We start from the raw sequence: 52,629 nt of genomic DNA, 5'->3' as shown, positions 1-52,629 counted from the left end.
CTAACTTCTTGGCGCGCCCGCCCGTCATTCCCTCTGATTTTCTCCACCTCGTCTGCGTCAACTCAGCCTCTCGACCTCGCCGCCGCCCCGTCTGGCGTCCCGTTGTGCGCCTCAGCGCCGCCGGTGAAGGGGCTTTTACGGTTACTCCCCCAAACCCGCAAGCGGTTTTTTCAGAAAAACCGCATTCTCTCGGAAACTTTCCGGAAAGCCGCGCGTTTACAGGCACTTGGCGGCACAATTTTTCACCTGTCAGGCCCCCTTTCCGCGACACCCCGGCCCGGCCGAACCGGCAAAACCCCCGAAATCCGCCGAATAACCCGACTCGCAGACCCCAGTTTACCCCGAAATTACCCGAAATTCCGCCTGGCCCGTCACCCCGGGACGGGTTTCGAAGGTCGCGCCCTGCGACTCGTCAGCCCCCTGAAGGCCCACGGCGGCACTGGTGACGTACAGGGTCTGCAAATCCGCCCCGCCGAACGCCGGACAGGTGGCCTGGCTGCCCGGCACGGCAATCGACCGGTCAAACCGTCCGTCGGGATGATAGCGCGCCACCCGGCCCGCCCCCCATTGCGCGTTCCAGAGCCCGCCCTCGCTGTCGACAACCGATCCGTCGGGATTGAGCCCCTCGTCACCAAGATCGGCAAAGACCTCCGGCGTGCCCTCGGGCCAGCCCTCGGCGTCCAGCGCCTGCACCATGATGCGGTGGGTCCGGGTATCGCTGTAATAGGCGCTCCGGCCATCCGGCGCGAAACAGATCGAATTCGACACGGTGATCTCGGGGTAGAGCACCTCGAGCGCGCCCCGATAGTAGCGATAGATCGCCCCGGCACCCGGCTCGGCGTCGATCCCCATGGTGCCGATCCAGAAACCGCCGGCGGGATCGGCGCGGCCGTCGTTCGAGCGGGTGAAGGCATTGTCGGCCTCGAGCGGCACCATCACCTCGTGATCGCCACTGGCGATGTCGAACTGCAGCAGAGCGCTTTGCGAGGCGATCATCAGGGTGTCGCGGTCGATCCAGCCGGCGGCCGAGACATATTCGTCGAACTCCCAGGCCAGCGGCGTGTCGCCATCGCGGCTCAGCAGTGACTTGCCGAGGATGTCGAACCAGAAGAGCTGGTTGCGCTCCGGGTGCCAGAGCGGCCCCTCGCCCAGCTGGCAGCGGCGGGTGTCATGGATGGTGATGGTCATTGCGGGCTCCCTCCCGTGAGACTGGTCGACCGGGGCAGCGCCCGGCCCAAGAAAAAGGGGCGCCCGTCGAGCGCCCCAAGGATATCATGTCGCGGCCACGGCTTCCTGGCGCTGGCGGCCAAGCCCCTCGACCGTCACCTCCATGACGTCACCGGGCTTGAGGAAGCGCTGCGGGTTCATCCCCATGCCGACGCCGGCCGGGGTGCCGGTGGCGATGATGTCGCCGGGCTGCAGCTTCATGAACTGGCTCATGTAGGAGACGATCTCGCGCACCGAGAAGATCATGTCGGAGGTGTTCGACGATTGCACTGTCTCGCCGTTGAGCATCAGGCTGACATCCAGCGCCTGCGGGTCCGGCACCTCGTCGGCGGTCACCAGCCAGGGGCCGATCGGGGCAAAGCTCGGCGCCGACTTGCCCTTGATCCACTGGCCCAGCCGCTCGATCTGATAGGCGCGTTCCGAAACGTCGTTGACGGTGCAGTAGCCCGCCACGCAGTCCAGCGCCTCGTCCTCGCCGACGTAATGCGCCGCGCGGCCGATCACGACACCCAGTTCGACCTCCCAGTCGGTCTTTTCAGAGCCGCGCGGGATGATCACCGGATCGAAAGGCCCGGAAAGCGCCGAGGTCGCCTTGGAAAACAGCACCGGTTCGCTCGGCGCATCGAGGCCGGATTCCTTGGCGTGCAGCGCATAGTTCAGGCCGACGCAAAAGAAGTTCGGCACCGTCGACAGGCAGGCGCCGATCCGGCCGGGTTCCTCGACCAGCGGCAGCGTGGCCGGGTCGATGTCGCGCAGATCGGTCAGGCCGGCCAGCGCGGCGCCAGAGAGGTCCGGCAGATGGGCGCTCAGGTCGCGGACCTTGCCGTCGGCGTCGAGCATCCCGGTCTTTTCCGCGCCCTCGGCGCCGTATCGCAAGAGTTTCATCTCACATCATCCTTGTTGTCGGTCTTTGAAAGTGGCACGCCCGGTCATTCCGGGCGCCTTTGCCCGGCGGCCGAAGCCACCGCGGTCGATTGAAAGAAGTCGCGCACGTTGACCCGCAGCTGCGCCAGATGCGCGGCGAGGTGCGCCTCGGCGGTCGCCGCATCGCGGGCGCCGAGGGCTTCGGCGATGGCGGCATGCTGCACAAGGATGCCACTCTTCGCCTTGGGGTTCAGGGTCGAGAGATAGCGCGCCCGCCAGAGCCGCGCGAGATAGGCGCCATGGGTCTCGGCCAGCATGGCGTTATGGGCGGCGGCGGCGATCGTTTTGTGAAACCCCATGTCATGTTCGAACCGCGCCACCGGGTCGAGCCCGCCGTACTGCGCCGCCACCTCGCGCTCGATCTCGCGGATGGCGGCGATCTCGGCGTCGCTGGCCCGCTCGCAGGCCAGCCGCACCGAGAGCAGCTCGAGCGCGGTCAGCACGTCGATGGCATCGGTCACGTCCTCGAGCGTCGGCTGCGCCACCACCGGGCTGCGCGACGGCCGCAGCGCCACCAGCCCCTCCTTGGCCAGGATGCGGATCGCCTCGCGCATCGGCGTGCGGCTCACGCCCATGTCCTGGGCGCTGTCACGTTCCTTGATCGCCGCCCCCGGCGCCAGCACCCCCAGAAGGATGTCGCGCCGCAACCGGTCCGCGATCTGTTCCGCCCGGCTTTCCGCCGCCATCATCCGTCTCCCGGGCCGCGCGCCGGATCGGGCATCCCTCCCCATCCTGTCACGATCCTGATCTTCTTCTGTTCAAAAATACCCTCGGGGGAGTCGCCCCACCGGGGCGGCGGGGGCAGAGCCCCCAAACCTTCAGCCACGCCCGATATAGGGCATGGCGCTGGCCATCACCGTCATGAACTGCACATTGGCCTCCAGCGGCAATGTCGCCATGTGCAGCACCGAAGACGCCACATGCGCCACGTCCATCACCGGCTCCACCGCAATCTCGCCATCGGCCTGGGGCACGCCGCGGGTCATCTTCTCGGCCATCTCGGTCAGCGCGTTGCCGATGTCGATCTGGCCGCAGGCGATGTCGAAGGCCCGCCCGTCAAGCGAGATCGACCGGGTCAGCCCGGTGATCGCGTGCTTCGAGGCGGTATAGGGCGCCGAGCCCCTGCGCGGCACCTGCGCCGAGACCGAACCATTGTTGATAATCCGACCGCCCTGCGGATCCTGCGCCCGCATCCGGGCAAAGGCGGCCCGGGCGCAGAGGAAGCTGCCGGTGAGGTTGACGTCGATGCAGCGCCGCCAGTCGGCGACCGAGACCTCGTCGATCACCGCGCCGGGCACCGAAACGCCGGCATTGTTGAACAGCACGTCGATCCGGCCCCAGGCCTCCAGCGCCGCATCAAAGGCTGCATCCACCGAGGCCGCGTCGGTCACGTCGCAGGGCATCGGCAGCAGCCCGTCATAGCGCGCCGCCAGCGCCTCCAGCGGCTCGGGCCGGCGGCCCAGCACCGCCACCTGCCAGCCGGCCTCGGCAAAGGTTTCGGCGCAGGCGCGGCCGATGCCGCCACCGCCGCCGGTGATGATGATCGATGGCATGACGCCCTCCGGTCAGTGGTTGTCGCGTGGCATGTCGTGGCGGATCTTCTGGTAGGCCGTCGCCAGTTCGAGACAGCCGCCCTGCGCCAGTTGTCCCACGTGCTGGCGGTAGATCTCCTGCCAGGGCGTCTGGCTGCGGATCTCCGGCGCCTGCCAAGCCTCGCGCCGCGCCTGCCACTCGGCGTCGTCCACCAGCGCATCCATCCGCGAGGCACTGAGGTCGAGCCGCACCCGGTCGCCGGTCTCGAGCAGCGCCAGACCGCCGCCGACCACCGACTCGGGCGAGGCATTGAGGATCGAGGGGCTTTCCGAGGTGCCGGACTGCCGGCCATCGCCCACCGTCGGCAGGTGATTTACTCCCTGCCGGATCAGCGCATCCGGCGGCTGCATGTTCACCACCTCGGCCGAGCCGGGATAGCCGACGCAGCCGACATTGCGAATGAACAGGATCGTGCGCTCGTCGATCTCGAGCGAGGCGTCGTTGATCCGGTCGTGGTAATCCTCGGGCCCTTCAAAGACGACGGCGCGCGCCTCGAAGACCCCCTCCTGCCCCGGCTCCGACAGGAACCGCTGGCGGAACTCCTCAGAGATCACGCTGGTCTTCATCAGCGCCGAGTCGAACAGGTTGCCCGAGAGCACCTTGAACCCGGCGTTCTGGCGCAGCGGGTCGTCATAGGGCCGGATCACCGCGGTATCGACACTCTCGACGCCCGCCAGATTGGCGCCCACGGTGTTGCCGGTGGCGGTCATCGCGCCCTCGTGCAGCCGCCCGGCCTTCATCAGCTCGCCCATCACCGCCGGCACCCCGCCGGCGCGGAAGAAGCTCTCGCCCAGGTATTCGCCCGCCGGCTGCATGTTGAGCAGCAGCGGCACGTCGAAGCCGACGCTCTCCCAGTCGGTCACATCGAGATCGACCCCGGCATGGCGCGCGATGGCCTGCAGGTGCGGCGGCGCATTGGTGCTGCCGCCGATCGCGCCATTGACGATGATCGCGTTCTCGAAGGCCTCCCGGGTCAGGATGTCCGAGGGTTTCAGGTCGTCGATCGTCATCTGCACGATCCGCTTGCCGGTCTCATAGGCCATCGCCATGCGCTCGCGGAACGGCGCTGGGATGGCGGAGCTGCCGGTCAGGGTCATGCCCAGGGCCTCGGCCATGGCGTTCATCGTGCTGGCGGTGCCCATGGTGTTGCAATGGCCCAGCGACGGCGCCGAAGAGCAGACCCGGCTCATGAATTCCTCGTAATCGATCTTGCCCTCGGCCAGCAGACGCCGGCTCTCCCAGACAATGGTGCCCGATCCGGCGCGCTTGCCTTTCCACCAGCCATCCAGCATCGGACCGCCATTGAGCGCGATCGCCGGCAGGTCGACCGTCGCCGCCCCCATCAGCATCGCCGGGGTGGTCTTGTCGCAGCCGGTGGTCAGCACCACGCCGTCGATCGGATAGCCGTGCAGCACCTCGACCAGCCCCAGATACGACAGGTTGCGGTCGAGCGCGGCGGTGGGCCGCTTGCCGGTCTCCTGGATCGGATGCACCGGGAATTCCATCGGGATGCCGCCGGCGGCGCGGATGCCGGCCTTGATCCGGTCCATCAGGAAGACGTGGATCTTGTTGCAGGGCGCCAGATCGCTGCCGGTCTGGGCGATGCCGATCACCGGCTTGCCGCCCTGAAGCTCCTCGCGGGTGTATTCCTGGTTCTGGTAGCGCTCGATATAAAGCGCGGTCATCCCCGGGTTGTCGGGATTGTCGAACCATTGCTGCGACCTGAATCGCGTCTTGCCACTGCTGTCACTCATCACCTGTCTCCCGCCTCTGTCCCGTCTCAGGTTCGCCACGGCCACGGCGCTGGCGGGTCACATCCCCGCCGCGCCGTCCGTGCCATGGCCTGTCTGCGCGAAATGGTATACCAAATCAGCCGAGACACAAGCCGACTCGCGGCGGCGGCATCCCCCGCCGGGACACAGGAGACTGCCTATGGCACATGAGGCCGCAATCCAGGCGCTGCGCGCGCTGCTTGGCGACAGGCTCGCCACTGCCCAAAGCCACCGCGACCTGCACGCCCGCAACGAGACCTGGTTCGCCCAGGCCCTGCCGGATGCGGTGGCCTACCCCGAGACCACCGAAGAGGTCTCGCGCATCCTGGCGATCTGCCATGAGGCGCGCTGCCCGGTGACGCCCTTTGCCGCAGGTTCGTCGCTCGAAGGTCAGCACCTTGCGATCCACGGCGGGATCAGTCTCGACATGACCCGGATGACCCGGGTGCTTGCGGTGAACGCTGAGGATCTCAACTGCACCGTGCAGCCCGGCCTGACCCGCGAGGCGCTCAACACCGAACTGCGCGCCACGGGGCTGTTCTTTCCGATCGATCCCGGCGCCAATGCCTCGATCGGCGGCATGGCGGCGACGCGCGCCAGCGGCACCATGGCGGTGCGCTACGGCACCATGCGCGACGTTGTGCTGGCGCTCGAGGCGGTGATGGCCGACGGCACGGTGATCCGCACCGGCAGTCAGGCGCGCAAATCCTCCACCGGGTATGACCTGACGCATCTTCTGCTGGGCTCGGAGGGCACGCTGGGGGTGATTACCGAGGTCACCTTGAAGCTCTTTGGCCAGCCCGAGGCGATCAGCGCCGCCACCTGCCGGTTCGAGAGCGTCGAGGATGCGGTCAACTGCGTGATCCTGACCATCCAGTCCGGCCTGCCGATGGCGCGGATCGAGCTGGTCGACGAAATGATGGTGCGCGGCTTCAACCTCTCGAGCGATGCCGGCCTGCCGGAAAAGCCGCATCTGTTCCTCGAGTTCCACGGCACCGCCGCCGGCGTCGCCGACCAGTCGCGGGCCTTTGCCGAGATCGCCGAGGATTTCGGCGCCACCGGTCTGGCGCTGGCCGAGAGGCCCGAGGATCGCAGCAAGCTCTGGGCGCTGCGCCACGGCGCGCATTACGCCACCGGCGCGCTGGCGCCCGGCAAGCGCACCATGTCCACCGATGTCTGCGTGCCGATCTCGAAACTGGCCGAGGCGGTGACCGCGGCGCAGGCGCGCTCGCGCGCCCTTGGCCTGACCTGCAGCATCGTCGGCCACGTGGGCGACGGCAACTTTCACTGCGGCCTGCGGATCGATCCCGATGACGCCGGCGAGTTGGAGACCGCCAAGGGCTTCGTCAACGCGCTGAATGACCTGGCGCTGTCGCTCGGCGGCACGGTCTCTGGCGAGCATGGCATCGGCATCGGCAAACAGGCCTACATGGCGCGCGAGCACGGCGCGGCGCTGGGCTACATGCGGGCGATCAAGCAGGCCTATGATCCGCGCGGCATCCTCAACCCCGGCAAGCTGTTGCCGCCCGAGGACGCCTGAGCCGCGCTGACCCCCGGCGCTGGGTGCTGTACCTTTCGGCCATCACCGCGTATTGACATACCAGTAGCCGGGGCCAGTCTCAGGCCCGGCCCAGACAGCATGAGGACGATCCAGTGACCACCCCTGCCCCCGCGCCCCTCGCAGCACAGACCGCCCGCTTCTCCGGCGTGACGGGAGGGCCCTGCTGATGGCCGATTTCCTCGCGCTCGGAGAATGCATGGTCGAGATCGGCCCGCTCGAGAACGGCAAGTGCCGCCGGGGCTTTGCCGGCGACACCTTCAACACCGCCTGGTATGCCCGCCGCCTGCTGCCAGAGAGCTGGACTGTCGGCTATGGTTCGTGCATCGGCACCGATGCGATCTCCGACGAGATGGCGGCCTATATGGAAAGCCACGGCGTCGACACCAGCGCCATGCGCCGGCTCGAGGACCGCACCGTCGGGCTCTACATGATCTCGCTGCAGGACGGCGAGCGCAGCTTTTCCTACTGGCGCGGCCAATCGGCGGCCAAGGCGATGGCCGAGGACCCGGCCTGGCTGGAACAGATCACCCGCGGCCGCGACATCGTACATTTCTCCGGCATCACCCTGGCGATCCTGCCGCCCGAGCAGCGCCAGACCTTCTGCGAGGTGCTGACCCGCGCCCGCGAGGCCGGCACCCAGATCGCCTTCGACACCAACCTGCGGCCCAAGCTCTGGGGCAGCGAGGAGGCGATGCGCGAAGGGCTGACGCTGGGCGCCTCGGTGGCCGATGTGGTGCTGCCCTCGTTCGACGAGGAAACCGCGCTGTTCGGCGACGCGACGCCCGAGGACACCGTCAAACGCTACCGCGACGGCGGGGCCAAGCTGATCGCGGTCAAGGATGGCGGTGGCCCGCTGACGCTCTGGACCGCGCAGAGCGGCCTCATCACCCTGCAACCGCAAAAGGTCACGCCGGTGGACACCACCGCGGCCGGTGACAGTTTTGCCGCCGGCCTGCTGGCCTCGCTCGCCACCGGCCATGACCTCGAAGCCGCCGCCACCCGCGCCATGGCGCTGGCCGCCGAGGTGATCCAGGCCCCCGGTGCGCTGGTGCCCGAGATCTTCGACAAGGGCGCCTTCGCCTGAGGGCGTGCCGGCGGCGTGCTGCGCCGCCGGCGGTCTCAGTTCACCGGCGTCAACAGCGCCGCGCCGGCCAGATGAGCGGCGATATTGTCGCGCTGCAGCCGGGCCATAGCGGCACGGGTGTCATGGGTGGCCGATCCCTGGTGCGGCTGGATCACCACGTTGGGCAGCGCCAGAAAACGCGGATCGATCTGCGGCTCGTTGACGAACACGTCGAGCGCCGCGCCCGCCAGTTCACCGGCCTCGAGCGCGTCGAGCATCGCCGTCTCGTCCACCGTCGAGCCGCGCGAAATATTGACGATCACGCCGCGCGGACCCAACGCTGAAATCACCTCTTTCGAGACATAGCCCTCGGTCTCCGGGCCGCCGACCAGCGCGATGAAGAGGAAATCCACCGCCGAAGCCAGCGCCACCGGATCGGCGTGATAGGCCCAGCCCGGCGTCTGCTTTTGCGAACGCGAGTGATAATGCACCTCGCATTTGAACGCCGCCAGCCGCTCGGCGATCTCACGCCCGATCCGGCCCAGGCCGACAACGCCGACCTTGCTGCCGCTGAGCTTGCGCGACAGGCCGAACGCGCCCTCGCCGGCCCAGTTCCCCGAGCGGACCCAGTCAGCGGCCTGCTGCATCTCGCGGCCCTGCATCAGCCAGAGCGCGATTGCCAGGTCGGCCACGTCGTCGTTGAGCACATCCGGCGTGTTGGTCACGGTGATGCCTTGCGCACTGGCCGCGGCCACATCGATCGAATCGTAGCCCACGCCGTAATTCGCCAGCAGCTTCAGGCCGGGCAGCTGCGCCATCTCGGCCGCGCCAAAGCCCTGGTGGCCCTTGAAGGCCACAGCGGTGACCGCGTCGCGCACCGCCTGATCGAGCCCGCCGAGCCCGTCCACCTCGGCCAGGACGCGGCATCCGAAGGCCTCGGTCAGGGCTGCGGCTTCCGTGTCGTTGAATGTTCCGATGGCCAGAACCTGTGTCATGTGAATGTCTCCTGTGGAAATTGTCAGCCGTCAATCCGGCCCTGGTACAGCCTGATGCGAATGCCGCCGTGATCGACCACCGGCCCGGCCTCGAGCTTGATCCCGGTGGCCCGTGCCAACCCGGCCTCGCTGGTGACGATGCCGACGCGCCAGCCGGCGAAGCGCTCTTTCAACACCGTGCCGAAGCTGCCGTAGAGGCCGTAGAGCAGCTTCTTGTTGCCGATCCGGCCGCCATAGGGCGGGTTGGCGATCACCAGGCCCTTTGGCCCCTCCGGCGGGGTGAGATCGCTGATCGCGTGGTGGCGGAAGCGGGTGCAGCCGGCCACGCCGGCACGTTCGGCGTTGGCGACGGCATTGGCGATGGCGCCTTCGTTGCGGTCCGAACCATGGAAGGTGAGCGCGGTCTCGCAGGGGCGCACGTCGGCGCGCATCGCCTGCCAAGCGGCGGCGTCGAAACTGGCGAGCCGCTCGAAGGCGAAGGCCCGGCCGCGGCCCGGGGCGCGGCCAGTGGCCATTTCCGCCGCCTCGATCACGAAGGTGCCGGAACCGCACATCGGGTCGATCACCGGCATCGCGCCGTCAAAGCCCGCGCCGCGCAGGAAAAGCGCGGCCAGGGTCTCTCGCATCGGCGCCTTGCCGGTGCCGGTCTTGAAGCCGCGCTTGTGCAGCAAATCGCCCGAGGTATCGACGCTGAAGGTGCAGAGGTCGTCCTCGATCCGCAGCCTGAGCACCAGATCGGCCTCTGGGCTGAGCGGGATGCCCGCGGCCTCGAGCGCGCCCTCGACCCGCTGGGTCGCGGCCTTGGCGTGGTAGATGCGCGACTTGCGGCAGGTGGCCTCGACCTTGACCGGCACGTCCGGGCGCAGCACCGCGCGCCAGTCGAGCTTGCGGGCGCGCTTGTCGAGCTGCGCCAGATGCATGGCGCGAAATTCCCCGATCCGCGCCAGCACCCGGCTGGCACCGCGCAGGCAGAGGTTGGCGCGCCAGACCTCGGGCCAGCCGCCGCGCAGGGTGACGCCGCCGGGGGTGCAGGCGGGGGCATTGAACCCGGCGGCGCGGGCCTCGTCGCGCAGCAGCGGCTCGAGGCCGGGGGGACAGGCGAGGAAGATCTCGAAATCAGAGGGCATGGCGTCTCCGCCCGGGCGGGTGCGCGGGGTGTCTGTGGAGGATTTCGGGGGCGCTGCCCCCGGACCCCCGGAGTTTGTCTGGCAAGATGAAGCAGGGGCGCGCGCTACTCCGGATGCGTCGGCACCTTGTGAGAGGGGGCGACATAGGGGCGGGTGACGTCCTTGAGCGTGGCCTCGAGCGCCTCGACCTCGAGCCGGATCGCGCCGTCGCCGGCCAGCGTCAGCAGCACCTCGCCGGTGCCGTCATTGCCGGGGGTAAAGCTGACCGCGAGCAGCGACAGGATCAGGTCGGTGTCGGTGCGGTCGATGCCCTGACTTGCGACCTTGAGCACGTTGTCGATCACCAGAAGCGCCTGCACCCGCTCGGGCGCACGGCCGTGGCGCTCGGCGGCGGGCCGGTCCTCCCAGCGGAAGCGGTTGAGCAGCAGCGCAAAGCGCCGCGCCCGCGCCTGCCAGCGCATTTCGGTGATCGGGAACACGGCATCCTGCGCCAGCGCCGAGAGGACCTGCAGGTCCTCCGGATCCAGCGCCGCGAGGTAGAGCGGTGCGTCCCGGCCGTCCTCGAATGTGGCGTCGCGACTCATTCTTCCTTCACCCGTTCGATTTGCGCGCCGACACCGCGCAGCTTGGCGACCACGTTCTCGTAGCCGCGGTCGAGATGGTAGACCCGGCTGACCCGGGTCTCGCCCTCGGCCGCGAGACCGGCGAGGATCAGCGACACCGAGGCGCGCAGATCGGTGGCCATCACCGGCGCCCCCTTGAGCCGCTCGACCCCGCGCACCCGCGCCTGACCGCCGTGGACCTCGATATCGGCCCCCATGCGGGTCAGTTCGGGGGCATGCATGAACCTGTTCTCGAAGATGGTTTCGTCAAGCGTCGCCTCGCCTTCGGCGGTGCACATCAGCGCCATCATCTGCGCCTGCAGGTCGGTCGGGAAGCCGGGGAAGACCTCGGTCTTCACATCCACCGCCTGCACCCGGCCATTGCGGCGGGCAACCTTGAGGCCGGTGTCGGTTTCCTCGACCGAGACGCCGGCGGCGTCGAGCTTTTCGGCGAAGGACTGGACCAGCTCGAGCTTGCCACCGAGGCATTCGACCTCGCCACCGGCGATTGCCGGGGCAATCATGTAGGTGCCGAGCTCGATCCGGTCGGTGACCACCGGGTGGGTGGCGCCATGCAGCCGGTCGACGCCCTCGATGGTGATGGTCGAGCTGCCCTCGCCCTCGATCTGCGCGCCCATCTTGCGCAGGCAGCGCACCAGATCGACGATTTCGGGCTCGCGGGCGGCGTTCTTCAGCACCGTGGTGCCCTTGGCCAAAGTCGCCGCCATCACCGTGTTCTCGGTCGCGCCGACGGAGGCAAAGCGCAGCTCGTGCACCGCGCCTTTCAGCCCGCCGGGCGCCTTGGCGTGCAGGTAGCCGTCCTTCAGCTCGATCTCGGCGCCCAGCGCCTCGAGCGCGGTGATGTGCAGGTCCATCGGCCGGGCGCCGATGGCGCAGCCGCCGGGCAGCGAAACCACCGCCTGGCCGAGCCGCGCCAGCATCGGACCAAGCACCAGGTTCGAGGCACGCATCTTGCGCACGATCTCGTAATCGGCGGTGTGGCTGGTGAGGTCATGGCTCGACAGCGAGATCACCTTGCCGTCCTGCAGGCTCGAAGCCTCGGACCCCAGTGACTGCAGCAGCGTCGTCATCGTCTTGATGTCAGACAGCCGCGGCGCGTTGGTCAGGGTGAGCGGTTCTTCGCTCAGAAGCGTCGCCGGCATCAGGGTGAGGCAGGCATTCTTGGCGCCGGCAATGGGGATTTGCCCCTGCAACGGGCCATTGCCCGTGACGATAATCGAATCCATGCCTGTTCAGTCCTCTTGTTCGTTCTTGTCCTTGGGTGCCGCGTCGGGCTCTGCCCTGGCGCGGGCCTGCGCCTTTCGGCGTCCCAGGTTCGCTTTCAATGCCGCCTTGAGCCTTGCTTCGCGGCTTTCGTCGCGGGGCTTCTTGCCGGGTGTCGGGGTGTCGCTATCACGGGTCATGCGCCTGTGGTATCGCAACTGCAAAAAAGGGTCCAGATTGCCCTTGCACTGCTGCGCGATTGCGTCTAATCACCCGCCACACCACGCCGAAGCGATCCGCTGAGGCACCCCGGCGCTGCTGTAGCTCAGAGGTAGAGCACTCCCTTGGTAAGGGAGAGGTCGAGAGTTCAATTCTCTCCAGCAGCACCATTTTCCCAGTGTTTCACGATATCTTGCCTGCCTGCGCCTTTGGCGTGGCGGTCGGCTGGGCACGCCTGATCCATCCGCAGACCCATCCAACGAAAAAGGCGCATGGTTGCCCACGCGCCTTGATCCGCAAACCCTGTCTCGCGGCGTCAGGTCCCCTCGAGTCGCAACTTCGGCGACAGGGCGGCGGGGTCGAGCTTGAGGTGCAGGATCGCCGGCAGGCCGCTCTCCTGTGCCGCCTTGAATGCCGGGCCAAACGCTTCGGTCGCCGAAACCGTGGCGCCAAACCCGCCATAAGCGCGCGCGAGGGCGGCGAAATCGGGGTTGGTCAGCCGCGTACCGGAGGGCCGGCCGGGGTAGTGGCGCTGCTGGTGCATGCGGATCGTGCCGTACATGCCGTTATCAGAGACGAGGACGATCAAGTTGGCCCCCTGCTCGCAGGCCACCGAAAACTCCTGCGACACCATCTGGAAACAACCGTCACCCGCCAGGCAGATCACCTCGCGGTCGGGATGCTGCAGTTTGGCCGCGATCGCCGCCGGCAGGCCATAGCCCATCGACCCGGAGGTCGGCGCAAGCTGGGTGCGCCAGCCGCGGTAGCGGTAGTAGCGGTGCAGCCAGGCCGAGTAGTTGCCGGCGCCGTTGGTCAGGATCGCGTCGTCCGCCAGCACCTCGTTGAGATGCGCGATCACCTGCTCCATCTTGAGCGCTCCGGGGGTTTCCTGCGGCTGCTGCCAGGCCTCGTAGTCGGCCCGCGCAGTGGCGAGCCAGTCGCCGCCCTCGCGGGCGCGCGCGGCCTGGGCCAGTTGTTTCACCACCGGGCCGGGCTGGCCGACAAGCGCCATGTCGGGGCGGTAGACGCGGCCGATCTCGGAGGGATCGGCATGGATGTGGATCAGCGCCTGCGCCGCGACCGGCGGCGTCAGCAGGGTGTAGCCCGAGGTCGTCATCTCCCCCAGACGCGGGCCGAGGGCGAGGATCACATCGGCGTCGCGCACCCTTTGAGCCAGTGCCGGGTTGATGCCGATGCCGACGTCGCCCGCGTAGTTCGGATGGCGGTTGTCGAGGAAATCCTGACAGCGGAAGGAGGCACCCACCGGCAGCCCCATGGTCTGCGCGAACTCGCCCAGCGCGGCGGCGGCCTCGGCCGACCAGCTGGCACCGCCGACGATGACCAGCGGCCGCTCCGCCCCGGCCAGCCGGTCGATCACCGCCGCGATATCGGCATCGGCCACGGCCCCCGAGGGCAGCGTGGCGGCGGGCACCGGGGTGCCCTGGGCCGGGCCGGAGAGCATGTCCTCGGGCAGCGCCAGAACCACGGGGCCGGGCCGGCCGGATTGCGCCACGTGGAAGGCATGGCTGATGTATTCGGGGATGCGGTCAGCGCGGTCGATCTCGGCCACCCATTTGGCGAGCGGTCCGAACATGGCGCGATAATCGACCTCCTGAAAAGCCTCGCGGTCGCGCTGGTCGCTGGCCACCTGACCCACGAAGAGCACCATCGGCGTGCTGTCCTGAAAGGCGACATGCACGCCGGCGCTGGCGTTGGTGGCGCCGGGGCCGCGGGTGACGAAGGCGACGCCGGGCTTGCCGGTCAGCTTGCCGGTGGCCTCGGCCATCATTGCCGCACCGCCCTCGTGACGCGAGACCACCACCTCGATGTCAGCATCATGCAGCCCGTCGAGCGCGGCGAGAAAGCTCTCGCCCGGGATGCAGAACACCCGCTCCACGCCCTGCGCCGCAAGGCAATCGACCAGAAGCGCCCCGCCGTGGGCCGCTGTCGGTGTATCTTTCATCAGTCGTATCCTTTCAGGCGAAATCGGCGCGCGCGGCGAGCCGGTCGGCGGCGCGTTCGAACCGTGTGCGTGTGGCGGTGCGGGCGGCCTCGGCGTCCTGGGCATGCAGCGCGTCGAGCACCGCGCGGTGCTCGTCCATGATCGCGGGGCCGAATTCCGAGGCGGCGGCGTTCTTGAGGAAAGCCGAGCGCAGGTTGTTCTGGATATTGGTTTCGATCATAGCCACGACCTCGGCGTAATAGGGATTGTTCGAGGCTTCGGTGATGTGGCGATAGAGCAGGAGCTCGGTGTCGACGCGTTCCTCCAGCGCCTCGGCCGGGCCTCGGGCGTCGGCCTCGGCCATCTGCTGGTAGAGCGCGTCGATCCGGGCCATCTGATCCTCGGTCCGGGCGGTGGCGGCCAGCGCCGAGGCACCGGCCTGCACCCCGGTGCGCAATTGCAGCAGCTGGACGATCTGCTTGCGCTTCTCGAAACAGGCCGGGCTGATCCGGAAGGACGACCGCTGCGAAGCATCGGTGACGAAGGCCCCGACCCCGCGGCGCGAATCGACGATCCCGTCATAGCGCAGCAGCGAAATCGCCTCGCGCACCACGGTGCGGGCGACGCCGAACCGCTTGGCCAGCTCGGCCTCGGTCGGCAGCCGGTCGCCGGGGGCCAGCTGGCCGCCCTCGATGGCGGCGGTGATCGAGACCGCGACCTCGTCCGGCAACCGGCGCGGCCGGTCGATGCGATCAAAGAGCCCTGGTGCGTCAGGCATGGTGCGAACCTCCAATGTCCGGCTTTGGCAGCAGTCTGCGGGCGCAGCCTACCCCGCCGCCCGACTGCCTTCAAATTTTTTATCAGTAAACAGGTTGTCAGACAACCTGTTTTGGTGCTTTCTATCTGGCAAACGTGGAGGACGAAATGAGAATCGGATTGATCGGGCTGGGCGGCATGGGCCGCGGGCTGGCCAAGAACATGGCGGCAAAAGGCGTGGACCTGACGGTGACGGACCTCGACGCCGAGCGTGTGGCGCTGGCGGTCCGGCAGGGCGCGACCGCCGGGGACAACGCCGTGCAGATGGCCCGCGACTGCCAGGTTCTGATGGTCTGCATCACCACCGCCGAGGCGGTCCAGGCCCTGACGCTCAGCCCCGAGGGCGCGCTGGCGGCAATGTCCCCGGGCGACATCCTCGTCGATCACACCACCGTCTCGGCCGAACATGTCGACGTGATGCGCGCCGCCTGCGAGGCCGCCGGCGTGCTCTATTGCGAGGCCCCGATGACCCGCACCCCGGCGCATGCCGACCGTGGTGAGGTCAACATCCTCTTTGGTGGCGAGGAAGCGCTGATGGAGCGGCTGCGCCCGATCTTCGAGACCTATGCCGAGAACATCTTTCACGTCGGCCCCGCCGGCCACGCGATCCGGCTCAAGCTGATCCACAACTACATCGCCTTCGCCAATGTCGCCTCGTTCTGCGAGGGCTTCGCGCTCGCCGCCAAGGAGGGGCTCGACATGACCAAGGTGATTGGCATCATCTCGGCCGCCGGCGGCAAATCGGGGATGATGGATCTCTACGGCGAGATGACCCTGCTGCGCGATTTCACCCCGCATATGTCGCTGTCGAACGCCCAGAAGGACGTGCGTTACTACGCCGAATGGCTGGAGCAGGCCGGCCTGCCCGGCTTCATGGCGCAATCGGTGCACCAGACCTATGCGCTGGCCTCGATCATGGGGCACGGCGACGAAGGCTGTACCGCCGTCATCAAGGCCTATGAGGAACTGACCGGCGTCGAGGCGAAACTGCCCGCCGCCGACTGAAAGACCCATCCCCGCGGCCAGGGAGGGACGCGGGGCATTTCATATCACAGGGAGGAAAACCACATGATGTTCAGGACTTTGCTCGTATCGACCGCCACGGCGGCACTGGTCGCGGGAAGCGCCATGGCGCAGGACGTGACCCTGCGGCTGGCGCATTTCGCCGCCGAGACCCACCCCGGCCATATCGCAGCCCAGGCCTTTGCCGAGGCCGTGGCCGAGCGCACCGAGGGCGCCATCGCGGTCGAGCTCTACCCGGCCAACCAACTGGGCAGCCCGCCGGAACAGCTGGAACAGACCATTCTTGGCGCGATCGAGATGAACCTGCCGACGCAGGGCGGGCTCGACAAGTACGAGAAGGCCTTCGGCACGGTGATGACGCCCTTTGCCTTCAACAGCTACGAGCACGCGCATGAAGTGCTCGACGGGCCGTTCTCCGACTGGGCCGGGCCCAAGCTCGAGGATCAGGGGCTGGTGTTGCTGTCGAACTGGGAATACGGCTTTCGCAACATCACCAACTCGGTCGGGCCGATCAACACGCCCGAGGATGTCGCCGGCCTCAAGCTGCGCACCCCGCCCGAGCTGCAGATCGTCGCCGCGCTCGAAGGCCTGGGCGCCACCACCACCCAGATCGCCTTTCCCGAGCTTCCCAACGCGCTCAACCAGGGCGTCGTCGACGGCCAGGAAAACCCGATCGGCGTGATCTACCACTACAAGCTGAACGACTTTCAGGAGAACCTGGCGCTGACGCGGCACGTCTATAACTCGATGGTGCATGTCATCAACAAGGATGTCTTTGACGGGCTGACCAACGAGCAGCAGACCATCCTGCGCGAGGAAAGCAAGACGGCGGGCGAGATGATGCGCGCCGCGGTGATCGCCCAGGAGGAAGACGAGATCGCCAAGCTGGAAGAGGCCGGCATGGCCGTCACCCGCCCCGATCTGGCCCCCTTTGCCGCCAAGATGGGCCCGGCGCGCGAACGTGTCGCCGAGTACTCCGGTCAGGAGAACATGGAGACCTTCCTGAGCTTCCTGAAATGATTCCCGGCCCCCCGCGAACCTGTCTCGCGGGGGGCCTTCAAGGTCGATGACATGACAACTTTTCTGATACTCGGCGCGCTTCTGGCGCTGATCGGGCTGGGCGTGCCGATCGCCGTGTCGCTCGGGCTGACCGCGGTCGGCTTCTATGCGCTGCAGGGCGATTTCCGCATCCTCGCCATGCTGCCGCAGCGCATGTTCTCGGCCACCACCGGGTTCACCCTGCTGGCGATCCCGTTCTTCATCCTTGCCGGCACGCTGATGAACACCGGCGGCATCACCGAACGCATCTTTCGCTTTGCCAATGCCTGCGTTGGTCATGTGCGCGGCGGTCTGGGACAGGTCAACGTGCTGGCCTCACTGTTCTTTTCCGGCATGTCCGGCGCCGCCGTGGCGGATGCCGCAGGTCTCGGACAGGTCGAGTTGAAGGCGATGGCCGACAAGGGCTACGACCCGGACTTCAGCGCCGCGATCACCGCCGCCTCCTCGACCATCGGGCCGGTGTTTCCGCCGTCGATCCCGTTTGTACTCTATTCCTCGATCACCGGCGTCTCGGTGGCCAAGCTGTTCCTTGCCGGCGTGGTGCCGGGAGTGCTGATGGCGCTGGCGCTGATGGCGGCGGTCTGGCTGGTGGCGCTGCGCCACAAGATGCCGCGCGCCGATCACATCGACTGGCACGAGATCTGGGACAGCTTCAAGGGCGCCGCCCTGTCGCTGCTGACCCCGATGATCATCATCGCCGGCATCTTCGGCGGGCTCTTCACCCCGACCGAGGCCGGCGTCGCCGCCAGCGCCTATGCGATGTTCCTGTCGATGGTGGTCTATGGCGAGATCAAGCCCGGCCAGCTGCCGGGCATCTTCTGGAGCACGCTGCAAAACACCATCAGCGTGATGTTCGTCATTGCCGCCGCCGGGTTCTTCGGTTGGCTGCTGGTGCACCAGCGGGTGCCTGATGCGCTGGTCTCCTCGATGATCGGTTTTTCCGACTCGCCCGCCGTGATCCTCGCCATCGTGGTGCTGATCCTCCTGGTGCTGGGCATGTTCCTCGAAGGCATCGCTGTCATCGTCCTGACGGTGCCGCTGTTTGCCCCGGTGATGGCGCAGATCGGCGTCGATCCGATCCAGTTCGGGGTGATCATGATCATGTGCTCGATGCTGGGGCTGCTGACGCCGCCGGTGGGCATGGTGCTCTTTGCGGTCTCGGCCGTGGCCAACATGCCGGTCGGCCGGTTGTCGCGCGCCCTCACCCCCTATCTGATCGGACTGACGCTGGTGCTGCTGCTGGTGGTCTCGGTGCCGGCGGTTTCGACCTGGCTGCCGACGCTGGTGCTGGGCGAATGAGGCGGCTCGACCATATCGCCGGCCAGGTGCTGCGCGCGGTGCCCATCGCCTGCCTCGCGGCGCTTTTCGTGCTGCTTTTTGTCAACGTGGTGGCGCGGACCTTCCAGCTGGCCGGCTTTGCCTGGTTCGACGAGATCGTGCAGGGGCTGTTTGCCTGGATGGTCTTTGCAGGCGCCGCCGCGCTCTGGCGCGAAAAGGGACATTTTCAGGTGCTCTGGCTGGCAGATGTGCTGTCGCCCACCCCGGCGCGGATGCTGCACATCCTGATCACCCTGCTGGGTCTCTGCTTTCTCTGCGTGATGACCTGGCACGGCGCCCAACTCACCCTCAAGGCGCGGGCACTGACGCCGATCCTCGGCCTGCCCTCCTCGCTTTTCTATGCCGCGATCCCGGTCTCGGGCGCGGTGATGATCGTCTACGCGCTGGCCGATCTCCTCCGACTTCTCAGACGAAAGGACCCCTCCCCATGATACTCGATCACCGCACCTACACCTGCCATCCCGGCCGGATCAAGAAACACATGAAGATGTACGAAGACCACGGCTGGGAGGTCCAGCGCCGTCACCTGGGCGAGCCGGTGGTCTACGGCGCGGTCGAGACCGGCGACGTCAATTCCTACGTCCACATCTGGGCTTACGAGGACGCCGCAGACCGCGCCCGCAAGCGCGCCAACCTGGCCGCCGATCCGGAGTGGCAGAAGTTCCTCAAGCTCAGCGCCGAGAGCGGAAACCTCGCCCGCCAGGTCAACACCATCCTGACCCCTGCATCCTTCTTCGGCAAACCCGCCAAGGACTGACGCCTGCCCGTCAGACCCCGAGGCCCTCGCCATCACGACTGATGGCGGGGGCTTTTTCACGTCCGGGGCGGGGGCTTTCGGGCCGGTATCGTGGCCGCCTCGGCAGCCCCCCGGCGGCATGGGGGCGCTTGGGTCAGGTCGGCCAACGGCACGAGGACGAACTGCGACAACCGCGCAAGCCAAGGCACCACCCCGGCCTTGATCGACCGTTTGCTCAGCGATGCGCCGCCGACCAGACACGCAAAGGCCCCCGCCATCTCAACGAATGGCGGGGGCTTTTTGCCGTCCGGATCGGCAGTGTCGTCAGGCCTGTGCGGACGCGGTCTTGCCGGCCGCCTTGCGGCGGAACAGGATCAGGTAGACAAAGATTGCGGTCAGCACGAGGAAGAACAGGCTGTCGAGGCTGGTCAGGAACACCAGCGGGTTGCCATCGCTCAGCGACAGCGCCCGCCTGAGATACTGCTCGAGATCCGGCCCGAGGATGAAGCCCAACAGCAGCGAGACCGTCGAATACCCCAGCTTGCGCATGAAGAAGGCCAGCACCCCGAAGATCACCGCCAGCGACATCTGGAACACCGAATAGGTGGCGACATAGCTGCCCACCAGCGCCACGACGGCGATCGCGCTATACAGGAGCCCCTTGGGGATCGACACGATGCGCACGAACCACGGGCCGAACAGGAACAGCGTCAGCGGGATCAGCACCAGCGCGCTGACCAGCAGCGAGGCGAACATCGGCGCCAGCAGCTCGGCCTGACCATCAAGCAGCCGCGGCCCCGGTTGCAGCCCGTTGATCACCAGCACCCCCAGCACCACCGCGGTGGTCGGATCGCCCGGGATGCCGAACATCAGCATCGGCACGAAGGCCCCGCCACACATGGCGTTGTTGCCGGCCTCGGCGGCGGCGATGCCCTGTCGCGAGCCCTTGCCGTAGGCTTCGGGCGTCTTCGAGCTGCCGCGCGCCATCGCATAGGAGACGAAGGCCGCCATCGACCCGCCCGCCCCGGGCAGGATGCCGATGCCATAGCCGATGACGGCGCTCTTGAGGTAGGTGAACAGGCCGATCTCGCGGATCTCGGACAGCGGCGGCAGGAAATCGCGGCGGCGGATCGGGATCGCCCGCGCCTTGTCCAGCGTCGCGCCGAGCGAGGATTGCCAGTTCTGCGCTTGGATCAGCACCTCGCTGACCGCGAAGGCACCGATGACGATGGGCATGATGTCGATGCCCTGCACCAGCGTCTCGGTGCCGAAATTGAACCGCGGCACCGGTTGCAGCACGTCGATGCCGATGGTGGCCAGCATGATCCCCATCAGCGTGGCGACCAGCCCCTTGGCGATGGCGCCCTTGTCGACGATGATGATCACCACCAGCGCGAACAGCACCAGCGAGAACTTGCCCGGCGTGCGGATCAAGAGCGAGACCTCGGCCGCCAGCGGCATGAAGGCCATCAGCAGCACCGCGCCGATCGCGCCGCCGATCATCGAGCCCAGCGCCGCGTGGCCCAGCGCGTTTGCACCCTTGCCGCGGCGCATCAGGGCATTGCCCTCGATCGCGGTCATCATCGACGAGGGCGCGCCGGGAATGTTGATGGTGGTGGCCGTGATCGAGCCGGAATACATCCCGGCCATGAAGATCGACGCGCTCATCACCAGCGCCGGCACCACGTCGATGGTGTAGGTGATCGGCAAGAGCAGCGCGATCGCCAGCACCGAGGTCAGCCCCGGCATGGCACCAAAGAAGGTGCCGACCAGAAAGCCCACCACCATGAAGGCCAGGACCGCCGGATCGGCCAGTTCGGCAAAGCCGCCGGCAAAGATGCTCAGGGTCTCCATCACAGCAGCCCCTCGATCAGGGTCGGCAGGCGCACGCCGAAGATGCCGGAAAACAGCCCGTAGAACGCCGCGACCACTGCGACGACAGAAAGTGCCATCCGCACAGGCCGTCCGGTCTGGAACCGGAAGACGACGAACAGGCTGGTGACGAACAGCGCGGTCGAGAGCGCATAGCCCAGCGGTCGGAACAGCCAGATGTAGGCTGCCGTCGCCACCACCACCAGGGCGGGACGCAGCAGGTCGGCGTGCTCATCGGTGTCGGCCAGCGTCGCGGGCCGGCGCAACTCCTGCACCAGCACGGTCAGCAGGGCCGCGTACATCAGGCCCGAGACCAGCATCGGAATGTGCTGCGGACCCATCTCGCCTTCGGGGGTGAATTGCGCGCGGATGTCGAATGCCGCCGCGAAATAGACTGTGGTAAGCACCAGCAGGACGAGGGGAAAGGCCACCCCCAGCCTCAGGATGCCAGCTTTGCCGCTCATGGCCTGTCCTCCGGAAATGGGCAGGCACCGAGGCCAAGGCCCCGGTGCCCGGTCTTGCGCAAGGCGCGCGACTTATTGCGACAGCACGCCCGCCTCGACCAGCGCGTCCATCTTGTCGAACAGCACGCCAGAGGCTTCGTCGGCCCAGGCCGTCACCGCGTCAGAGCCGATCCAGTCCGGGGTCACGCCGACCTTGGCAACCCAGTTCTGGAAGTCATCGCTGTCATAGGCGGCCTTGTAGGCGCCCTCGATGGTGGCGACGACATCGTCGGGGGTGCCGGCCGGGGCGGCCAGGACGATGAAGCTGCCGTTCTGCAGGTCGACGCCTTCGTCGACCGCCAGCGGCACGTCATAGGTCGGGTTCGGCGCGGCGCCGAATTCCACCAGACCGCGGGTGGTGCCGTCCTCGAGCAGGCTGGCAAAATCGCCGAGGCTGGTGATCACCACGTCCACCTCGTCAGAGAGGATGGCCTCTTTCTGCGGGGCGGCGCCGCCGGGATAGGAGACGATCTTGAACTCGGTGCCGGTGATCTCCTGCAGCTGCAGCAGGGTCAGGTGAATGCGGCCGCCGAGGTTCTGGATGCCGATCCGCACCTGGCCGGGGTCGGCCTTGGCGGCCGCCAGCAGATCGTCGAGCGAGCGGTAGTCCGAGGTCGCATCGACGATGATCGCGTCGGGCTCGCTGGTGAGGCGCGCGATCAGCTTGAGCTTGTCCATCTTGTAGGTCGGCAGCATCCCCTGCCACGGCACGGTGACGACACTGTCATAGGTCAGCGCGCCGATGGTATAACCGTCGGGCCGGGCATTCATCAGCTGGCCGACGCCGGTGGCACTGATCCCGCCCTCGATGTTCTCGACATACATGCCGGCATCGCCGAGCTCGGTTTCGGCCAGGGTGGTGATCTTGCGAACGATGCCGTCGGTGCCGCCGCCGGCACCCCAGGGCACGATGACGCGGATGTCGCGGCTCGGGAAATCGGCCGCAGCCGCGCCGATCGGCGCCAGCCCCGTGACCAGTCCAGTCGCCAGGGCCGTGGCCGTGGCAAGAAGTGTCCGTCTGTGCATTCCAGTTCTCCTCCAAATCGCGCGACGGTCCCGCCGTCGCCTGTCGTCACCCGGGCCATCGCCCTGCGCTGCCCCATCGTGGTCGGGGCATCCTGCGCGATCTCCGCATCGCGTCAGGATCAGTCGGCGGGGCCCTCCGGTAACTGATATATTACTATATTAATATTTGGACATGGCAAGCGTGAACCGACGGCCGCCCCCTGCTGCGGCTGCGCTCAGGTCGAGAGAGTGGCGTGAATTTCGACGTGTATCGCCGGAATCAGGCGAAATATTCCGCGTGCGCGACGCGAAATTCCTCGACCCAGTCGGGCCGCTTGAACAGATGCAGGCGCATCGCGGCCATGGCCGCGGCTTCTTCGCCCGCCTCGATCCCGGCAAGAATCGCCACATGCCCCTCGAGGATCGACCGGATCTTGGCCGGCGAATGCACCTGCAGGCGCCGCACCCGGTCCAGGTGGCCGGAGCGTGAGCGGATCAACCGGTGCAGGTTGCCGCGTCCGGACCCTTCAAAGAGAACCCGGTGGAAATATTCGTCAAGCTCGTGAAACAGCCGCAACTGCGAAGGGTCCTGGGCAATCGCCTCCTGCATCTCCAGCACTGACCGCGCCTTGGCCACCACCTCGTCCGACGCGTCCCGTGCCAGATGGCGCACCACCTCGGTCTCGAGCGCCTTTCGCAGGAAAGAAGCCTCGTGAATCAAGGGGATATCGATCTTGGTCACCATGGTGCGCGACTGCGGAAAGATCTGCACCAGCCCGTCCTGCTGCAGCCGCTGCAGGGCATCGCGCAGCGGGGTCTGGCTGACCTCATATTTCGCCGCCAGCTCGGTGCGCAGCAGGTTGGTGCCCGGCGGCAGCTCGAGCGACAGGATCCTCTGACGCAGATCATCGTAAATCCGCCCAGAGGCCGAGAGGCGCTCGCGCGGTTCGTGACGTCTGACAAGATCATAGGCGGAGTCGATCGACATATCCCACGCACCTTTCCGGCCTGCGGGCCGCTGGGTCCCGACCCCGCGACCGCCAGGCGGCGGGTTTCGGGGCCATTGAAGTCTCCGCCAAGGCTGCGCGGCGGACCGCGATAGATCAACCACATGCGGCCGGGTCACCGCAAGCGGACAGAACGGTGTCACCTCGCCGCACCGCGTTCGGATGATGCAGAAAACGCCGTGGCTTTTCAAACTAAAATATTAGTGTATATGCTGAACGCGAGATTTGAACCGGTCGGACCCGCGCCAGCCCAGACGAAAGGATTCTCGCAAATGGACGGCACGCTCTCGCGCTTTGCCCCGCATAGCAACCACCTGATCGCCGACCGCTGCATCGACACCGAGACGCGCTTGGCCAGTCCCGGTCACCGACCTTCGCACGGCTTTCCGGTCGGCCAACGGCTTTCCCACCGGGCTCAAAGCCTGCCACGCGATGGTGCCGGGCGGGCCGGCCCGGCACGCACCCACTCCGACGCCTCCTCGGTCGACCCCCTGCCGATCCGCGGCGTCCTGCGGCCGGTGGGCAACCAGCCCTTTCCGCAACCCGTTCTGCCGGATGACCTTGCCTGACGGCCCCGGCCGCCCTCTGACCCCTTCAAGGAGACTACCATGATTGCCCCCACCGACCTGCGCGAGATCATCCGCAACGGCCTGCTGTCCTTTCCGGTCACGCCCTTCGACGGCGAAGACAACTTTGCCAAGGCGCCGTTCCAGTCGCATCTCGACTGGCTGTCGCAATACCCCGTCGCCGGGCTGATCGTCGCCGGCGGCACCGGAGAGATGTTCTCGCTCAGCCCCTCCGAGATCGTCGAGGTGGTGCGGGCCACCAAGGAGATCTCGGGCGACGCCCCGGTGATCGCCGGTTGTGGCTATGGCACGCGGGTCGCCTGCGATCTGGCCCGAGAGATCGAGGCCGCCGGCGGCGACGGCATCCTGCTGCTGCCGCATTACCTGACCGAAGGGCCGCAGAAGGGCGTCGCCGAGCGCATCCGCGCGGTCTGCAACGCCACCAACATGGGGGTGATCGTCTACAATCGCGGCCAGTCGCGGGTCTCGGCCGAAACGCTGGAACAGCTCGCGGCGGAGTGTCCGAACCTGATCGGGTTCAAGGACGGCACCGGCGACATCGATACCGTGCGCCGCGTCACCCTGCGGCTGGGCGAGCGGCTGTCCTATATCGGCGGGATGCCGACGCATGAACTCTTTGCGCAGGCCTACAAGGGGGCCGGCATGTCGACCTATTCCTCGGCGGTGTTCAACTTCGTGCCGGAAACCGCGCTGGCGTTTCACAAGGCCTTCAGCGCCGGCGATGATGCGGGCTGCGAGGCGTTGCTTCGCGATTTCTACTATCCCTTCGCCGAGATCCGCGACCGCGAGGCGGGCTATGCGGTGTCGGCGGTCAAGGCGGGCGTGGCGCTGCGTGGCTTTGCCACCGGTCCGGTGCGTGCGCCGCTGACCGACCTGTCAGAGGAAGAGGTCGAGATGATGCGCGCCCTGATCGCCCGGGCGGGCTGAGGCTTGGTGCCGGCGCCGGCCTTGGGGCGCTGACATTAAAAAGGGGGGCGGATCGCTCCGCCCCCAAGGTCATGAGGGTCGTTCGGGCAGGCTTAGAAACCGTAGATCAGCGACACGCCAAGCGTGTTGTCGGCATTTTCAAACCCGGCTTGCGGGTCGCTGTCCCATTCGGTGCGATAGGAAATCCGGGTCGACAACGCGTTGCTGACCTTGAAGTTCACGCCAAGGTCGTTCGACACGATGGTGTCTTCTTCCGAGAAGATCACGTCGGTGTCCATCGAGGTCGAGACGGTGTCGGTCAGCCCGTAGAAATAGCGCGACGAGGCGATGCCGGCGGTCTCGGTGGTGTTGCTGCCGTCCTGCTCTTCGACATAGCGCACGCCCGGGCCGGCCTGGACCCGCCAGGTCTGGTTGGGCTGGTTGATCACCCGGTAGCCCGGACCAAAGCCCAGGAACCCGTCGATCTTGTTGGCGTCGAAATTGTCGTAGCGCGCCGAGGCCAGGCCGAAGATATAGGCGTTTTCCGAGAAGTAGCGGTTCACGTCATAAGTGGCGTAGACCTCTTCCTTGTTGCGCACGTCGTTGTCCTCGGCGAACTCGGCGGCGAAACCGAGGGTGTGGTTCCACAGCCCGCTGCCGTAACGAAACCGGCCGGCGAGATCGAGATCGGCGGTGTCGGTGTTGCCAGAGGTGGCCGAGAAGCCAAGCGCGACGCTGCCGGTCCAGCCCTGGGCATACTGGTTGCTCAGACGGTCACGGGTCTTGGTGCGGTTGAGGTCGTCGGTCACGTCTTCCTGAATGTCGTCGATCCGTTCATCGAGCGCGTCAACGCCCACCAGCGCACCCTGTGCGAAGACCGGCGAAGCAATCAGGAGGGCCAGCGCCGAGGCGGCCAGTGCAGTGCGGTGTTTCATGGGACAATCCTTTCCCATCAAGGTGTGATCCTGCCCCGAGGGGGCGGAAGCATTCCTGCTGTGACGAGAGATAGAGAGTGCCCAATCATTAGAAAAATTGAATATAATCACGGATGACGTGAGCAATGCTCGCTTTAATCGGATTCTATAGGATTTCCAAGCACTTCCACCTCTTCCGCCGCGCTGATCCCGGCCAGTTCGGCGATCACCGCGCTCTGATCCTCGTCGATCTGTGACTGAATTGTCACAAGCGTGGCCTCGGCTGTGGCGCGAATGTCGGCATCGAGGTCGTCGCGCCAGATCGACCAGACCGGATAGGGAAACACCGGCGCGTCCGGCACCAGGTACAATTGCCCGGCGTCGAGGTAGCGTTTGATGTAGCGCGCCGGCAGATAGGCAGCGGCCCGGCGCGAGGCGACGTAATCCGCCGCCATCGCCCCCAGCGACAGGGTCAGCCCGGGGTTGGTCAGATGCGGCAACTCCAGCGCATGGGCGTGCAGGAACTCCGGCCCCCAGTCGACGAAGACGTAATCGCCGGCAATCTCGTCGAACCCCGCCGCCCAGGAGGCGGCCAGCACCAGCTCCTCGTCCAGCACCTTCGACGCGCTCAGCCCGGGGCGCAGCTGCGGCGTGTACATCAGGCCGATCTGCACGATCCCTTCGACCAGCAAGCGGGTCAGCCGCTCCGGCATGCCAAGCTCGCCCCTGATGTTGAGCGTCGGCATCCGCGACTGCATCAAGTCGATCCAGCGAAACCCCAGCCGCGGCCAGAGCGAGTGCTGCGCACCGATGCTGAGGGACTTGGTATAGCCCTCCGGCACACCGATCTGCTGCCGGGCCTCCTCCCAGATCCGTATCAGCGACATCGCGTAGCGTTCAAATTCACGCCCCGCCGAGGTCAGCTCGGCCCCCGCCTTGGAGCGGGTGAACAGCGGCTTGCCGAGGTCGGCCTCGAGCCGCGCCACCCGCAGGCTGACCGCCGACTGGGTGACGAACAGCCGCTCGCTGGCGTTGACGAAAGAGCCGGTGGCGGCCACCTCGAGAAAGGTTCGGATCAGGGCGATGTCCAAGGCCGGGGCATCCATGATTATTTCTGCGATGAACCCGGAGTGTAATTCGCTTGGCTGTGGTTGTCTCCCGGTCGTAAGAAACAGAGCGCCCGTTTTTCGGGCGGTCCGGCCGCATCAGGCCCTCGAGAGGATTTTCATGTCGCTTTTCCATCCCGGGTCCTCCCCGGATGTCATCCTGTCATTGCAGGCCCGCGGTGCCGCCGGGGCCGAGATCATCGACCGCCTGCAGGTCGCCGAACAGATCATCGCCGAGGCCGCGGCGCCCACCGGTTTCACCCATGCCGCGCAGCGCCACAGGGTCCGGCAGCGCGGTGCGCTGGGGCGCCGGCTGCTCTCCGAGGCGATGGCGGATGCGACCCGCCTGCTGGCCCAGCCCCCGATCGCCTTGCCGGCCGACCGGCCCCACGCCGGTCCCTGAACCGGACCTTTGCGCGCAGGGACAGAGGTTTCGACGGGGGAACAAGGGGTTGATTGCCCCCGCCCGTGCCATGGCGCTTCCAATTTCCGGGTTTCGCAATAGAGTGCTGGTGAGATGCTGGAAACCTTGAAAAAACACCTGTTTGCCGGCCACGACAGCCGTCGCATCGCGATCCCCCGAAACATCGGGCAATTCGCGATCTTCGCCGCCGGCCGGTTCCTGACCGAACGGCTCAGCGCCTCGGCCGCGGCGCTGACCTATTCGACGCTGCTGGCGCTGGTGCCGCTTCTGGTGATCGCGTTTTCGATCCTGTCGAGCTTTCCGGCCTTCGACGCGGTCAAGGAACGGATGCAGGCGCTGTTCTTCGAGACCGTGGTGCCCGAAACCGGCGCGGCGATTGCCGACTACCTGGCGGATTTCACCTCGAACGCCAGCGACTTGACCACCTTTGGCGTGCTGGCGCTTGCGGTGACGGCGGTGCTGCTGCTCGGCACCATCGAGGCGACGCTGAACCAGATCTGGCATGTCGAGCGGCCGCGGCCGCTGTTTGTCCGCTTCCTGATCTTCTGGGCGATCCTGACCCTTGGCCCGCTGCTGATCGGTGCCAGTTTCGCCCTGACCTCTGACCTGCTGGTGCTGCTCGACCGGGCGCATCTGCCAGGCTTTGCCGATGGCGACGAGACCACGCCGCTGACCGAGACATGGTTCGTCAGCAAGCTACTCGGCCTGCTGATCAGCATCGTCGGCTTCGCTTCGCTCTTCGTGCTGGTGCCGGCGCGGCGGGTGCGCATCTGGCATGCGCTGATCGGCGCCAGCATCGCCGCCATCGCGTTCGAATTCCTGTCCTGGGGGTTCAATTCCTTCCTCACCTCCGGCTCGAGCTACCAAACGATCTACGGCGCGGTCGCGGCGGTGCCGGTGTTTCTGGTCTGGGTCTATGCCTCCTGGACGGTGATCATCTTCGGCGCGGTGGTTGCGGCTTCGATCCCCGACTGGCTGGTCGCCAGAACCAGCGTCCGCACCGAAATCCTGCACCCCTGTGACAAGCTGGTGATCGCCGCGGCGCTTCTGGCGCAGCTGCACCGCCAGTCCCAGGACGGCGGCACCATCGGCGAGGAAGACCTGGTGGAATCCGCCCCGCTCGAGGCCCGCGACGCGATCTTCGACGCCCTGCATCAGGCCGGATACCTGGTGCGGACCGAGAACGACAAGGTCGCACTGACCCGCGATCTGTCGACCACCACGGTCTATGACCTGGCGGCCGATCTCAACCTGACCCTCGGCCATCCGCCAAACGAGACCAGCGAGATCCCGCAGGAAGTCCGCAATCATTTGGTGCAACGCACCGCGGCAGTGGACGAGTTGCTGATCGGGCTGTCCGAGGCCGAGGCGCGGATCCTCGGACGGCCGCTGGCCGAGGTTCTTGTGGTCCGGAGCGACGACGCGGCCTCTCCGGACCCGGACCCGGACCCGGAGTTGGCGCAGGAGTGAGGTGCCGCCGGGGCCTGGGCCGCCTCCGTCATGGTGTTGCAGGGACGGTACGGTGACGCGCACCCCAGACGATCACGGCCACCGATCCCGCCGCGGCCTGAGCCCCACCACAGCCGGACAGCCCGGCCCGATCTGCATAAAGTGGGGGCCGGTGTCTCCGGCCCCTGCCCGCTACCCCGCCCGGCGCGGGCTGCCATCCTCTGCCGCGCCACCCGGCCGGAAGCGGCATTCCGAGAACACCCGCAGGCTGCAGTCGCGGCAGATATCGTCGCGCAGCGTCGGCACCGCGGCGGCGATGGCGCCGGACTTGCCACCATGCAGGTTGTCCTCGCCCAGCGCCTTGAGCACCCCCAGCCGCGCCAACCGCCGCAGCATGCCGGGAAAGATGGCGATGATGTGAAAGTCGCCGCCGGCCCGGCGCGCCCGCCGGATTTCCGAGATCAGGAAATCCGCGCCCGCCATGTCGATCTTCTCGGTGCCCTTGAGGGTGAAGACCTGGGTGGTCTGGTGCGGGTGGCTGAGATCGCGTTCGCGCATCGCGGCTTCGACCGCATCGACCGAGGCAAAGAACAGCGGCCCGTTCAGCCGCAGCATCCGCAACTGCGGGCATTCCGGCAGCTCGTAGGCATCGGCATTGCGAAAGCAGCGGTGGCCATTGATCTCGGTCGGCGCGCCGATCCCGATCGAGGGATTCGCGCTGTCGTAGAGAAACAGCACCAGCGAGGCGATGACACCCGCGACGATGGCCAGCTCCAGATGGGTCAGGATGCCGGTGAAGAAGGTCGCGGCAAGGATCGCGGTCTCGGCCCGGCTGCGCAGGATGTGACGGATCTCGGCAAAATTGATGAGCCGCCAGGCGACATAGAGGATGATCCCCGAGATCGCCGGCACCGGGATATAGGTCACCAGCGGCGCGAGGATCAGCAGAAGCACCAGCAGGAAGGCAGCCGCCATCAGCGCCGCCATCGGCGTCTGCGCGCCCGAGTCGGCGTTCAGCCCGGAGCGGGTGAAGGAGCCCGAGCCCGCGTAGGACTGAAAGAAGCCGCCGATGGTGTTTGACAGCCCCTGCCCCACGATCTCCTGGTTGGCGTCAAACCGCTCGCCGCGGCGGACGGCGAAGGACCGGCCGATCGAGATCGCCTCGAGCAACCCGACAAAGGCGATGGTGGCAGCGGCCGGCAGCAAGTCAAAGATCTCGGAGGTCGCGACATCCGGGACCAGGAAGCTCGGGATGACGGCGGGCAGCGCGGCGAACATGGCGATGCCTTGCGCCGGCGCATCGAGCGCCCAGCCCATGCCCGCCCCGGCGGCGAGCGCCACGATATAGGCCGGGATGCGCTTGTCGATGCGCTGGATCACCAGGATGCTGAGCAAGGTGACCGCGGCAATGGCAACCGCCACCGGGCTGGTGCCGCCAATGGCGCCGATCAGCCCCGAGAGCCGCTCGTAGACGCCGCCGCCGCCGGCCACCTGCACCCCCAGCGCGCCGCCCAGTTGCGACACGCCGATCAGGATCGCCGCCGCGGCGGTGAACCCCACGATCACCGAATGCGAGATAAAGGCGATCAGCCCGCCAAGCCGGGCCAGCCCCGCCGCCAGCTGAATAAGCCCGACCATCACCGTGACGGTCAGCGCCAGCGCGATATAGAGCTCGGTTCCCGGCACCGCATGGCCCGACAACGCGGTGAAGAGCACCGCCGAGATCGCGGTGGTCGGCCCCGAGACCATGACGCTCGACGAGCCCCAGAAGGCCGCCACCGCCGTGGTGATCATCGCGGTGAACAGCCCGTAATGCGGCGGCAGCCCGGCGATGATGGCGAAGGCCACGCCCTGTGGCAGGACGATGGCGGCGTTTGTCAGCCCCGCCAGCGCATCGGCCCCCAGCGTGGCGCGGTTGATCCGCGACATCCAGGGCCGGCGCGGCGAGAGCATCGACAGGCGGTCAGACATGTGGGCACTCCGTCAGGCAAGCAGTCATACCGCCGGGCGCGCCGTGTTCCGGGCCTGCACCAGCGGCCAGAGGGCCAATACCAGCCGAGACGGTGAAGAACAGCGAAATCGGACGCGGCGCTGTTGCCCCCCTGCGTCTCTGTCGCCTTGAGACAGTGGCGCCGGCGACCCGTTTCAACCCGGCATTCCCTGGCGGACAGGCGTGCGGGATCGGGCTGCGGTCGGCCTGAAGCCGGGGCGCGGGGCGCGACCGTCGCAGCAGGCGCAGGAGCTAGGTGCCATCGAGAAAACCGCGCGCCTGTTCGGACGTCTCGAAGATATGGGTGCGGGCGTGGGGAAAGACCTCGCCCAGCTTCATCCGCATGAAGGCAGAGCCCGAATAGCGCGAAACGGTGCGATAGTAGTCGCGGTGCAGGGCAGCCACCATCCGCGCCCAGTCGGCCTCCAGCAGGTCGTCGATGCGAAACCCGTCGTAGTTCACCAGCACATCGACCCGCCGGCCATGCGGCGCGCAGACCTGCGCCACCATTTCGCCGACGCGCTGCACCTCGTCCCACCTGCGCACCCGCATCTTCTCGAAGTTGAGGAACAGCCGGTCGGTCTCGGCATCCAGTGCAATCCGGTCGGCAAGGTCGAGATGCAGCAGGTCGACCCGCAGCGCCATCTCCTTGTCGGCGAAGATCCGGTGGTCCATCGGCACGATCTCGTCGACGATCGGCGGCACGTCCATCAAGCCGATGATCTGCCTCTCGGCGTCGATGCCCGGAGCCACCTCGATGAGCTTCAAGCCGCGTTCGGTCAGCTCAAAGACGCAGCGCTCGGTCACATAGAGCACCTTCTGGCCCAGCCGTGCGGCCCGTCCGCCGGAAAAGGTGATCTGCTCGACGTCGCTCAGGAACTTGCGCTGCGCGCCCTCGCGCAGGATCTCGACGCCCTGGTCAGTGACCGCGATCTCGAGCCCCTTGGCGGTGAAGGTGCCCGCAAAGACCACCGCCCTCGCGTTCTGCGAGATATTGATGAAGCCGCCCGCCCCGGCCAGCCGCGCACCAAAGCGGGAGACGTTGACGTTGCCCTGCCGGTCGGCCTGCGCCAGCCCGAGGCAGGTCATGTCGAGTCCGCCGCCGTCGTAGAAATCGAACTGCGCGTTCTGCGCAATCACCGCGTCGGTATTGACCGCCGCGCCGAAATCAAGCCCGGAGGCAGGCTGGCCGCCGATGACCCCCGGCTCTGCCGTCAGTGTCAGGTGCTCGAGCAGCCCCTCCTCTGCCGCGACAGAGGCCACCCCTTCGGGCATGCCGATGCCGAGGTTGACCACGCCGTTGACCGGCAGCTCAAAGGCGCAGCGGCGCGCGATCACCTTGCGCGCGTCGAGCCGCATGGCCGGGATCTCGCCCTCGGGCGCGCGCATTCGCCCGGTGAAGCCCTGGCTGAACGTCGTCGCATAGGTCTGCACATGGTTCTCGGGCCGTGCCACCACCACCGCATCCACCAGGATGCCGGGAATCTGCACCTCGCGGGCGGGCAAGGTCCGGGCCCGTGCCACCCGCTCGACCTGCACGATCACCACACCGCCGGCGTTCTTGACCGCCATGGCCTGCGCCAGGTTGTCGATGGTCAGCGCCTCGCGCTCCATGGTGATATTGCCGGCCTCGTCCGCCGTGGTGCCACGCAACAGCGCCACGGTGAGCCGCTGTGACTTGTAGAACAACACCTCCTCGTCGCCGATCTGCATCAGGTCTACCTGAGAGTCGGTTGACAGATCGTTAATCGCGCCGCCGCCATTGCGCGGATCGACAAAGGTCTCGAGCCCCACTTTCGACAGCATCCCCGGTTTGCCCGCCGCGATGTCGCGATACAGCTGGCTGATGCAGCCCTGCGGCAGGTTCCAGCCCTCGATCTTGCCCGCCACGGCCAGCGCCGCCACCTTGGGGATCAGCCCCCAATGCCCGCCGATCACCCGCCTCAGAAGCCCCTCATGCCCCAACCGGTTGAGCCCGCGCACCTTGCCGTCGCCCTGTCCCGCCGCGAAGACGAGACCCAGGTCGCGCGGATGCCCGGTCTCGAGAAACCGCGCCTCGACGGCGGCCAGAAGCTCGTCCGGCACGCCGATCCCGACGAATCCCGAGGTGGTGAGCGTATCGCCGTCCTTGATCAGGGCGGCAGCTTCGGCGGGGGACACGATCTTGTTGCGCATGGCGATACCTTCAGGCCGCGGTCCCGCCGGCGTCAACCGGCAAGACCGCTCCGGTGAGGCTCTGGGCGCCGATTTGGCCGGACACCTGCGCTGGCCGCCCGGCCGGGTGGCAGGTCACGCGCCCCATTTGCCGATCAGGATGCCCGAGGCGGTCTCGTCGCGGCGCAGCGCCCGCACACCTTCGTCGGTCATCGACACCCGGTTCTTGCGCCCGGTCAGCCGGTCAAACAGCGCCGCCTGCATCTCGGCGCGGATGTCCGCATGGTCCGGGTCGCAGCCGAGGTCGTGGAACTCGTCCGGGTCGGTCTCCAGATCGAAGAGCTGCGGCGGGAAGCCCCGGAAGTAGACGTATTTCCACCGCTCGCTGCGCAGCATGTAGCCGCGCGCCTCAGACGGGCCGACGCCCAGTGTCTCGCGCGCCGCGTAGAAGGCATAGTCGATCTCCGACAGAACCGCGTCGCGCCAGTCGTCCGGCGTCTCGCCGCGCAGGAGCGGCATCAGCGAGCGCCCCTCGAGCCGGTGTTCCGCCGGCGGTGCTTCGGTGGCCTCCAGGAAGGTGGGCAGCAGGTCGATGGCCTCGACCAGCGCCTCCGAAGCGGTGCCGCGGGTGGCATCGGCCTCCGGGCGCGGATCGCAGATGATCAGCGGCACCCGCACCGAGCATTCGTGAAACAGCTCTTTCTCGCCCATCCAGTGATCGCCGAGGTAATCGCCGTGATCCGAGGTCAGCACGATCATCGTGTCGCGGTCGCGGCCGGTTTCCTCAAGCCAGGCAAACAACCGCCCGAGGTGGTCATCAATCTGCTTGATCAGCCCCATGTAGGCCGGCAGAACCACCTCGCGCGCGCCCTGCATCGAGAAGGTCTCTGAGACTTCCAGCTGCATGAAGGCGTCATAGACCGGGTTGGGATCGGCACGCTCCTCCTCGCTGCGGTGGAGCGGCAGGAAGGTCTCGGGGCCATACATGTCGTGGTAAGGCGCCGGCGCGATATAGGGCCAGTGCGGCTTGATGTAGCTGAGGTGCAGGAGCCAGGGCTGGTCGCCCATTTCCTCGATGAATTCCTGCGCGCGCATGGTCATGTAGGCGGTCTCTGAATGCTCTTCCTTTACCCGCGCCGGCAGGTTGGAGTTCTTCAGATACCAGCCCGAGAGCACCTCGCCGTCCTCGCCTTCGGCGGAATTGGCATAGCGGTCCCAGGGGTTGTCTCCGTCATACCCCTTTGCGCGCAGCCAGTCGTTATAGGCCAGCTTGCCGCCCTTGGCCGAGAGCACACCGTCGGGGTGCAGACCGTCGTCACGCTCATAGGGGTCAAAGCCCGGCTGGCTGACCTTGATGCCGATCTCGCCGCCGGGGTCGACGCCCAGCCGTGCCATGCCCTCGCGGTCGGGGATCATGTGGGTCTTGCCGACCACCGCCGTCGTCATCCCCTGGGGCCGCAGGTAGTCGCCGATGGTCAACTCGCCCAGTGGCAGCGGCACCCGGTTCCAGGTGGCGCCATGGCTGAACACCGTGCGCCCGGTATAGGTCGAGGCGCGCGACGGCCCGCAGACCGGCGATTGCACATAGGCGCGGTCGAAACGGACGCCTTTGCTGGCCAGCTTGTCGATATTGGGCGTGTCGAGATGCGGATGGCCATAGCACGACAGGTAATCCCAGCGCAGCTGGTCAGCCATGATGAAGAGGATGTTCTTGATCTTTGTCATGCGGTTATCTCATCAGTCCGGGAAGGAAGGTGGCGATGGGCGGGAAGATCAGCACAAGGATCAGCCCGACGACCAAGGCGATGATATAGGGTGTCACGCCGCGGAAGATCGCGCCGAGCTTGACGTCGGGCAGCACCGATTTCACCACGAAGACGTTCATGCCGATGGGCGGCGTGATCAGCCCGATCTCCGAGACCAGCACCACCAGGATGCCGAACCAGATCATGTCGATGCCGCTGATCTGCAGCGCCGGCAGGAACACCGGCACCAGCAGCACGAGGATGCCGATCGCCTCGAACACCATGCCCATGAGGATGGCGATGATGCAGACGAAGATGACCAGCTGCATCGGCGATAGCTCGTATTCATCGACGAAATCCAGCAGGTCGTAGGGCAGGCCCGACAGGTTGATGAACTGCGAGAACACGATGGCGCCCAGGAGCACGATGAAGATCGTCGCGGTGGTCACCGTGGCGTCTGCCAGGCATTCCTTCCATTCGCCGAGGGTGCGCAGGTTGCCGCGCAGCACGGCGATCACCGCGGCGCCGAAGGCCCCGATGCCCGAGGCCTCGGTGGCGGTGAAGGCGCCGGTGTAGATGCCGCCCAGCACCACGAGAAAGAGGATCAGCACCGGCAGGGTGCCGCGAATGGCCTCCTTCTTGCGCGCCGGCTCCAGCGGCGGCGCCGCGGGGGCCGCCAGCGGATCGCGGCGCACCACGATGCCGACGCAGATCATGAAGAGCGTGACCAGAAGCAGCCCCGGCAGGATGCCGGCGATAAACAGCAACCCGATGTCCTGTTCGGCGATCAGACCGTAGATCACCAGCGGCACCGAGGGCGGGATCATGATGCCCAGCGTGCCGCCCGCGGCAATGGTACCGGCGGCCAGCTTGTCGGAATACTTGTAGGTCTTCATCGGCGGCATGGCGACCTTGGCCATGGTGGCCGCCGTCGCCAGCGTCGAGCCGCAGACGGCGGAAAAGCCGCCCGCCGCCAGCACCGTGGCCAGCGCCAGCCCGCCGCGGTACTTGCCGAGCCCGGCATAGGCCGCATCGTAGAGATCCTTGGAGATCCGCGCATGGACGATGAAGACGCCCATCAGGATGAACAGCGGGATCACGCTGAGGTTGTAGTTCATGCTGTCTTCGAGCACCTGCTGGCCGACCATGGCCAGCGAGGCCTCGAAGCCGCGTTGCAGGCCGAAGCCTATGAAACCCACCACCAGCGTGGCAAAGCCGACGCGGAACCCAAGGAAACAGAGCCCGAGCAGGGCAGCAAAACCGATCAGGGCACTGACCATCAGAGGTCCTCCACATGCTTCTCGGCCCGGCCGGTGCCGGTCATCAGCCCGAGCACCTGGCAGACCACGCTCACCGCCGCCAGTCCGGCGACGATGCCGAAGACCCAGGATAACGGCCATTCAAGGACGATGGTGCGCGAATTCACCTCGGCCGCGTGCAGCGCCGCCTCGAACAGGACATAGACGATCAGGCCCATCACGCAGAGCGACAGCCCCTGCACCGCGATGTCATAAACCCGCGGCGAGATCGCCCGCACCTGCGTGTCGAACAGCTCGACCACGATGTGCTTGTCGCGGGCATTGGCAATGCCGAGACCGGCAAAGATCACCAGCGCCAGCATCACCGAGATCATTTCCGACGCCCCGAAGATCGGAGCGCCGAGGAGATAGCGGCCGACGACATCCACGAAGGTCAGCAGCATCATCAGCGCCAGAACGATGCTGGAGAAGATCTCCAGCATCTTGACGATCAGCGCAAGAACGCCGGCGCCCGCGTGGCTGCCCGCGTGACTGTCAGTCGGCCCGGCCATCAGTTCATCGCCCCTTCCACTTGGCTGCGGTAGAAGTCGAGCGCGGCCTGAGCGTCGATGCCGGCATCGCCGGCTCTCTTGAGCCAATCCTCGGTCACCGGTGCCGCGGCCTCGATCAGGGCCTGCTCGAAGGCCGGATCGGCGGCGACCACCTCGATGCCTGCTTCGGCATAATCCTCAACCGCCGCATCGGTCGCGGATTTCCAGCGCGCCCCCGCGATTGCGCCCAGAACATCGCCAGAGACGCTCATGATTGCCGCCTGATCTTCGGCCGAGATCTCGGCCCACTTGTCCTTGTTGGCAAAGACCGAAAAGGAGGTGGTGTAGAGCGGCTTTTCGAACTTGGTGTTCGACTTGGTATAGGGGAACAGCTGGAACGCCTGCACGCCCTGCGGATCGAGCCCGAGGTGGCCGTCGACCACGCCGCGCGAGATGATCTCGTTCGACTTCACCGCCGGGGTGGAGACCACGCCGGTGCCGAGGCTCTTGGTGATCGCGGCGAGCGGGCCGGGCAGCACCCACATCTTGCGGTTCGCAAGATCGTCGATCGAATTGATCGGCGTGTCGGTCTGGCTGTAGAGCTCGCCGGGGTTGATCACGAACTGCGACAGCAGGTGTACGTTTTCGATCTCGTCGGCAAAGAACTTGCGGTTCGTGGCCCAGAGCGCGCGGGACATGGTCTCGGGGTCGTAATTGCCGACAAACGGCAGCATCGCCACCTCCGGCCCGATGGCTTCGGACAGGAAGCCGTTGAAGCTGATCGAGACATCGACGATGCCCTTCTCCACGGCCGCAAGCTGTTCTGGCGGCGGGGCCACGGATTTTGGCGGGATGTTGCCCGTCACCCGGCCTTCGGTCACCCGCTCGACCTCTGCGATCCAGCCCGGCAGCACCTCGGAACAGACGAAGTGGCTCGACGGCCAGAAGCAGTTGACCAAAAGCCGCGTCTTGGCGCTGGCCGCGCTGCCCGCGACGATCAGCGTCGAGGCGATAAGTGCAAGTTTCAGTGTCATGTCTCTCTCCCGTGTTTGACCGGCTGTGCGGTGCGGTCGCCCCCGTCGTAAACTCTCAACCGTCCAATCCGCCAAAGCTGCGGATATCGGTGCCGGCCTTGCGGCGTGTCTCGGTGTAGGCGGTGAAGGCCTCGATGGCCGGCGCGTCCTCCCAGGCCTCCAGCGCCTGCGCGTAGCTTGGCCGCGCCGAAACCCGGTCGAACCAGGCCTTGAGGTGCGGCGTGCGGGCGTAGGGCCAGCCCATCAGGTCGAAGCGATGCAGGTTCGGCATCCAGGCGATATCGGCGAGCGAGAATTCCTCGCCCGCCAGGTAACTCCGCCCGTCCGACAGCAGCGCGTCGAGGTGACGGAACCCCTCGTCGGTGCGGCGCACGGCGGCGTCGATCCGCTCGGGGTCGAAGCCGGCGGCGAACTCGCGGCGGAACTGCTTGAGCCAGTCGTTGCGGTGCCGCTTCTGGAACGCCTCCGCCACCTCTGGCGGCGGTGGCGGGGCGGCGCGGAACAGGAACTCGAAGGTCAGGAGCTTCAGGTCCAGTTGCGCCGCATCCGCCTTCTCCAGCAACTCCGGCTGGGTGGTCGCCGCCAGCGCCGGGTTGCGACCAGCCAGATGCCGGATGATATCGATCGACTCGATGATCAGCGCGCCGTCATCGACCAGCGCCGGCACCAGCCCCTTGGGGTGGATCCTCTGATAGGCCTCGGTGGCGTGCTCGTCCTTCTCGAGGTTCACCAGATGGCTCTCGAACGCCTGACCGGTCTCGGCCAGCACGATCCTGACGCGCTGCGAACAGCTCGACATCGGCGCGTGCCAGAGATGCAGCCCGGAGAGGTCCTTCAGGGTCGGGTCTTGCGGTTCGATACGTGGCATCTGCGCGGCCTTCTCAGAACTTCACCCGGTCACCGCCCTTGAGCGCGAGGATCTCGCGCGCCTCGTCGGGCGTGGCGACCTCGCAGCCCAGGTCCTCGACGATTCGGCGGATCTTGGTGACCTGGGCGGCGTTGCTTTCGGCCAGCTTACCACGGCTGAGGAACAGGCTGTCCTCCAATCCGACACGGACGTTGCCGCCCATCTGGCTGGCGGTGGTGGCGAGGTTCATCTGCGATCCGCCCGCGCCCAGCACCGACCAGCGGTAATCGTCGCCGAAGAGCCGGTCGGCGGTGCGCTTCATGAACACCAGGTTGTCGACCTCGGGTCCGATGCCGCCGAGGATGCCAAAGATGAACTGGATGAAGACCGGTGCCTTGAACAGCCCGATATCCATGCAGAATTTCAGATTGTAGAGATGGCCGACGTCATAGCATTCATGCTCGAACTTGATGTCATGCGGGGCCAGCGTGTCGGCCGCTTCCTTGATGTCGCGGAAGGTGTTGCGAAAGATGTTGCCGTCGGAATTGGCGACGTAATCCTTCTCCCAGTCGAACTTCCAGTCATCGTCGGAATAGCGCTTGGCCAGCGGGTGGAACGAGAAGTTCATCGACCCCATGTTGAGCGAACACATCTCGGGGCTGAACGTCTTGGCCGGGGTGATCCGGTCCTGAATCGAGAGGCTCAGCGAGCCCCCCGTGGAGATGTTGACCACCGCATCCGTCGCCTGCTTGATCCGCGGCAGGAAAGGCTGGAAGTCCTTGACGTCGACCGAGGGCGCCCCGGTCTCGTTGTCGCGGGCGTGCAGGTGCAGGATCGACGCCCCGGCCTCGGCCGCGTCCATCGCCTGTTGCGCGATGTCGTCATAGGTATAGGGCAGCGCGTCCGACATGGTGGGCGTGTGGATCGCGCCGGTGATGGCGCAGGTGATGATGGTTTTCTGGCGAGCCATGATGGCCTCCTTGTCAGGTGTCCTTGCGCTCGACGCGGTAGCCGAGCGGGAAGAGTTGCAGATCGAAGCGGTGACGGATGAAGCCCCAGACCCCCTGCGGCGCCTTCAGCATCACCACGATGGCGACGAGGCCGAGGACCATCAGGTAGATGGTACCGAGGTCGGCGAGGGTTTCGCGCAGCAGGAAGAAGACGATGGTGCCGATGATGGGGCCTTCGATGGTGCCGATCCCGCCGATGACGACGATAAAGATCACGAAGGCGGTCCAGTCGTTGACGGAGAAGGCCGCGTCGGGCGAAATCCGCAGCTTCTGCAGGAAGATCAGCGCGCCGACGATGGCGGTCAGGCCGGAGGTCACGACATAGACGAAGAACTTGGTGCGCCAGATGTCGATGCCGAGCGAGGCCGAGGCCAGTTCATTGTCGCGGATCGCGGTCAGCGCCAGCCCCTTGCGCGAGCGCAGGAGCAGGTAGACGGCGGTGACGACGATGAGCGCCGCGCCCAATGCCAGCCAATAGCTGAGCGCCTCACGCTCGGACCGGCCATCGGCCATCGAACGCACGATATCGGTCGGCAGCGACGTGCCGGAGCCGCCGCCCAGCGCCGAGACCTGCGCGAAGGTCAGCCGGAAGACCTCGGCCATGACCCAGGTGCCGATGGCGAAATAGGCGCCCCTCAGCCGGAAGATCAGCGCCGCGACGGGGATCGAGATCAGCGCGCCCAGCACACCCGCCAGCGCAATAGCGACCAAAGGCGGCAGCCCGGCAAAGATGGTCAGAGCAAACAGCATGTAGCCGCCGAAGCCTACATAGGCCTGCTGGCCGACCGACACCAGCCCGGCGTAGCCCGCCAGCAGGTTCCACAAGCTTGCCAGCGCGAGGTAGAGGAAAATCTCGCCCATCAGCCGCATGTCGGCCCGGCCTGCCCAGTAAGGCGCGGCGATCAGGATCACCACGATCAGCGCGCCCAGTATGGCGGCCACTTTCGCCGCGTTGGAGGTGCGGCTTATCCGGATATCTGTGTTCATCCGCTGATCCTCGGGAAAAGGCCGTTGGGGCGCACGGCGAGAATGACGAGAAAGGCGATGTGGCCTGCCAGAAGCTGCCAGCCCGGGTTGATCGTCGCGCCCACGGTCTGGGCCACGCCGAGGATGACGCCGCCGACCAGCGTGCCCCAGAGGTTGCCGAGGCCGCCGATGATCACCGCCTCGAAGCCGAAGATCAACCTGCCACCGCCCACTGACGGATCGAAACTGGTGCGTATGCCCAAGAGGATGCCGGCCACCGCCGTCACCGCCAAGGCCAGCGCCATGGCGAGGCCGAAGACATGACGCTTGTTCAGCCCCATGAGCTGGGCGATATCCTGGTTGTCCGAGGTGGCGCGGAAGGCACGGCCCAGCGGCGTGCGGTAGAAGGTCCATTGCAGACCGGCGATCACCGCCACTGCGATGGCGAAGGTCAACAGCGGCAGCACGCCCAGCGACAGCGGGCCGACAGCGACCGAGGCGGTCTCCAGCGCGCCGGCGTCCATCTTCTGCGGATCGGCGCTGTAACCCTCCAGCAAAGCGTTCTGGATGATCACCGACAGGCCAAAGGTCACCAGCAGCGGCGGCAGGATATCATCGCCGAGGGTATGGTTCAGCACCGCCCGTTGCAGCACATAGCCGATGCCCGCCATCGCCAGCGCCACCACGATCAGCGCCACCAGCGGATGCACACCGAGCATGACGGTGGTGGTCAGCCCGAGATAGGCGGCCAGCACGATCAGATCGCCATGGGCGATATTGACCAGCCGCATCACCCCGAAGATCAGGCTGAGACCGGCGGCGAAAAGCGCATAGAGCCCGCCCAGCAAGGTGCCCTGAACCACTGCGTTCACGAAATCCATCATGCCACTCCGAAATAGGCGCGCGCGATATCCTCGCGCGAGACGGTGTCGGACCTGCCCTGAAGCGAGACCCGGCCCTCCTGCAGGCAGTAGACGCGGGACGAGACCGCCAGCGCCTTGGTGATGTCCTGCTCGACGATCACCGCGCTCATGCCGCCGCCGACGATGCCGGGCAGCGCCTTGTAGATGTCGCGGATGATCACCGGCGCGAGGCCGAGGCTGATCTCGTCGAACATGATCAGATCGGGGTTGGCCATCAGCGCGCGGCCGATGGCGACCATCTGCTGCTGACCGCCCGAGAGCGAGGTCGAAGCCTGCGAACGGCGCTCCTCGAGGATCGGGAAGAGCTCGTAGACGCGGGTCAGGGTCCACGGACCCTCGCGGTTCACCCGGCCGCCGATCATCAGGTTCTCCTCGACCGAGAGCGACTGGAAGAGCTGCCGCCCCTCGGGCACCATGGCGAGGCCCATCTGCGCCACCACGTCGGGGCGCTCGGCACCGATGGCCTTGCCGCGAAAGCGCACCTGGTCCGCCTTGTTGCCGATCAGCCCGGCGATCGAGCGCAACAGCGTCGTCTTGCCGGCACCATTGGCGCCGATGATTGCCAGCACCTCGCCCTCGTTGACCTCCAGATCGACGCCGTAAAGCGCCTGGAAATCGCCGTAATAGGCATCGAGACCGGTGAGTGTCAGGATCGCGTCAGGCATCGGCTTCAATTCCCAGGTAAATTTCCTGCACTTCCGGGCTTTCCATGATGGCTTTCGGTTCGCCCTCGGCGATCTTCTTGCCGAAATCGATCACGATCAGCCGCTCGACCACCGCCATCAGTGCATGCACCACATGCTCGATCCAGATGATCGAGACGCCGCTGGCGTGAATGCTGCGGATGGTGGCGATCAGGGATTTGCATTCCGCCTCGGTCAGCCCGCCGGCGATCTCGTCGAGCAGCAGGAGCCGCGGTTTGGCACAGAGCGCGCGGGTCAGCTCCAGCCGCTTGCGGTTGAGCAGGGTCAGCCCCCCGGCACGCGCATTGGCCTTGTCCAACAGTTCGGTCTGGTCGAGCACCTCGATGCAGAGCCGTTCCGCCTCGCGGCCCCGAAGCCCTGCCGATTGCGTCGCCGCCACCATGGCGTTCTCGAACACCGTCATGTGGGTGAACGGCTGCGGCACCTGAAAACTGCGGGCAATGCCCGAGCGCGAGCGCCGCGCGGCGCTGAGCCCGGTGATGTCCTCGCCGGCAAAATGGATGCGGCCACTGTCGGCCTTCAGCGTGCCGGTGATCAGGTTGAACATTGAGGTCTTGCCGGCACCGTTCGGCCCGAGCACGCCCAGCGCCTCGCCTTGGTTCAGCCCGTAGGTCAGGCCGTCAGCGACGGTCACCGCGCCGAAGGATTTCGACACGCCGTCAAGTTGCAGTATCTGCGTCATCGGGGTCTCCGGTTGAGCGGTGTCGGGCGGCGCGCGAACGCCGCCCCTTGCGGTCAGAGCAGTTTCAGCTCGCCGGTCAACGGGATCTCGGGTGCGGCCGAATTGGCCACGATCTTCAGATCGAAGCCGTCACCCTCCTTCTGCCACTGGCCCGCGACCAGCGGCGTCTTGGTGACGTTGTTGATCGGGCCGTTCGACCAGTCGACCGGGCCCACGATGGTGTCGAGCTTGGTCTCCGGGATCGCCGCGGCGATGGACTCGTAATCCTCGAGATCCTCGGCGCGGCGCACCACGTCGGCCACCACCTCGAAGAGCGCGTGCTTGAAGCCGATCGGCTGGGTCCAGGGCCGGCCAGAGGCGGCGGAATAGCCCTCGGCCAGCTCTTTGGCGCTTGCCCCGGTGAGCGAGGAATTGAACGGGTGGTTCGGCGACCACCAGACCTCGGACGAGAGGCCGTCGCCCCGGTCGCCCAGCGACTCGATCACCGAGGGGAAGAGCAGCGCCTTGCCGATGGTCACGACCTTGGGGTTGAAGCCCTGCTGCGCCGCCTGCGACCAGAAGGTGGCGAAGTCCGGCGGGATCATGTTGCCGGTGACGATTTCCGCGCCCGCCTCTTTGAAGGCGTTGATGTAGTTCGAGAAATCATCGGTCAGCGGCTGATACCTGCCGGGGTCGGTCAGGTCGTAGCCGGCGGCGGCCAGCGGCTTGGGCAGGCCCAGCTCGGCGTCGCCCCAGGCATTGCCGTCGGCGTCGTTCGGAAACAGCCCGCCGACGACCTTCTGCACGCCGGCCTTGTCCCACATGTCGAGGAAGGCGGCGATCACGTCCTCCAGCCCCCAGAAGAAATGGTAGGTATAGTCGAACCCCTGCCCCGGCACGCCGTTGCGGCCGAAGAAGTAGGGCTGCCACGGGCAGTCTGTGGTGATGCAGGGCACCTCGTTGATCTCGGCCTGATCAGAGACCGGGTTCACCGTGTCGGGCGTCGAGGCCGCAACGATGATGTCGACCTCGTCGCCGAGGATCAGGTCGGCGGCCACTTCCGCGGCGCGGTTGGGGTTGGACTGGCTGTCCTTCGAGATGATCTCGATATTCCAGGTCTTGCCGTTGTTCTCGATGCCGGCGTTGAACTGTTCCTGGATCGCGGCCAGCACGTAGTCATCGGCCTCGGCAAAGCCCGCCAAGGGGCCGGTGCGCGGGCTGACGTGACCGACCTTCAGCGTCGGCGTCTGCGCATAGGCGCGGGTGCCGCGCAGGATCGCCGGAGCGGCCAGCAGGGCTGTGCCCCCGGTCAGGAACTTGCGGCGTGACGGTGTCTTGAATTTGTTCATGTTGTCCTCCCAATGCGCCGGTCTCCCACCGGCTTTTTCACTCTAGTCGAGAATTCCGTCCAGTTTCCGCAAATGATTGCCCACGCGGGCGCGCACCGCCTCGGCCTCGGCCTCGGTCCACTTGCGGAACCCCTCGCCCGATTTCATCCCGAGCTTGCCGTCCTCGACGAGTTGCTTGAGGTAGGGCGACGGGCCTTGCCGGCTTTCCAGATCAAACAGCACGTTCTCGTGGATATCCAGCGTCAGGTCGGTGCCCACCAGATCGGCGTTCTCCAGCGGGCCGAGCACGGCCAGCCGCCGTCCGAAGCAGGATTTCACCACCGTATCGACCGCCTCGGCGTCACAGATGCCGCGCTCGACAAGGCTCACCGCCTCGCGCCAGAGGGCATGTTGCAGCCGGTTGCCGATAAAGCCCGGCACGTCCTTTTCCACCATCACCGGGGTCTTTCCGGCGCTGGCCAGCAGCGCCATCATCCGGTCGGCGACCTCGCCGTCGGTCCATTCGGTCTTGATGACCTCGACCAGCGGGATCATGTGCGGCGGGTTCCACCAATGGGTGCCAAGCGCCCGCTCGCGCAGCGTCAGCCCCTCCATGATCTTGGTGATCTGAATCACCGAGGTGTTGGACGCCAGCACCGCCTCCTTGGGCGCATGTTCCTCGACCTCGGCGAAGATCCTGCGCTTGAGGTCGAGCTTTTCCGGCGCCGCCTCGAAGACGAAATCCGCCTGTTTCACGGCTGTCCGGACCGAGGAACAGAGCTCGATCAGCTTCAGCGCGCGGGCAATCTCCTCTTCCTCGGCGCCCAGCACCTTGAGACTGTCCGAGATCCGCTTCGGCGCCGATTTCAGCGTCTCTTCATGCGGGTCGGTGATCGTCACATATTGCCCGGCACGGGCCAGCGTCAGGGCGATGCCGTGGCCCATGAGCCCGGCACCGATGACGGCCATCTGTTGCTTCTTGGGAACCATCGCTCAACCCGCCGTATAGCCACCGTCGGCATAAAGGATATGCCCGGTGTAGAAATCTGACGCCTTCGAGGCGAGGAACAGGAGCGGCCCGGCGAGGTCTTCCGGCTCGCCCAGCCGACCCTTGGGCACGCGGGCGAGAAAGCCCTTGCGGACCTCTTTCGCCTTGTCGGTGTCCTCGAACATCCAGGCGGTGAGCGGCGAGCGGAAAACCGTCGGCGCGATGGCGTTGACGGTGATGCCGGTGGGGCCAAGCTCGCAGCCCAAGGCTTTCACGATGCCGTCGGTCGCGGCCTTCGACGCGCAATAGGCGGTGTAGCCCGCCGGGTGGCCCAGCAGCCCGCGTGCCGAGGAAACCAGCACGATCTTGCCACCCTGCCCCTGCGCCTTCATCTGGCCGGCGGCGGCACGTGCCAAGAGCCAGCTTTGCGTGACATTGGCGTCCATCACCGAGGTAAAGGTCTCCGGCGCCATGTCATTGATCAGCGCCACCTTGTTCATGCCAGAGGCCACCACGAGGATGTCGAGCTGCCCGTAGGCCTCGACCGCCTGCGCCACGAGGCCGTTGCAGGTCTCTTCGTCAGAGGGGCGCGTGTTGATTGCCGTCACCTCGGCGCCCATGTCGCGGCATTCGCCGGCGATCTCGTCAAGCGCCTCCTGGTTGCCGGCGACCAGCACCAGCTTGGCCCCGGCGCCACCAAGAACGCGCGCGGCCACCATGCCGAACGCGCCCGAGGCCCCGGTGATCAGCGCCACCTTGCCCTTGACGTCGAACATCGAGAGGGGATTGGTCAGTGCACTCATGGCTCAGGCCTCGGTCTTGGGTTCGGGGGGATAGGGAATGACGACCAGCATCTTGCAGGTGTCGTTGCTGCGGTTCTCGATCTTGCGGACCTCGCCGGGGGGAATGGTGCAACTGTCCATCTTGCCCAGAACGGTTTCCTCACCGTCGACAATCACCGTCATCTCGCCCTCGAGCACGACATAGACCTTCTCGAAGGGTGTGGCGTCGGGCCCTGCGCCGCCGCCCGGCAGGAACTGGCTGAACCCGATCCACTGGTTCTTCGGCCCGCCCTCTTCAAAGCCCTGGAGCCTGAGCCCGTGGCAGCCGAAATGGTTGGGCGCGTCGTAGCTGCCCGCATCGGCGAAACGTTTCAAATGCATGACGTTCTCCCTGTCACAAGTGCTCAGCGTGTGTCGGCGGTGCCGACGGTGACCTCGTCTCCGATCGTGATGGTCATCAGGTCGGCCCCCACCTCTAACGGACCGTCGTAGGTCTGGCGGGTCTGTTCGACCAACGCCTCGAGCGAGATGTCGGGCGAGGCCGGCGGGCCAAGGCGCACGATGTGGGAATAGACCGCAAGTCCGGGCGCGGCGGCGGAAAACACCTCTCCCGCTTCGACGGGCGTGGTGTGATGCCCCATGATCGCGACGATCGGCGGATTGCCGGCGATGGCCTCGGCGGCCATGGCGACCTGATGCACCAACAGATCGGCGCCGGTCGCGGCCTCGATCACCGCGTCTTCCTTCTTGGTATCGCCGCTCAGGACGACCGTGTGTTCGCCGTATTCGATCTTGTAACCGACGGCGGGCTTGATCTTTTCGCCGTGGTTCACGGTAAAGGCGGTCACGGTGACGCCATCGTGGTCGTAAACCACACCGTCCTCGGTGAATTCGGTCACGTCCCATTCGACGCCGGCGGCCGGCAGGTTCTGATCCTCGACGCGGATCTGGATGTCGGCGGCAAAGGCGGCGGTCAGGCCGTCGGTCAATGCGGTCACACCCTCGGGTCCGGTGATTCTGAAGGGTTCGGAATTGGCGCCGTAGGGCACCAGCCAGGAGGTCAGCCACAGGTCGGGCAGGCTGATCAGGTGGTCGGAGTGATAATGGGTGAGAAACACCTCATCGACGTCACCGGGCACAACGCCAACCTGCCAGAGCCGCTGGACCGCACCGCGCCCGACATCGAACAAAAGCAGTTGTCCGCCGGCCGAGACCAAGGTGGCATAGCCGAAGCGATCGAGCAGCGGCGCGGGCGTGCCGGTGCCCAGCAGGGTGACAACCATCTCGTTCTCGGTTGCAATCGCACTGTCGGCCTGAGCGGCCAGCGGCAGGCCAGCCGCCGCCATCAGTGCAAGCGCACCGGTCAGTTTTCGTGTGTTCCAATCCATCGGGCTTCTCCTCCCAAACATGTTTCGTGACGGGTTGGCCGCTCCTCCCAGAGCGGCCGTCAGGATCGGATCCTAGAACTCCGCCCCGTCGTCGATGCGGAAGCCCTGGGACTTGTCGATCATCGCCACCAGGCGGATGATGCAGCCGTCACCGCGATCCCAGTTCCAGGGGAAGAAGGCGAAGGTACAGCGCTTGCCTGTCACCGCGTCCAGATCGCCGCCGACGTTCTCGATGCCGAGGATGCCGTTCTTGAACAGGATGTTGTGCACCGGCTCCCACTCGGGGAAGTCATCTTTCCAGTCGTTGCCGCCGGACCACTCCTTGTACTCCTGCTCGAGGTGCGGCAGCAGCGGGCCGTTCCTTTGCGGGCCGATGGCAGTGGCCAGCGGGTGGTCGTTGGCCTGGGTGTCGTGGCCGACGACCTTGACGCCCTTTTCCACCATCCATTCTGCGGCCGAAGACACCAGACCGGGGCAATAGGCGAAATAGTCGCCATCTTCGTAATCATGGTGCCAGCCGGTGTTGATGATCAGCACGTCGCCCTTGCGGATCGCGTGGCCACAGGCCTTCTCGAGATCCTCGCCGGTGATTGGCTCCCATTTCTTCTTGGGGATCGACACGACCAGCCCTGTGCCGAAGAAATGCGGCAGCGGCACCTCGTCGATGAAGGGCGTGCCCTGCACCACATGCGCCGGCGCATCGATATGGGTGGTGGCGTGCATCGTGGTGGTGATGCGCTGGCTCAACACGCCCGACTTGGCCATGTAGTGGATACGCTCGATCTTGGTATCCTGGAAATACGGCCAGTTGGGGTTCTGAAACCCGAAGCGGTGGCTGAGGTTGTAGAACTCCAGACCCATGTCGTTGTCGGTATTTGCCTGAAACTCGATTCCGCGGATCTCGACCATCGGATGCACCTTCTCTGTTCACCGGCAGGGGCCGGTGGCGGTTGGCTTGAAACTGTCAGAGAGCTCCTCCCTCTGTCTCGAATTACGGTACATAGCGCCCACCATGCGGTCAATAAAAACCTGCAATTCGATTGACCTGCACCGCATCGCGGTACATAACTGACCAGACCCGGCACGGCAGAACCGCAGGAACAGAAGGGCCGAGACCTTGCATGATTGAAGAAAATGGCAAAAAAGACCGCTCTGGCATTCAGGTCATTGCGCGGGCGGCGGCGATCCTGAGGGCGCTCAAGGAAGAACGCAGCGGCCTCAGCCTCGGTCAGATCGCCGCGCGGGTGGACCTGCCCCGTTCTACGGTACAGCGAATCGCCGGTGCCCTGTCCGCAGAGCGGTTCATCATCCAGGACCCGAACGGCGGCGGCATCAGGCTCGGCCCAGAGCTCGGTGCCTTTGCCGAGGCGGCCAATTTCAACATCGTCGAGCGCTGCCGATCAATCCTCAACGAGGTCACCCAGAAGACAGGAGAGACTGCCGATCTGGCCGTCCTGCGCAACGGCGCGATGATCTTCCTCGACCAGGTGCCGGGGCTGCACCGGTTGCGCACCGTGTCCTCGGTGGGCGAGGTCTTTCCGCTGTCGACCACCGCCAACGGCCGCGCCTGCCTGTCGCTGATGCCGGACGTTCAGGCGCGCGCCATGATCGAGCAGGAAGCCGGCGGGCCGCTGCCGCCGGACGAGATGCAGGCACTGATGGCCAGGCTCGACGATATCCGCAGCGTCGGCCTGGCCTATGATCTCGATGAACATACGCCCGGCATCTCGGCCGCAGGCTTTGCGTTCCGCGACCTCAGCGGCAACTACCACGCCATCTCGGTGCCTGTGCCTTCGATGCGCTTTGCCGACATCCGGCCCCGGCTGGACGAGGCCTTGCGCGAGGCGCAGACAAGGGTTCAGACCGAGTTTTCGAACGTCGAATAGCCGCCAATCCGACCCCGCCCTGCCGTCCGAAACGGCCCGAGGCAGTCGCGGACCGCTGGCCCGCGGCCTCTAGCAGGTGTAGTTCAGGCCAAGGCGTCCGCCATCGACATAGATCGTCTCGCCGGTGATGTAGCTGGCCTTCTTCGAGCACAGGAAGGCCACCACGTCGCCGATCTCGCGGGCGCTGCCGGCGCGGCCGAGCGGCGTGCGCGACATCGCCACCTTGAAGGCCTCGGGGTTGGCGTTGACGCCGGCCATCATCTCGGTGTCGATCGAACCGGGGCCCACCGCGTTGACCCGGATGTTGTGCTTGGCCAGCGCCAGCGAGGCCACCTTGGTGAGCTGCATCACCCCGCCTTTGGAGGCGCAATAGGCCGGGATCGCCGGAATCGCCACCTGCGCGTTGATCGACGACATGTTGACGATGGCACCTTCGATCTGGTTCTCGACCATCATCCGCCCGGCCTTCTGCGTCGCCAGAAAGACGCCGCGCAGGTTGATCGCGATCACCCGCTCCCAGGTCTCGAGGTCGTACTCGAGGAAATCGCCCGGCATGGCGACGCCGGCGTTGTTGACCAGCGCCGTGAGCGGCCCGTGATCCTTGGCGATCCGGTCGAACAACGCTTCAACCTCGGCCACCTCGCCCATGTCGCAGGCGACCGCCGCCACCGCGCCCAGCTTTTCGCCGGCCGTGGCCACGCCGTCGGCCTTGATGTCGGCGAGGATCACGTCGAAGCCGTCCTCCTTGAGGGCCTCGGCGCAGGCATATCCGATGCCTTGGGCGCCGCCGGTGATCAGTGCGAGGGGTTTCTGTGTCATCATCCTATCCTTTGTATCCATAGTCCTGCCGGGCCTGCTCCGGTGTGATCAGCCCGGCGCGCAGGTCGTCCTTGACCCGCTCAGGGTCGCGGTCCGTGGCCGGGCCATAACCGCCACCGCCGGGCAGGCTCAACCGCAGCCGCTGGCCGTTTTTCACCAACTGCCGGCCCTTGCTGCGCAGTTGCCTGCCGTCGGTCAGCTCGACCCGGCCAGGTGCCCCCGGCCCGCCACCTTCGCGGCCCTGTGCCGGATTGTCGACCCGGTCGAACATGGCGTTGAAGTGGAAATCATAGCCCGCCCGCGCCTCGATCTCGATCACCTGCCCCAGCCCGCCGCGCTGCGCGCCGGCGCCGCCAGAGCCTTCACGCAGATCCTTGCGCCAGACGGTGATCGGCCCGACATGCTCTGTCGCCTCGACGCTCATCGTCGAGACGCCCGAGGGGAAAGCGGTGGCCGAGAGCCCGTCGAGCGCCGGCCGCGCGCCGGTTCCGCCGGAGTTGAACATCAGCACCTCGCGGTTCGGCAGCCCGCTGTCGGGGTCGCTGGGCCGGGCCGAGATCTGGATGTTCCAGAGCGCGCTGGCGCCCTCCGCCGGCACCGTGCCGGGCAGCGCCTGGTGCAGCGCGCCAAGCACCACGTCGGGCACCAGATGCCCCAGAACGTGGCGCACCGAGACCGGCGCCGGGCGGCGGGCGGCGAGGATACAGCCCTCGGGCGCGGTAATCTCGAAGGGCTCCAGCGAGCCCGAGTTGTTGGGCACCTGCGGGGCAATGGCGCATTTCAGCCCGTAGCAGGCATAGGCCCGGGTATAGACCTCTGGGCAGTTCACCCCGAAGCGGCTCATGCCCGAGGTGCCGGCGAAATCGGCCTTCAGGCGGTCGCCCTCGATATCGAGTTGCACCTTCATCATGACCGGGGCGTCGTAGCCGTCGACCTGCATCTGGTGGCGGAAACTGCCGTCGGGCACCGCGGCGATGGCCTCGCGGGTGGCGCGGCGGCTGGCGTCGAGGATGAACTCCGACAGCCCCTCCAGATCAGCGATGCCGAATTCGCCCATCATCGCCTGCAGCCGCCGGTCGCCGGCGGCGTTGCAGGCGGCCAGCGAATAGAGGTCGCCCACCACCTGATCGGGCTCGCGCACATTGGCGCGCACCAGCCCGATCAACGCGCGCGCCACCTCGCCGCGCTCGGCGAATTTCATGATCGGGATCAGCAGGCCTTCCTCGTAGACCTCGTTGGCATCGGGGCCGAAACCGCGGCCGCCGATATCGACCACATGGGCGGTGCAGGCGAAAAACCCGATGTGCTGCCCGTCGCGGAACGCAGGCGAGACCACGGTGATGTCATGCAGATGGCCGGTGCCCATCCAGGGATCGTTGGTCAGGTAGACGTCGCCCTCGAGGATGTTCTGCGGCCCGATCTCGCGGACGAAATGCGTGACGCTCTCGGCCATGGCGTTGACATGGCCGGGGGTGCCGGTCACCGCCTGCGCCATCATCCGGCCCTGGCGGTCGAAGAGCCCGGCCGAGAGGTCGCCGGCCTCGCGCACCGAGGTGGAAAAGGCGGTACGGATCAGCGTTGTCGCCTGTTCCTCGACCACGGCGATCAGCCGGTTCCACATGATCTGGTAGTCGATGGCGGTCGGGCTCATGATTTGTCTCCCTTGCGGATCAGGCGCAGGCTGCCGTCGCCCTGGCCTATGCAGCGGTAGGCGGAGGTGACGATGGTCGTGGTCTCACTCTCGACGATCACCGCCGGGCCGTCGACGGCGCGGCCGGCGGTCATCTCGGCGCGCTCGACCTCCTGCGCCGCGACGGTCTGGCGCAGCGCGGCGTCGTAGAACTGCCGCGTGCGCCGAACCGTGACCGCCGTGCCGCTGTCGTGGCGGGAAACGGGCGGCGTCTCGGGCAGCACCGAGGCGACCACCAGCGACCAGTTGGTGATCTCGATGCCAAGACCCTCGATCACCCGACCGAAGAGCGTGCGGTAGGCGGCCTCGAAGGCGGTGAGGATCTCGGATTTGTCACCGTCGACGAAGGACTTGTAGGGCAGCACCACCGGGATCTCCCAGCCCTGCCCCGTGTAGCGCATGAAGGCGGTGAGCCGGGTGGTGGTCTCGGCGGCCTCGGCGCCCTCGGCCCCAGAGGCCCCGGCGGCGACAAAGGCCGCGGCTTCCTCCTCGAGCTCGGCCAGTGCCGCATTGACGCTGGCGGCGTCGAACCCGTCAAGCCGCTGGAACATCCCCCGCGTCGCCTCGTAGCTGAACGGCGCCTTGAGGAACCCGATGGCCGAGCCGACCCCCGCGCCGGGCGGGATGATCAGCTCGGCAATGCCGAGCTTCTCGGCCAGCCGGCAGGCATGCAGCGGCGCGCCGCCGCCGAAGCCGATCATGGTGAAATGCTCGATGTCGCGGCCGTTCTCCACGGTGTGGACGCGGGCCGCGTTGGCCATGTTCTCGTCGACCATCTCGGTCACGCCAAAGGCCGCGTCGGCGGCGCTGATGCCGAGGGTGTCGGCCAGCCGGCCGGTCACCGCCGTCTCCGACGCCGCCACCGACAAGGGGATCGCCCCGCCGGCAAAATTCTCCGGGTCCAGACGGCCGAGCAGCAGGTTCGCATCGG

The 52,629-nt window shown here is 66.6% G+C and carries 51 protein-coding genes and 1 tRNA gene (1 of these 52 only partly in view); 13 read left to right on the top strand and 39 right to left on the bottom strand.

The window, feature by feature from the left end; translation table 11 throughout:
* Positions 1-336: 336 nt before the first annotated feature.
* The 5 genes from VOI27_RS13025 to VOI27_RS13005 form a co-directional block, all read right to left on the bottom strand.
* Positions 337-1,188 carry an SMP-30/gluconolactonase/LRE family protein gene (locus VOI27_RS13025; RefSeq protein ID WP_323765786.1) on the bottom strand — a complete coding sequence of 284 codons (852 nt, stop codon included), beginning with the start codon at positions 1,186-1,188 and terminating at the stop codon, positions 337-339.
* Positions 1,189-1,272: 84 nt separating this feature from the next.
* Positions 1,273-2,112, bottom strand: a complete 840-nt coding sequence (locus tag VOI27_RS13020; RefSeq protein ID WP_323765785.1) for a fumarylacetoacetate hydrolase family protein — start codon at positions 2,110-2,112, stop codon at positions 1,273-1,275.
* Between the two features lie 44 nt (positions 2,113-2,156).
* The gene (locus VOI27_RS13015) at positions 2,157-2,837 is read right to left on the bottom strand and encodes a GntR family transcriptional regulator (protein ID WP_323765784.1); all 681 of its coding nucleotides are present in this window, start codon (positions 2,835-2,837) and stop codon (positions 2,157-2,159) included.
* A 132-nt stretch (positions 2,838-2,969) separates the two neighbouring features.
* Entirely contained in the window at positions 2,970-3,704 is a 735-nt protein-coding gene (locus VOI27_RS13010) for an SDR family oxidoreductase (protein ID WP_323765783.1), read from the bottom strand.
* Between the two features lie 12 nt (positions 3,705-3,716).
* Positions 3,717-5,498: an IlvD/Edd family dehydratase gene (locus tag VOI27_RS13005; RefSeq protein ID WP_323765782.1), complete on the bottom strand. Its 1,782-nt coding sequence runs from the start codon at positions 5,496-5,498 to the stop codon at positions 3,717-3,719.
* Between the two features lie 178 nt (positions 5,499-5,676).
* On the opposite strand from VOI27_RS13005, the gene VOI27_RS13000 reads away from it, so the two are divergent.
* Both VOI27_RS13000 and VOI27_RS12995 read left to right on the top strand, forming a co-directional pair.
* Positions 5,677-7,056 carry an FAD-binding oxidoreductase gene (locus VOI27_RS13000; protein ID WP_323765781.1) on the top strand — a complete coding sequence of 460 codons (1,380 nt, stop codon included), beginning with the start codon at positions 5,677-5,679 and terminating at the stop codon, positions 7,054-7,056.
* Positions 7,057-7,243: 187 nt separating this feature from the next.
* Entirely contained in the window at positions 7,244-8,161 is a 918-nt protein-coding gene (locus tag VOI27_RS12995; RefSeq protein ID WP_323765780.1) for a sugar kinase, read from the top strand.
* 35 nt (positions 8,162-8,196) lie between these two features.
* Here the strand turns inward: VOI27_RS12995 and VOI27_RS12990 are convergent, their stop codons facing one another.
* The 5 genes from VOI27_RS12990 to VOI27_RS12970 form a co-directional block, all read right to left on the bottom strand.
* On the bottom strand, positions 8,197-9,135 hold the full coding sequence (locus VOI27_RS12990) for a 2-hydroxyacid dehydrogenase (RefSeq protein WP_323765779.1): 939 nt from the start codon (positions 9,133-9,135) through the stop codon (positions 8,197-8,199).
* Positions 9,136-9,158: 23 nt separating this feature from the next.
* Positions 9,159-10,262 (bottom strand): class I SAM-dependent RNA methyltransferase, encoded by a 1,104-nt coding sequence (locus VOI27_RS12985; RefSeq protein ID WP_323765778.1) that lies wholly within the window; start codon positions 10,260-10,262, stop codon positions 9,159-9,161.
* Between the two features lie 104 nt (positions 10,263-10,366).
* The gene (locus VOI27_RS12980; RefSeq protein ID WP_323765777.1) at positions 10,367-10,846 is read right to left on the bottom strand and encodes a DUF2948 family protein; all 480 of its coding nucleotides are present in this window, start codon (positions 10,844-10,846) and stop codon (positions 10,367-10,369) included.
* Complete coding sequence (gene murA / locus VOI27_RS12975; RefSeq protein WP_323765776.1) at positions 10,843-12,111, bottom strand: UDP-N-acetylglucosamine 1-carboxyvinyltransferase; 1,269 nt, start codon at positions 12,109-12,111, stop codon at positions 10,843-10,845. Before murA ends, VOI27_RS12980 begins: the two co-directional genes overlap by 4 nt.
* A gap of 6 nt (positions 12,112-12,117) precedes the next feature.
* Positions 12,118-12,288 carry a hypothetical protein gene (locus VOI27_RS12970; protein WP_323765775.1) on the bottom strand — a complete coding sequence of 57 codons (171 nt, stop codon included), beginning with the start codon at positions 12,286-12,288 and terminating at the stop codon, positions 12,118-12,120.
* Positions 12,289-12,402: 114 nt separating this feature from the next.
* On the opposite strand from VOI27_RS12970, the gene VOI27_RS12965 reads away from it, so the two are divergent.
* A tRNA-Thr gene (locus VOI27_RS12965) sits at positions 12,403-12,477 on the top strand.
* A 146-nt stretch (positions 12,478-12,623) separates the two neighbouring features.
* Here the strand turns inward: VOI27_RS12965 and VOI27_RS12960 are convergent.
* Both VOI27_RS12960 and VOI27_RS12955 read right to left on the bottom strand, forming a co-directional pair.
* A complete protein-coding gene (locus VOI27_RS12960) occupies positions 12,624-14,270 on the bottom strand; it encodes a thiamine pyrophosphate-binding protein (RefSeq protein WP_323765774.1) in 1,647 nt (548 codons plus the stop codon).
* 13 nt (positions 14,271-14,283) lie between these two features.
* Positions 14,284-15,027, bottom strand: a complete 744-nt coding sequence (locus VOI27_RS12955; RefSeq protein ID WP_323765773.1) for a FadR/GntR family transcriptional regulator — start codon at positions 15,025-15,027, stop codon at positions 14,284-14,286.
* 146 nt (positions 15,028-15,173) lie between these two features.
* On the opposite strand from VOI27_RS12955, the gene VOI27_RS12950 reads away from it, so the two are divergent.
* The 5 genes from VOI27_RS12950 (at position 15,174) to VOI27_RS12930 (ending at position 19,242) form a co-directional block, all read left to right on the top strand.
* Positions 15,174-16,070, top strand: coding sequence for an NAD(P)-dependent oxidoreductase (locus VOI27_RS12950; protein ID WP_323765772.1), 897 nt, complete (start codon positions 15,174-15,176; stop codon positions 16,068-16,070).
* Positions 16,071-16,133: 63 nt separating this feature from the next.
* Entirely contained in the window at positions 16,134-17,108 is a 975-nt protein-coding gene (locus tag VOI27_RS12945; protein ID WP_323765771.1) for a TRAP transporter substrate-binding protein, read from the top strand.
* A gap of 51 nt (positions 17,109-17,159) precedes the next feature.
* On the top strand, positions 17,160-18,446 hold the full coding sequence (locus VOI27_RS12940) for a TRAP transporter large permease (RefSeq protein ID WP_323765770.1): 1,287 nt from the start codon (positions 17,160-17,162) through the stop codon (positions 18,444-18,446).
* Positions 18,443-18,916, top strand: a complete 474-nt coding sequence (locus VOI27_RS12935; RefSeq protein ID WP_323765769.1) for a TRAP transporter small permease — start codon at positions 18,443-18,445, stop codon at positions 18,914-18,916. Before VOI27_RS12940 ends, VOI27_RS12935 begins: the two co-directional genes overlap by 4 nt.
* On the top strand, positions 18,913-19,242 hold the full coding sequence (locus VOI27_RS12930; protein WP_323765768.1) for an NIPSNAP family protein: 330 nt from the start codon (positions 18,913-18,915) through the stop codon (positions 19,240-19,242). The genes VOI27_RS12935 and VOI27_RS12930 overlap by 4 nt, the downstream gene beginning before the upstream one ends.
* Before the next feature lie 303 nt (positions 19,243-19,545).
* On the opposite strand, the gene VOI27_RS12925 is transcribed toward VOI27_RS12930, so the two are convergent.
* The 4 genes from VOI27_RS12925 to VOI27_RS12910 all read right to left on the bottom strand — a co-directional run bounded on the left by VOI27_RS12925 (position 19,546) and on the right by VOI27_RS12910 (position 23,589).
* A complete protein-coding gene (locus VOI27_RS12925; RefSeq protein WP_323765767.1) occupies positions 19,546-21,075 on the bottom strand; it encodes a tripartite tricarboxylate transporter permease in 1,530 nt (509 codons plus the stop codon).
* Positions 21,075-21,557, bottom strand: coding sequence for a tripartite tricarboxylate transporter TctB family protein (locus VOI27_RS12920; protein WP_323765766.1), 483 nt, complete (start codon positions 21,555-21,557; stop codon positions 21,075-21,077). Before VOI27_RS12920 ends, VOI27_RS12925 begins: the two co-directional genes overlap by 1 nt.
* A 72-nt stretch (positions 21,558-21,629) precedes the next feature.
* Positions 21,630-22,622: a tripartite tricarboxylate transporter substrate binding protein gene (locus VOI27_RS12915; RefSeq protein WP_323765765.1), complete on the bottom strand. Its 993-nt coding sequence runs from the start codon at positions 22,620-22,622 to the stop codon at positions 21,630-21,632.
* 259 nt (positions 22,623-22,881) lie between these two features.
* Positions 22,882-23,589, bottom strand: coding sequence for a GntR family transcriptional regulator (locus VOI27_RS12910; protein WP_323765764.1), 708 nt, complete (start codon positions 23,587-23,589; stop codon positions 22,882-22,884).
* A gap of 291 nt (positions 23,590-23,880) precedes the next feature.
* Here VOI27_RS12910 and VOI27_RS12905 point away from each other — a divergent pair, with 291 nt between their 5' ends.
* On the top strand, positions 23,881-24,177 hold the full coding sequence (locus VOI27_RS12905) for a hypothetical protein (RefSeq protein ID WP_323765763.1): 297 nt from the start codon (positions 23,881-23,883) through the stop codon (positions 24,175-24,177).
* Between the two features lie 42 nt (positions 24,178-24,219).
* Complete coding sequence (locus VOI27_RS12900) at positions 24,220-25,122, top strand: 5-dehydro-4-deoxyglucarate dehydratase (RefSeq protein WP_323765787.1); 903 nt, start codon at positions 24,220-24,222, stop codon at positions 25,120-25,122.
* A gap of 92 nt (positions 25,123-25,214) precedes the next feature.
* Here the strand turns inward: VOI27_RS12900 and VOI27_RS12895 are convergent, their stop codons facing one another.
* Positions 25,215-26,036: a DUF481 domain-containing protein gene (locus tag VOI27_RS12895; RefSeq protein ID WP_323765762.1), complete on the bottom strand. Its 822-nt coding sequence runs from the start codon at positions 26,034-26,036 to the stop codon at positions 25,215-25,217.
* A gap of 134 nt (positions 26,037-26,170) precedes the next feature.
* Positions 26,171-27,121 (bottom strand): LysR family transcriptional regulator, encoded by a 951-nt coding sequence (locus tag VOI27_RS12890; protein ID WP_323765761.1) that lies wholly within the window; start codon positions 27,119-27,121, stop codon positions 26,171-26,173.
* Between the two features lie 121 nt (positions 27,122-27,242).
* On the opposite strand from VOI27_RS12890, the gene VOI27_RS12885 reads away from it, so the two are divergent.
* Together VOI27_RS12885 and VOI27_RS12880 are read left to right on the top strand one after the other, a co-directional pair.
* Positions 27,243-27,524: a hypothetical protein gene (locus tag VOI27_RS12885; protein WP_323765760.1), complete on the top strand. Its 282-nt coding sequence runs from the start codon at positions 27,243-27,245 to the stop codon at positions 27,522-27,524.
* Between the two features lie 114 nt (positions 27,525-27,638).
* Positions 27,639-29,015 carry a YihY family inner membrane protein gene (locus VOI27_RS12880; protein ID WP_323765759.1) on the top strand — a complete coding sequence of 459 codons (1,377 nt, stop codon included), beginning with the start codon at positions 27,639-27,641 and terminating at the stop codon, positions 29,013-29,015.
* 171 nt (positions 29,016-29,186) lie between these two features.
* Here VOI27_RS12880 and VOI27_RS12875 read toward each other — a convergent pair whose 3' ends face one another.
* The 18 genes from VOI27_RS12875 to VOI27_RS12790 form a co-directional block, all read right to left on the bottom strand.
* On the bottom strand, positions 29,187-30,965 hold the full coding sequence (locus VOI27_RS12875) for a SulP family inorganic anion transporter (RefSeq protein ID WP_323765758.1): 1,779 nt from the start codon (positions 30,963-30,965) through the stop codon (positions 29,187-29,189).
* Positions 30,966-31,236: 271 nt separating this feature from the next.
* The gene (locus VOI27_RS12870; RefSeq protein WP_323765757.1) at positions 31,237-33,159 is read right to left on the bottom strand and encodes an acyl CoA:acetate/3-ketoacid CoA transferase; all 1,923 of its coding nucleotides are present in this window, start codon (positions 33,157-33,159) and stop codon (positions 31,237-31,239) included.
* Positions 33,160-33,273: 114 nt separating this feature from the next.
* Complete coding sequence (locus VOI27_RS12865; protein WP_323765756.1) at positions 33,274-34,863, bottom strand: alkaline phosphatase family protein; 1,590 nt, start codon at positions 34,861-34,863, stop codon at positions 33,274-33,276.
* A gap of 4 nt (positions 34,864-34,867) precedes the next feature.
* Positions 34,868-36,163, bottom strand: a complete 1,296-nt coding sequence (locus VOI27_RS12860) for a TRAP transporter large permease (protein ID WP_323765755.1) — start codon at positions 36,161-36,163, stop codon at positions 34,868-34,870.
* Positions 36,163-36,693 (bottom strand): TRAP transporter small permease, encoded by a 531-nt coding sequence (locus VOI27_RS12855; RefSeq protein ID WP_323765754.1) that lies wholly within the window; start codon positions 36,691-36,693, stop codon positions 36,163-36,165. The genes VOI27_RS12860 and VOI27_RS12855 overlap by 1 nt, the downstream gene beginning before the upstream one ends.
* A complete protein-coding gene (locus VOI27_RS12850) occupies positions 36,693-37,706 on the bottom strand; it encodes a hypothetical protein (protein ID WP_323765753.1) in 1,014 nt (337 codons plus the stop codon). Before VOI27_RS12850 ends, VOI27_RS12855 begins: the two co-directional genes overlap by 1 nt.
* Before the next feature lie 55 nt (positions 37,707-37,761).
* A complete protein-coding gene (locus VOI27_RS12845; RefSeq protein WP_323765752.1) occupies positions 37,762-38,574 on the bottom strand; it encodes a glutathione S-transferase family protein in 813 nt (270 codons plus the stop codon).
* Positions 38,575-38,587: 13 nt separating this feature from the next.
* On the bottom strand, positions 38,588-39,523 hold the full coding sequence (locus tag VOI27_RS12840; protein WP_323765751.1) for a 3-keto-5-aminohexanoate cleavage protein: 936 nt from the start codon (positions 39,521-39,523) through the stop codon (positions 38,588-38,590).
* A gap of 13 nt (positions 39,524-39,536) precedes the next feature.
* On the bottom strand, positions 39,537-40,550 hold the full coding sequence (locus tag VOI27_RS12835; protein WP_323765750.1) for a branched-chain amino acid ABC transporter permease: 1,014 nt from the start codon (positions 40,548-40,550) through the stop codon (positions 39,537-39,539).
* Positions 40,547-41,410 (bottom strand): branched-chain amino acid ABC transporter permease, encoded by an 864-nt coding sequence (locus VOI27_RS12830; RefSeq protein ID WP_323765749.1) that lies wholly within the window; start codon positions 41,408-41,410, stop codon positions 40,547-40,549. Before VOI27_RS12830 ends, VOI27_RS12835 begins: the two co-directional genes overlap by 4 nt.
* Complete coding sequence (locus tag VOI27_RS12825) at positions 41,410-42,117, bottom strand: ABC transporter ATP-binding protein (protein WP_323765748.1); 708 nt, start codon at positions 42,115-42,117, stop codon at positions 41,410-41,412. Before VOI27_RS12825 ends, VOI27_RS12830 begins: the two co-directional genes overlap by 1 nt.
* A complete protein-coding gene (locus tag VOI27_RS12820) occupies positions 42,110-42,838 on the bottom strand; it encodes an ABC transporter ATP-binding protein (RefSeq protein WP_323765747.1) in 729 nt (242 codons plus the stop codon). The genes VOI27_RS12825 and VOI27_RS12820 overlap by 8 nt, the downstream gene beginning before the upstream one ends.
* A 53-nt stretch (positions 42,839-42,891) precedes the next feature.
* The gene (locus tag VOI27_RS12815; protein ID WP_323765746.1) at positions 42,892-44,166 is read right to left on the bottom strand and encodes an ABC transporter substrate-binding protein; all 1,275 of its coding nucleotides are present in this window, start codon (positions 44,164-44,166) and stop codon (positions 42,892-42,894) included.
* Between the two features lie 42 nt (positions 44,167-44,208).
* Positions 44,209-45,114 (bottom strand): 3-hydroxyacyl-CoA dehydrogenase family protein, encoded by a 906-nt coding sequence (locus VOI27_RS12810; RefSeq protein ID WP_323765745.1) that lies wholly within the window; start codon positions 45,112-45,114, stop codon positions 44,209-44,211.
* Between the two features lie 24 nt (positions 45,115-45,138).
* Positions 45,139-45,936, bottom strand: a complete 798-nt coding sequence (locus VOI27_RS12805) for an SDR family NAD(P)-dependent oxidoreductase (RefSeq protein WP_323765744.1) — start codon at positions 45,934-45,936, stop codon at positions 45,139-45,141.
* Positions 45,937-45,939: 3 nt separating this feature from the next.
* Positions 45,940-46,296, bottom strand: coding sequence for a cupin domain-containing protein (locus VOI27_RS12800; protein ID WP_323765743.1), 357 nt, complete (start codon positions 46,294-46,296; stop codon positions 45,940-45,942).
* Between the two features lie 23 nt (positions 46,297-46,319).
* On the bottom strand, positions 46,320-47,303 hold the full coding sequence (locus VOI27_RS12795; protein WP_323765742.1) for an MBL fold metallo-hydrolase: 984 nt from the start codon (positions 47,301-47,303) through the stop codon (positions 46,320-46,322).
* A gap of 72 nt (positions 47,304-47,375) precedes the next feature.
* Positions 47,376-48,212: a cyclase family protein gene (locus VOI27_RS12790; RefSeq protein ID WP_323765741.1), complete on the bottom strand. Its 837-nt coding sequence runs from the start codon at positions 48,210-48,212 to the stop codon at positions 47,376-47,378.
* A gap of 212 nt (positions 48,213-48,424) precedes the next feature.
* On the opposite strand from VOI27_RS12790, the gene VOI27_RS12785 reads away from it, so the two are divergent.
* On the top strand, positions 48,425-49,189 hold the full coding sequence (locus tag VOI27_RS12785; RefSeq protein ID WP_323765740.1) for an IclR family transcriptional regulator: 765 nt from the start codon (positions 48,425-48,427) through the stop codon (positions 49,187-49,189).
* Positions 49,190-49,258: 69 nt separating this feature from the next.
* On the opposite strand, the gene VOI27_RS12780 is transcribed toward VOI27_RS12785, so the two are convergent.
* The 3 genes in view from VOI27_RS12780 to VOI27_RS12770 are tightly spaced (at most 4 nt apart) and all read right to left on the bottom strand, a layout consistent with a single transcriptional unit that may run on beyond the window.
* Positions 49,259-50,008, bottom strand: a complete 750-nt coding sequence (locus tag VOI27_RS12780) for an SDR family oxidoreductase (protein WP_323765739.1) — start codon at positions 50,006-50,008, stop codon at positions 49,259-49,261.
* 4 nt (positions 50,009-50,012) lie between these two features.
* The gene (locus tag VOI27_RS12775; RefSeq protein WP_323765738.1) at positions 50,013-51,659 is read right to left on the bottom strand and encodes a hydantoinase B/oxoprolinase family protein; all 1,647 of its coding nucleotides are present in this window, start codon (positions 51,657-51,659) and stop codon (positions 50,013-50,015) included.
* A protein-coding gene (locus tag VOI27_RS12770) for a hydantoinase/oxoprolinase family protein (RefSeq protein ID WP_323765737.1) crosses the window boundary here: on the bottom strand, positions 51,656-52,629 show its 3' portion. Its footprint extends 1,132 nt past the window's final position; only the last 974 of its 2,106 coding nucleotides appear in the window; the start codon falls outside the window, past its right edge — the gene reads right to left on this strand; its stop codon occupies positions 51,656-51,658. The genes VOI27_RS12775 and VOI27_RS12770 overlap by 4 nt, the downstream gene beginning before the upstream one ends.

Source organism: Marinovum sp., assembly GCF_034669705.1.
Taxonomy (GTDB): domain Bacteria; phylum Pseudomonadota; class Alphaproteobacteria; order Rhodobacterales; family Rhodobacteraceae; genus Marinovum.
Note: the sequence above shows the minus strand (reverse complement) of the source record. Positions and strands in the feature narration are given on the sequence as shown.

Bases quoted from the DNA above. Each gene is read 5' to 3' on its own strand.
- VOI27_RS13025 (WP_323765786.1), bottom strand. From the start codon at position 1,188: ATGACCATCACCATCCATGACACCCGCCGCTGCCAGCTGGGCGAGGGG.
- VOI27_RS13020 (WP_323765785.1), bottom strand. From the start codon at position 2,112: ATGAAACTCTTGCGATACGGCGCCGAGGGCGCGGAAAAGACCGGGATG.
- VOI27_RS13015 (WP_323765784.1), bottom strand. From the start codon at position 2,837: ATGGCGGCGGAAAGCCGGGCGGAACAGATCGCGGACCGGTTGCGGCGC.
- VOI27_RS13010 (WP_323765783.1), bottom strand. From the start codon at position 3,704: ATGCCATCGATCATCATCACCGGCGGCGGTGGCGGCATCGGCCGCGCC.
- VOI27_RS13005 (WP_323765782.1), bottom strand. From the start codon at position 5,498: ATGAGTGACAGCAGTGGCAAGACGCGATTCAGGTCGCAGCAATGGTTC.
- VOI27_RS13000 (WP_323765781.1), top strand. From the start codon at position 5,677: ATGGCACATGAGGCCGCAATCCAGGCGCTGCGCGCGCTGCTTGGCGAC.
- VOI27_RS12995 (WP_323765780.1), top strand. From the start codon at position 7,244: ATGGCCGATTTCCTCGCGCTCGGAGAATGCATGGTCGAGATCGGCCCG.
- VOI27_RS12990 (WP_323765779.1), bottom strand. From the start codon at position 9,135: ATGACACAGGTTCTGGCCATCGGAACATTCAACGACACGGAAGCCGCA.
- VOI27_RS12985 (WP_323765778.1), bottom strand. From the start codon at position 10,262: ATGCCCTCTGATTTCGAGATCTTCCTCGCCTGTCCCCCCGGCCTCGAG.
- VOI27_RS12980 (WP_323765777.1), bottom strand. From the start codon at position 10,846: ATGAGTCGCGACGCCACATTCGAGGACGGCCGGGACGCACCGCTCTAC.
- murA (WP_323765776.1), bottom strand. From the start codon at position 12,111: ATGGATTCGATTATCGTCACGGGCAATGGCCCGTTGCAGGGGCAAATC.
- VOI27_RS12970 (WP_323765775.1), bottom strand. From the start codon at position 12,288: ATGACCCGTGATAGCGACACCCCGACACCCGGCAAGAAGCCCCGCGAC.
- VOI27_RS12960 (WP_323765774.1), bottom strand. From the start codon at position 14,270: ATGAAAGATACACCGACAGCGGCCCACGGCGGGGCGCTTCTGGTCGAT.
- VOI27_RS12955 (WP_323765773.1), bottom strand. From the start codon at position 15,027: ATGCCTGACGCACCAGGGCTCTTTGATCGCATCGACCGGCCGCGCCGG.
- VOI27_RS12950 (WP_323765772.1), top strand. From the start codon at position 15,174: ATGAGAATCGGATTGATCGGGCTGGGCGGCATGGGCCGCGGGCTGGCC.
- VOI27_RS12945 (WP_323765771.1), top strand. From the start codon at position 16,134: ATGATGTTCAGGACTTTGCTCGTATCGACCGCCACGGCGGCACTGGTC.
- VOI27_RS12940 (WP_323765770.1), top strand. From the start codon at position 17,160: ATGACAACTTTTCTGATACTCGGCGCGCTTCTGGCGCTGATCGGGCTG.
- VOI27_RS12935 (WP_323765769.1), top strand. From the start codon at position 18,443: ATGAGGCGGCTCGACCATATCGCCGGCCAGGTGCTGCGCGCGGTGCCC.
- VOI27_RS12930 (WP_323765768.1), top strand. From the start codon at position 18,913: ATGATACTCGATCACCGCACCTACACCTGCCATCCCGGCCGGATCAAG.
- VOI27_RS12925 (WP_323765767.1), bottom strand. From the start codon at position 21,075: ATGGAGACCCTGAGCATCTTTGCCGGCGGCTTTGCCGAACTGGCCGAT.
- VOI27_RS12920 (WP_323765766.1), bottom strand. From the start codon at position 21,557: ATGAGCGGCAAAGCTGGCATCCTGAGGCTGGGGGTGGCCTTTCCCCTC.
- VOI27_RS12915 (WP_323765765.1), bottom strand. From the start codon at position 22,622: ATGCACAGACGGACACTTCTTGCCACGGCCACGGCCCTGGCGACTGGA.
- VOI27_RS12910 (WP_323765764.1), bottom strand. From the start codon at position 23,589: ATGTCGATCGACTCCGCCTATGATCTTGTCAGACGTCACGAACCGCGC.
- VOI27_RS12905 (WP_323765763.1), top strand. From the start codon at position 23,881: ATGGACGGCACGCTCTCGCGCTTTGCCCCGCATAGCAACCACCTGATC.
- VOI27_RS12895 (WP_323765762.1), bottom strand. From the start codon at position 26,036: ATGAAACACCGCACTGCACTGGCCGCCTCGGCGCTGGCCCTCCTGATT.
- VOI27_RS12890 (WP_323765761.1), bottom strand. From the start codon at position 27,121: ATGGATGCCCCGGCCTTGGACATCGCCCTGATCCGAACCTTTCTCGAG.
- VOI27_RS12885 (WP_323765760.1), top strand. From the start codon at position 27,243: ATGTCGCTTTTCCATCCCGGGTCCTCCCCGGATGTCATCCTGTCATTG.
- VOI27_RS12880 (WP_323765759.1), top strand. From the start codon at position 27,639: ATGCTGGAAACCTTGAAAAAACACCTGTTTGCCGGCCACGACAGCCGT.
- VOI27_RS12875 (WP_323765758.1), bottom strand. From the start codon at position 30,965: ATGTCTGACCGCCTGTCGATGCTCTCGCCGCGCCGGCCCTGGATGTCG.
- VOI27_RS12870 (WP_323765757.1), bottom strand. From the start codon at position 33,159: ATGCGCAACAAGATCGTGTCCCCCGCCGAAGCTGCCGCCCTGATCAAG.
- VOI27_RS12865 (WP_323765756.1), bottom strand. From the start codon at position 34,863: ATGACAAAGATCAAGAACATCCTCTTCATCATGGCTGACCAGCTGCGC.
- VOI27_RS12860 (WP_323765755.1), bottom strand. From the start codon at position 36,163: ATGGTCAGTGCCCTGATCGGTTTTGCTGCCCTGCTCGGGCTCTGTTTC.
- VOI27_RS12855 (WP_323765754.1), bottom strand. From the start codon at position 36,693: ATGGCCGGGCCGACTGACAGTCACGCGGGCAGCCACGCGGGCGCCGGC.
- VOI27_RS12850 (WP_323765753.1), bottom strand. From the start codon at position 37,706: ATGACACTGAAACTTGCACTTATCGCCTCGACGCTGATCGTCGCGGGC.
- VOI27_RS12845 (WP_323765752.1), bottom strand. From the start codon at position 38,574: ATGCCACGTATCGAACCGCAAGACCCGACCCTGAAGGACCTCTCCGGG.
- VOI27_RS12840 (WP_323765751.1), bottom strand. From the start codon at position 39,523: ATGGCTCGCCAGAAAACCATCATCACCTGCGCCATCACCGGCGCGATC.
- VOI27_RS12835 (WP_323765750.1), bottom strand. From the start codon at position 40,550: ATGAACACAGATATCCGGATAAGCCGCACCTCCAACGCGGCGAAAGTG.
- VOI27_RS12830 (WP_323765749.1), bottom strand. From the start codon at position 41,410: ATGGATTTCGTGAACGCAGTGGTTCAGGGCACCTTGCTGGGCGGGCTC.
- VOI27_RS12825 (WP_323765748.1), bottom strand. From the start codon at position 42,117: ATGCCTGACGCGATCCTGACACTCACCGGTCTCGATGCCTATTACGGC.
- VOI27_RS12820 (WP_323765747.1), bottom strand. From the start codon at position 42,838: ATGACGCAGATACTGCAACTTGACGGCGTGTCGAAATCCTTCGGCGCG.
- VOI27_RS12815 (WP_323765746.1), bottom strand. From the start codon at position 44,166: ATGAACAAATTCAAGACACCGTCACGCCGCAAGTTCCTGACCGGGGGC.
- VOI27_RS12810 (WP_323765745.1), bottom strand. From the start codon at position 45,114: ATGGCCGTCATCGGTGCCGGGCTCATGGGCCACGGCATCGCCCTGACG.
- VOI27_RS12805 (WP_323765744.1), bottom strand. From the start codon at position 45,936: ATGAGTGCACTGACCAATCCCCTCTCGATGTTCGACGTCAAGGGCAAG.
- VOI27_RS12800 (WP_323765743.1), bottom strand. From the start codon at position 46,296: ATGCATTTGAAACGTTTCGCCGATGCGGGCAGCTACGACGCGCCCAAC.
- VOI27_RS12795 (WP_323765742.1), bottom strand. From the start codon at position 47,303: ATGGATTGGAACACACGAAAACTGACCGGTGCGCTTGCACTGATGGCG.
- VOI27_RS12790 (WP_323765741.1), bottom strand. From the start codon at position 48,212: ATGGTCGAGATCCGCGGAATCGAGTTTCAGGCAAATACCGACAACGAC.
- VOI27_RS12785 (WP_323765740.1), top strand. From the start codon at position 48,425: ATGATTGAAGAAAATGGCAAAAAAGACCGCTCTGGCATTCAGGTCATT.
- VOI27_RS12780 (WP_323765739.1), bottom strand. From the start codon at position 50,008: ATGACACAGAAACCCCTCGCACTGATCACCGGCGGCGCCCAAGGCATC.
- VOI27_RS12775 (WP_323765738.1), bottom strand. From the start codon at position 51,659: ATGAGCCCGACCGCCATCGACTACCAGATCATGTGGAACCGGCTGATC.